This is a genomic window from Anaerolinea thermolimosa (assembly GCF_001050195.2).
Taxonomy (GTDB): Bacteria; Chloroflexota; Anaerolineae; order Anaerolineales; family Anaerolineaceae; genus Anaerolinea; species Anaerolinea thermolimosa.
Genome location: NZ_DF967965.1, coordinates 215,778 through 273,448 on the forward strand (window position 1 = coordinate 215,778; position 57,671 = coordinate 273,448).

Below are 57,671 nucleotides of genomic sequence, written 5' to 3' on the forward strand. Positions count from 1 at the left end.
AAGACTGGAGCGTGGAGAAGGCGCGCAGTTACGGCATTGAGGCGGTGTATCAGGAACGCGCTCTGGCCGACCTGCAGCCCCTCTGGCGCAACATCTTCATGGGGCGCGAGATCACCAACCGCTTTGGCGTTTTAGACGTGAAGAAGATGCGCGAAGAAACCGACCGGCTGATGCGCACCACCATGGGGTTCACTTCGGCGGCCATCTCAGCCGATTCGCTGGTGCGCAATATGTCTGGCGGGGAGCGACAGGGAGTGGCCATTACCCGTGCGCTTTACTTCCAGGCCGAGATGATCATCCTCGACGAGCCGACCATGGGGCTCTCCCTCTCAGAGACTAAAAAATGCCTGGAGTTTGTAGAGGATATTAAGAAAGCCGGTAAGTGTTGTATTTTCATTGACCACAACATTTACCACGTGTATCCGGTGGCAGACCGTATTGTGGTGATCGACCGCGGCATGGTAGCCGGTCAGTTCTACAAAAACCAGGTGAGCCTGGAAGAATTGACGGCGCGCCTGTACCTCGTCGCCCAGACCGGCAGGCTCAACAGCAATGGCGAGGCAGGGGCCGGAGAAGAGCCGCGCGGGGAACTCTGAATGTGTCCATTATGGGAGAAGGTGCGATGAATTCCAATTCCGTCAAGGCAGAGCTTCCTTCAAGAACGACCCTCTGGAGCGCCGTCACCCGGCTGTTGCGGCGTTACGGGTTGCAGATCGGGATTGTCTTTGTGGGGATTTTCGTCTGGCTGTTGTTTCTGATCGGCTCCCCCAGGACGTTCCTTTCCTTCCCCATTTATTCTTCCTTCATGTCCACCACGCCGTTCTTCGCCCTCATGGCTCTGCCCCTCACCCTGGTGATCATTGCGGCAGAGATTGACCTTTCGTTCCCGTCGATTATGGCCTTTGGGATGACCGCCTTCGCGCTGGTGCTCACCCGTACGGGCAATGTGGCGCTGGCGTTTGTGGCCTGCCTGCTGGCGGGGTTGTTCGCTGGCTGGCTGAACGGCATCATCGTGGTGCGGGTGGGCATTCCATCGCTGGTGGCCACGCTGGGCACCCAGTTCTTCTGGCGCGGGGTGGTGCTGGTGGTGACGGCAGGCAACGGCATTGGCCTCACGTCAACGATTGGTACGGTTTTCCATGAGGGGGTGGCCGGGCGCATCGGCGGGCTGGTGCCGGCGCAGATGATCTGGACGGTGGCGGCGGCGGTGGTGCTCTGGTTTGTGCTCAACCGGCACCGCTTTGGAGCGCACGTTTACCTGGTGGGCGACAACGTGGAAAGCGCCCGACTGATGGGGGTGAACGTGGAGCGGACGAAGATCACCGTTTTTGCGCTCATGGGGCTGTTTGCGGCCTTTGCCGGGTTTGTGGTGAGTGAAGAAGTGCTCTACTTCTGGCCGACGCTGGGGGAGGGGTATTTGTTGAATACGCTGGCCTCGGTGTTCCTGGGGGGCACCTCGGTGTTTGGCGGCACGGGCACCATTTTTGGCACGTTTGTGGCCTCGTTTATCATCGGGGCGATCAATGCCGGTATTGTGGCCGCCGGGCTGACGGGCTTCTGGACGAATGTGATTTACGGTTTGATTGTGGTGGTTTCGGTTTCACTGCAGGCGGTGTTGAGCCGTAAACTGGCGCACTCCTAGGCGGTGCCTGTTCGCGCACCCCCCCTCTGAAAAGGTTCATTTTGGGCGATTTTTTCAGGGGGGGTGCGCGAAAAATGAGAAGGTGGGGCCAGCATGGATAAAAAAAGCAGAAAGAGAGGAAGAAGTGGAAAGGCCCCTGCTTTTTTCGGCGCGAGAGACCTCTTTACAAAGCCAGATGGGCATGTTATACTGGGGTCAGTGGATGGGGTGATTGTACAGTCAGAATCCATAAATGCCCGTCAGGGCATTAAGACCGAGACCGACCCGCCAGGAACGCAAATCTGGCTGGAGCGTCAGAATCCATAAATGCCCGTCAGGGCATTAAGACTTTGTTGGCCGGATTGGCCTTGCTGGCCGGATTGGGTCAGAATCCATAAATGCCCGTCAGGGCATTAAGACTGAGCGGGTGAGAAAAGTTGATAATCACGGTAGTCCTCCGTCAGAATCCATAAATGCCCGTCAGGGCATTAAGACCAAGCCGCGTCATCATTGGGGAATGGCCCCCCTATCAGGGGTCAGAATCCATAAATGCCCGTCAGGGCATTAAGACGGATTTGTGCTTTCATTGACGCCGAGCACGCTCTTGGTCAGAATCCATAAATGCCCGTCAGGGCATTAAGACGCGGCCTGAGTTGCCGACGGGTCAAATCGATCACGAATGTCAGAATCCATAAATGCCCGTCAGGGCATTAAGACTTACAGGCAGGACATTCAAACTCAGCATAGAAAAAATTGTAGGTCAGAATCCATAAATGCCCGTCAGGGCATTAAGACTCACGGCATGCTAATGTTATTGCATCACGATTCATCACGTCAGAATCCATAAATGCCCGTCAGGGCATTAAGACGTTCTATATCCAAGGAGCTCGCCCCCATCGAGCTCCTTCAGTCAGAATCCATAAATGCCCGTCAGGGCATTAAGACCGGTCAGACCGGGCAATGGAGGATGACATGGTATTCAAAAGTCAGAATCCATAAATGCCCGTCAGGGCATTAAGACTAGTACAGGGATGAAAGTGTCCTTGTTTTCAACAATCCGTCAGAATCCATAAATGCCCGTCAGGGCATTAAGACACCTTGACCGCATACTGGTTGTACGCGGTCACATGCCCAAGTCAGAATCCATAAATGCCCGTCAGGGCATTAAGACGGGGCCGGTTCTCGTGCCCCTCCAGAAAGGCCGTCTCTCTCTGTCAGAATCCATGCGATAGCCAGGAGAACTTACCCCGGGGGTGATGTTCATCCCGCGGGGGAGTTTTTTCACCCACCGGGAGGATCAAAATTCTGGACAGCCCCGTTGTGCCGGGGTATGATTAACGCATCTCACCCTGCAGAGAGAGACCAGCCCATGCCTTCTTCTCGTGAGCTTGTTTCCCGGGCGCTGAACTTCCAGCCGGTAGAGCGTATTCCCAAAGACCTGGGGGGCATGCGTTCTACTTCCATCAGCGCGTTTGCCTACCCCGGCCTGGTGCGTGCACTTGGCCTGCCGCCGCGCCCCCCGCGGGTGGAAGATACCTGGCAGATGCTCGCTCTGCCCGATCTGGACGTGCTCGATGCGCTGGGGGTAGACGTGGTGAGCATCCTCGATGGCGTGACCAATGCCCTGCCGCCCGAGGCCCAGGCTGATCTCTGGCACGATTACGATTTCGGCGGGCGTCTGCAGGCGCAGGTGCGCCACCCGGAGGCCTTCGCGGCTCTGCCGGATGGCACGCTGGTACAGAACGGCAAATTGCGCATGCCGCCGGGGGCGTTTGTCTTCGATGAGGAGCACGCCGGCCAGGCGTTGGACCTTTCGGCGGAATTGCCAAAGCTCGACCTGAAGCGCTTCAGGCAGGAGGTGGAAGCCGGCCTGTTGCGCGATGATGAGGTGCGCGCCATTCGTGCGCTCTGCGCGCGGGTGCGGGATGCTACCGACCGCGCGGTGTTCTTTAACGATGCGTCTCTGCAGGCCATGCTGGGGATCGGCGCCTTTCAGGGTGTGGCGATCTTCCCCATGCTTTGCCTCACCGAGCCCGATTACGTGCACGAACTGCATGAGATCGTCACCCGGCGGGCAGAGGTGAACATTGCCAGGCTGATGCCCGAGATTGCCCCGTATATCGACGTGGCCATGCTGGCGGCCGACGACTGGGGTACCCAGCAGGGGTTGTTTGCCTCGCCGCGCGTCTTCCGGGAGCTGTTCCTGCCCTATTACCGACGGATCAATGAGGCGATGCGCCGCCATGCCCCCGGGGTGAAGCGCTTTTTGCACTCGTGCGGGGCGATCTACGACCTCATCGATCTCATCGTGGAGGCCGGGTTTGAGGTGCTTAACCCGGTGCAGTGGACGGCGGGAGGGCATTCATTTAGAGAGTGGAAGGCAAAGACCCACGGGCGCATTGCGCTGTGGGGCGGTGGGGTTGATGCCCAGCGCACTCTGCCCCTGGGCACGGTGGAGGATGTGGCGCGTGAGGTGCGTGAGGTGGCGGCCTGTTTTGCGCGGGGGAGTGGGTATGTCTTCTGCAACATTCACAACATTCTGGCTGAGATTCCCCCCGAGAAGGTGCTTGCCCTCTATCGGGCAGTGGACGAAGTAACCCCCGTGATGGAGGAGACGACCTTCCCTGACCGAGGTGAGAAAACGTGGCTCCATTGAAGATGAAACCAAAGAACGGCAACAACGGCGCCCTGCCGGAAAGGGTGGCCATTGTATACAGCGATGCCCGGCGCGAGTACTTCCCGACCGAGGAGCAATACCTGACTGAAAAGGACGCCGACCGCGATGCCGCGCAGATCGGTCGCTATCTGGAGTCGCTGGGCATTGAGGTGTTTCTCTACCCCGGTGATGCCACCCTGCCCGAACGGTTGAGTGCAGACCGCCCGGTGGTGGTGATCAATCTGGTGGATTCATTCAAAGGAGAAGAAAACCTGGCGGCTACCATCCCGGGTGTGCTGGAGCTGTTAGAGTTCCCCTACACAGGGGCGGGCATTCTGGGGCTTTCGCTGGATACCAACAAATTCCTGGTGAAGAAGCTTCTTCAACAGCACGGCATTCCGGTGCCGCATTACCAGCTTTTCAACTCGCCGCGCGGGCACCTCGACCCTACCCTGCGCTTTCCGCTGATCTCCAAGCTGAACGCCGTCCACGGCTCGGTAGAGATCACCGCCGACGCCGTCTCTGAAACCGAAAAGCATCTGCGCGAACGCCTCCGCTACCTGATCGGCACGTACCATCAGCCGGTGCTGGTGGAAGAATTCATTGTGGGGCGTGAGATTTCGGCCATTTTGCTGGAGGGAAAGAACAAGAAGGTCTACCTGGCCGAAAGGGTGTTCACGCGTGAAGAGGGGAAGTACACTTTCGTCACCTTTGAAGACCAGTGGCTTTCGGCGCTGGGGACAGCCTTTCATTATGAACGTTTTGATGATCCCATCCTGAAGGAGTATGTGAAGCGCGCTTTCGATGTGACGAACATGCGCGATTATGGCAAGTTCGATATCCGGCTGGATCAATCGGGGCGCTACTTTTTTATCGATACCAATTGCAACCCGGCTTTTGGCGCCAAAGAGATGGATGTGGCGCTGGGGGCGATCCTTGACCTGTACGGGGTTTCTTTCTATGATGTGCTGAAGCGCCTGTTGCAGAAAACGGCGCGCCAGACTCAGGTGCAGGTGGCGGCATACGGGGGGAACGGAAAGGTTGGTGGGGTGAAATGAACGCTGACTTTGCATCGATTAAAGACCTTTTTGAACTGCTTTCGTATGTGGCCATTTTGCTGGGCATTCCAACGGGGTTATACCAGTATTACCGCTCGGTGAAGAAGGAACAGCAAGACCGCGAGTACGGCACGTATAACGCGCTGGATGAGAAGTATCTCCAGTTTTTAAAACTGTGTTTTGAGAACCCTGAGCTGGATGTGTTCGAAGTTCCCGACGCCGCGCCCCAGCCATTGAATGAAACGCAAAAGAAACAGGAATTGATTGCCCTGACGATGCTTCTTTCGATCTGTGAACGGGCGTATCTGATGTACAGCGATCAATCGACGGCGGTGAAACGGCGGCAGTGGTCAGGCTGGGATGGTTTCATCCGCGATTACTGCCGGCGGGAGAACTTCAGGCGGGCGCTGGCGCGGGCGGGTGAGGGGTTTGACCTGGGCTTTCAGGCGTACATCCGGCGGGTGCTGGCTGAAGTAGAAACGGACGCGCTTAATCCTGGCGGGTAGGCGGGGCAGGGGGCCGTTGGAAAACCGGGTATACCAAATAGAGAGAAGAATCGAGGATCATGCAGATGCATCACTCCACGGTGCTGATCGCCACTCTGGGGAGCGAGCCCCAGGTGGTGACAGCCACCTTCGACTTGTTGCGCGCGCGGGGTGAAGAACCCGGGCAGGTGCAGGTTATTCATACCCTGGCAGATTCTGAGCCGATGGCTCAGGCTGTTGAGGTGTTACGTAAAGAAGCCGCGGCGGGCCTGCCGCTGGTGCTGGTGCCGCTGAAGCGACCCGATGGCCGCCCCTTTGTCGATGTGGAGACGCAATCGGCGGCAGAGGCGGTCTTCCGGGCACTCTACCGGGCGGTGTGGCAGACCAAGCGCGCGGGTGCGCGGGTGCATCTTTCGATTGCCGGGGGGCGCAAGACGATGGCCGTGTTCGGCATGGTGACGGCGCAGCTGCTTTTCGAGGAGGGAGATCACCTGTGGCATCTGTTCTCTGAGGGTGATTTTTTGAGGAGCCGCCGTCTGCACCCTCAACCGGGAGACGAGGTGCACCTGATGGAGATCCCTGTCATTCGCTAGAGTGAGCTTTCGCCAGTGGCGCAGTCGCTGGCGCAGGTGGAAGACCCCTACCTGGCGCTGGAGGAAGTGCGGCGCCTGCAGTTGAATGAAAAGCTCAAACAGGCGCGGGTGTTTGTGCAGCAGATTCTCAGCCCGGCTGAGGCGCGGGTGGTGGCCCTGCTGGTGCGTGAGGGGTTGAGCGATGCCGAGCTGGCTTCACGGCTTTCGCTCTCAGCCCGCACGGTGGAGCAGCATTTGCGTTCAGCGTATGCCAAGGCCGCTCAGCACTGGGAGATGGAGGCGGTCAATCGCACGCAATTGATGGCGCTTCTCACCCTTTATTTTCAGACCGAAATTACGGGAAAACCCGCATGACAGGCAGGGAAAGCGGGGCTATACTGAGGACGTAATGATTGCCGGGTGGCAGGCTCTGCAAGGGGGAGGCAAAAGGGGTTTGCCCCCGGCAATCATGCTCTAGAGGACAGGAGGGTTCATGGAGGATAGGGTTATCTTTGCCGCGCTGGCAGGGTTACTGCACGATGTGGGGAAGATCGAACAACGTGCCCAGGATGCTCCCTGGAATCCACCGGAGGGATACAACCCGGAAGGCCAGCCGGTTCATGCCGGATGGACGGAGTATTTTATTCAACATTCGGTGCCTGCGGCTTATCATCGCCCGGCTTTGCAGGGCGTTTACCATCACCGACCCGAAGATTCTCCTGCTGAAGATCGGCGGCTGGGGTGGGTGGTCTCGCTGGCCGATAAATTGAGCGCCGGTGAGCGCGCCGATGATGAGCCAGCGGGGCCGGGGAACCGCCCCCCGCAACAGATGCTTTCGATCTTTGACCGCGTGGGAGCTTACCGTGACCGGCCCGGGCTTGCGCATCATTACCTGCCGCTTTCTGAATTAAGGCTGGCGAGGGAGGCGCTCTTCCCGGTCGGGCAGTCCAGCCCGGATGACACGCGCCGGTTGTACGAAGCCCTGCGGGACCGGCTCCGTGAGGAGGCGCGGAACGACCCCGGCGATGCCGAAACGTACCTTGAAAACCTGCTTGGGGCTTTCCAGCGCAATGCCTGGAGCATCCCTTCGGCCTATTATCACTCCATGCCGGATGTCTCGCTTTACGATCATGCGCGCATGACGGCGGCTCTGGCGGTGTGTGTGGACGAGCTCCCTGATCAGCAAATCATCCGGCTGGTAGAGGCCCTGCGCGCCGATTTCGCTCACGCGGCGACGCCCGAGCAGAAGACCATGCTGGATGCGCCTGTGGCGCTGCTGGTGGGGGGCGATATTTCGGGCATTCAGAGTTTCATTTACACCCTTTCTGCCCGCCGGGCCGCGCAGACCCTTCGTGGACGCTCCTTTTATCTGCAATTGTTGAATGAGGCAATTTTGCGCTATGTTCTCCGCGAACTGGGCATCCCGCTGACAAACGTGATCTACGCAGGGGGCGGGCATTTTTATCTGCTGGCTCCCCTGAGCGCTGCCAAAAAACTCCCCGACCTGCAGCGCCAGATAACCCGCACCCTCCTCAAACACCATGGAACCGGGCTGTACATGGCGCTCGGCTGGGCTGAAGTGCCCGCCAGCGGGTTCAGCATTGGCCGTTTTTCCCGGACCTGGGATCGAATGCACGCGGCGTTGAGACGGGTGAAACAGCAGAAGTACCGGGAGCTGGGAGAAGACTTGAGGGAGGTTTTCAGGGTTCAGCCGCACGGGGGGAATCAGGAGAAGCTCTGTTCGGTGTGCGGTGAAGAGAAAGAAGACTGCCAGCCGCTGGAAGACGAACCCGGAGAAGAACTCGGGCGTATTTGCGGGCTGTGCGCTTCGTTCTTCCGGGCGTTTGGCCGGCGTCTGCCCGAGGCTTCTTATGCACTGTTGACGCTGGGGGCGCCCCAACCGCGCGAAGCCGGAAGCGCCCTGGATGTGCTGGCAGAATTCGGCCTGGGGATTCAGTTTTACGATGCCAACCGGCGGCTCTTGCCCGATGGAGCGGAACTCCCCGGGGCTGAGCGCGGGGTGCTCTGGGCGCTGGATGACCCCCGTGGCTGGCCGGAGGTCTCTCTTCCGGCGGCGCGCGGGTTGCGCTACACGGTCAACCGTGTGCCGCACGAGACGTTTGATAAGCTCCAGGAGCGGAGCCACGGGATGAAGCGCCTGGGGGTATTGCGCATGGATGTGGATGACCTGGGCGCGCTGTTCAGAGCGGGCTTTGGGGAGGGTGAGAAAAGCATTGCCACGGTGGCGCGCCTTTCGACCTTGAGCTTTCAGCTCTCGGTATTTTTCGAGGGCTGGGTGAAACGCATCTGTGAGGAGGTTTCGGGGGATCGGATCTACGCGGTTTATTCCGGTGGAGATGACCTGTTCCTCATCGCGCCGTGGCACCTGGTGCCGGGGCTGGCGCGAAGGATCGCCGAAGACTTTAGCCAGTACGCCTCGGCTAACCCCGATGTGCACATCAGCGGCGGAATGGCCTTCATTCACGGGAAGTATCCCGTGTATCAGGCGGCAGAAGATGCGCACGATGCCCTGGAGCAGGCCAAACAGCGCCCGGGGAAGCGATCGTTTGCCTTCCTGGGAGAGGCCTGGGGCTGGGATGAGTTTGCCGCGCTGGAACAACGGTTCACAACCCTGGTACAGGTTATCCAGGAACAGGGTGGGCCGCACAGCCTGTTGCAGGTGCTCCAGCGCCTGGCGGATCTGTACCGGAGCCGGCGGGGTGGGGGGAACCGTCCGTTGTGGGGGCCGTGGATGTGGTTGGGAGATTACCAGTTAAAACGGATGATCGAACAGGCGAAAAATAAGCCCGATTTGCGGGCATCCTTGCAGGAAATTTACGCTGAATTGAGCCCGCTTTACCACAGCCTGCCCCTCTGGGGGAAGGCCGCCCGCTGGGCACAGTTATATCTGCGAAATGATAAGGAGGAATCCCGATGACCATGATTCATACCATAATGACCGCCGATGAGAGCGGGAAAGAGCTGGTGCAACATGCCGAACGCCTGGCCGCTGCCCTGGTGAATGAAAACGTTACCAGAACCAAGATTCGCGGCATTTTCACCGAGGTGCGCCAGATTGAGGCCATGTGGCGCACTGAGGGGCGGCAGGCCGATGCTTTGCGCCGCCTGATGATGCTCAAGCCCAAACTGGCTTACCAGACGGCCCGCACCCCTGCGCTTGCTCAGCTTAAAGATGCGCTGAGCGAGGCCATTGATGAGGTGGAGAAATGCCCGGCTGAGCGGCGCGACGCTGCTTTCGACCGTTTTGTAGACCTGTTCGAGGCCATCCTGGCGTATCACCGCGCCAGGGGCGGCCGTGATTGACCTGTAGAGGAGTCTGACGACCATGGCTGACATTCAACTTTTTGGACGGATTTTGATTTCCTGCGAAGTTCATGCCCTCACCGGCCTGCACATCGGGGGTTCATCCACCGGGATGGAGATCGGCGGGGTAGATAACACCATCATTCGCGACCCGCTGACTAACGCGCCGTACATCCCGGGCTCCAGCCTGCGCGGGAAGATGCGTTCTCAATTAGAGAAGGTGCTTGGCCTTCCTCAGAACAACCGCATCGGCCAGGTGACCATTCATACCTGCAAAAAGCCCGAGGAATACCATCGGAATGGCGGCTGTCCCGTGTGTCATATTTTCGGGGTTCCGGGCGAGGTTGGAGCAACAGGCCCGACCCTGCTGCTGGTGCGCGATACCCCTCTCTCAGAAGGAAGTAAAAAGGTGCTGGCCCAGGCTCATACCGATCTGGCTTATACGGAGATCAAAACCGAAGTGGCGATTGACCGGGTGACGAGTGCGGCTAACCCACGCATCCTGGAGCGGGTGCCGGCAGGGGCTGTGTTTGCTCCGGCGGAGCTGGTCTTCTCCATTTACCAGGAGGCAGACTTCGAACGGTTCAAATATGTGGTGGACGGTCTGCAACTGCTGGAGGATGATTACCTGGGCGGGTACGGTTCGCGCGGCTCGGGGAAGGTCGCCTTCAGGCAGATTTCGGTGGCGGCGCGCTCGGCGCAGGACTACAGCCAGCATCATGCCTGGCAAACCTTCTCCTCTTTGAAGGAGCTGGAAGCCGCGTATGCCGATTTGCTCCGCTGGGCGAGGGGTGTCATTCAGGTAGGGTAAAAAAAACATGCGTCTGGAGATCTGGTCGATCCACGGTTCGGGGTTTCACTTTGGGCGACACGGCCTGGGGCAGGAAGAGACCGATATTCGCCTGCCTTCGGATTCGCTCTTCGCCGCGCTGACTTCCTGCATGGTGCGGCTGGAAGGCCCCACGGCGGTATCCCGGTGGGGAGAGGCATTCCTGCAAGACCCACCCGTTGCAGTGTTCTCTTCGGCTTTCCCGCGGGCGGGGGGAGTTCTTCTCTTCCCGACGCCTCTGCGCATCCCTGCCACCAGGCAGAAGGATGAGGTCATTCCCCTCAAAACATTAAAGCGGGTGCGGTTTGTATCGCCGGGGCTGTTCCGGCGGTTGCTTGGGGGGGAATCGCTGGCCGATCTGTACCCTTCGGCGCTTGCCCTGCAGGACGGGCAGGTGTTGCTTTCGGCTGAGGAGCGAGGACAGTTGCCAGAAGCCGTGCTCAAAGATGACCGGGGGCGCCTCTGGAGTGTGGAACAGCGCCCGCGGGTGACGGTGGGGCGAGAGTGGCATAACTCCAATCTCTTTTTCACCGGGAGGTGTGTCTTCATGCCAGAGTGCGGGCTGTGGTTTGGGGTGCGCTGGTTGAGGGAAGACCCTTCCATGCGCGCTCTATTGCCGCGTCTGATGCAGGAGTTGGGCGACTCGGGCCTGGGGGGAGACCGCACGAGTGGTATGGGCCGGGCGCGCATGGAAGCGATGGGCACCTGTGATCTGCCCGACCCCGTCCCTGGCGCTCCCTGGATGACGTTGAGCCGCTATTTACCCGCGGAGGGTGAAATGACGGCCCTGCGGGATGAGCGGGCGGCCTACAGCATTGAAAGTGTGGGGGGCTGGGCGGAATCGCCCGGGAAGAAAGCAGAACGCCGCCGCACTGTGCGCATGTTGAGCGAAGGTTCGGTGCTGGGCCCGCTGGAGGCTCCCGCCCCGGGAGTGGTGGCCGATGTGCAACCCGATTACAACGGTACACGCCCGCTGGGGCACGCCGTCTGGCGGTGGGGGCGGGCGCTGGCGGTGGGGTTTACTGCCGGTGTACTGGATGGAAGGTGACCATGGCTGTGTATACGCTTAAAGTGACCACCCTGACCCCTCTGCATATCGGGGATGGGAACGAATTACGCCAGGGGTTCGATTTTGTGGTGCACAACCAGAAAACGTACCGCCTGGATGTGGATGCGCTTCTGGCGGCACGGGGAGAGCGCCTGCGCCCGGACCGTATGGGGAATTACCCCCTGCCCTCCACCCTTCTTGAGGAGGCCGATTACACCAGAAGAGACTTCTTCCGTTACGTGCTGCCAGGGTCTCCGCGCTCAAATAAAGCCGACGCCCGCCTGCGCTCGTGCATTAAAGATGTGTACGACCGGCCGTATATTCCTGGCTCGTCGCTCAAGGGGGCGCTGCGCACGGCGCTGGCGTGGTGCGGCTGGAGTGAGGTTGGCCTGCGCCTGGAGCGCAGTATCATTGGGCAATCGCGGAAAGGGGCTGGCCAGGAGCTGGAACGCAGGTTGTTCGGGCGCGACCCCAACCACGACCTTTTGCGCGCCCTTCAGGTATCCGATTGTTTTGGCCCTACTGCCCCGGGTGGCAACCTGGCGGTGGTTAACGCCCAGGTGCTCACCCTGCGGGCGGCCGGATCGCCGGTGGAACTGGAAGCTGTGAGAGGAGATGTGGTTTTTCAGGGTTCCCTGCACATCGATGAGACGTTGTTCTCGCGTATGGCTGAACCCCAGCTGGGGTTTGCCAACCACCGGCACTGGCTGGAGGAGTTGCTCCCGCGGGTTCAAAAGCACAGCCGCGCGCGCCTGCAGAGGCTGGCCGTGTGGTTTGAGCAATCGGCTGACGGAGCGCAGGTGGGGCAGTTTTACCGCAGGCTGCTGGGGGTGAACCTGCCCTCTACCCAGGCGTTTATGCAGTTAGGCTGGGGCACCGGCTGGGATGGCATGACGCTGGGAAGCCATTTGCAGAAAGACGCCAACCTCTTTGAGCAGATTGTGTGGGACTTCAAGCTGCATAAAGCAAATCGGAACGCCCCGCCTCGCAAGCCGGGTGACCCCTTCCCGCGTTCCAAACGGGCGGTGATGAGGGTGGTAGAAGGGCGGGCGGCCGCGGTTGCCCCGCTGGGCTGGGTGCTCCTTGAGCTTACTCCCGCCTGAGTGGTGCTGTGGATGCATTTGCGAGGAGAAAGATACGATGAAACTGCTGACGTTCCTGGGTACGGGAAATTATCGTGAGACGGTTTACCGCTGGGGCGAGCGGGAGTGGAAGACATCTTTTGCGCCGGTGGCCAGCTGCCATTTCCTCCAGCCCGAAAGTCTGATCGTATTTCTCACCGAGGAGGCCCAGGGGGAACCTTTTGAGAAGCTCAAGAGTGAGCTTTCTTTGCCCATCCGGGTTGAGCCGGTGCCGGTGCCGCTGGGAGCCTCGGAGGCCGAGCTGTGGCAGATCTTTGCCCAGGTGAGCCAGGTGGCCGGGGCTTCATCGGAGGTGGCGTTTGATATTACCCACGGACTGCGTTCCTTCCCGCTCATCGGTCTGCTGACGGCGGTTTTCCTCAAGAGCGGCTTTCAGGTAAACCTGCGCGCCGTGCTTTACGGGGCATTCGACGTGGGGAATGTTCAGGGGCTATCCTACACCCCCATGTTTGATCTCACCCCCCTGCTTTCATTGCTCGAATGGTCGGTAGCGGCTGATCGCTTCAACCGTACGGGTGATGCGCGTTACCTGGCCTCACTGGCCAAAAATGCCAGAAAAGAGCTGGCCATGCAGGCCGGGGGTGACCATGCTCTGCTGGATGATGCCAGCGCCCTGAGTAACCTGGCGGGGGCCCTCACCGAAATTTCACAGGCGCTGCACCTCATCCGCCCTTATCAGGCCATGCAGCGGGTGGCCGAACTGCCTGCCAGGGTAGAAAAAGCCCGTCAGGCGCTGCAGCGCCTGGCGGCGGTGCAGCCTTTTAGCGCCCTGCTTCAGTCGGTGCAGACGGCCTATGCTCCCCTGGCCTGTGCAAACCCGTACGACCCGGCCGGGGCGTGGGAAACACTGCGGGTGGAGCGGGAGATGATCGGCTGGTACATTGAACGTGAACTGTGGGTGCAGGCGGTGTCGCTGATGCGCGAATGGCTCATCAGCTGGGTGATGCTCTGGGTGGGCCGGCCAGAAGTGACCCGCCTGGAGGTGCGTGAGGAGGTTGGGCAAATGCTGGGTTCTGAGGTTGAGGCCTTTAACAAAGCGCGGCAAAGCGGGCAGGCTTATCGGTCGGTGTTTCAGGCGAAGGTGCCGCAGGTGGAGGCCGTGCTGGGGTTCTGGCCCAACCTCGCCCAGGTGCGCAATGATATTGACCATGCCGCAAAACGGGAAGATCCTTTCTCTGCGAAAGGATTGACCGAGCAGATTGCTAACCTGTACGAGAAAATCCGTGGATTGCCGTTATTTCCCTTATCTGATGATGGAGTTGTCTCATGATCCTTGTATCCCTGGTGGGGGAACAGCCCATCCCGAACATCCTGCCGCTCTGGCAATTTCCTGAGTTCACGCGCACGCAGTTTGCCGCCACCCGGGCTACCCTGGGGCATGCCGAGCAAATGCGCCAGGCTATCGCCGCAGATGCATCGTTGAAGCATGTAGAGGTTCTGCCCCCGCTCACCATCGAACCCTACGACCTGCAGAAGACGCGCCTGGTGCTGTCGCAGGCGATGAGCCGCCACCTGGAACAGGGAGACACGGTGTGCCTTAACCTTACGGCTGGCACCAAGCTGATGAGCCTGGCTGCCCTTCAGGCGGCTTACGGTACGGGGATCACGCTTCTTTATGTGGCCACCGAGACCAACCAGATGATCTTCCTGCGTTCTGACGGTGTTGAGTTCAAACGCCAGCCGATTGAGGTTTCGATCTCGGTGGAGCAGTATCTGCGCGCCTATGGCTTTGAGGTATCGCAGGATCGCGGTTTCCGCCCGCCGCGTGAGGGCGACGCGCTGGAAGAAGAGGTGGAGCGCCGCCTGAAAGAAAGCGGGTTCTTCGATGATGTTCAGCGCAATGTGCTCATCCGCCGGGTAAAGGAGCACGGCGAGGTGAAAAATGAGCTGGATGTAGCCGCCACCCGCAACGGGCACCTGGCCGTGTGTTCGTGCAAGGCCGTCAACAGCCTGAACCGTGAGAGCCTGTACGAGCTTTCTTCGGTGGTGCGCCGCGAGTACGCCGGCATTTACTGCGGGAAGGTGCTGGCCACCACAGCTGAGGTGACCGATGGCCTGCGCGAACGCGCCCGGCTGTGGGGCATTGAGCTGGTAGACGCACCCCAGCTGTGGAATATCGCTTATTACATGGAAAGGGCCACCCGTTAGGATGATTCTGCTTAACTTTTCTCACCCGCTCACACAGACCCAGCTCGAAGAGATCGAGCGGCTCACCGGTCAGGCCGTCACCGAACAGGTAGACCTGCCCGTGCAGTTTGAGCATGGCACACCCTTTCTCCCTCAGCTTCAGGCGCTGATGGAGAAGCTTACGGTAGCCCCGGCCCGCCTGCAGACCGAGCCGGTGCTGGTGAATCTGCCTTCGTTGAATTTTATTGCGGCGCTGGTGCTGGCGGAACTCCACGGGCGCATGGGGTACTTTCCGCCGGTGTTGCGGCTGCGCCCCGTGCAGGGTAGCCTGCCGTTGCGTTACGAGGTTGCCGAAGTGCTCAATTTGCAGGAAGTGCGCGAAGCGGCACGCCGCAAGCGCTATTGAGCCTCTGGCGAACCTCTGGAACCTTAACAATTGAATCGAAACAGGAAAGATGCCGTATGCCGCCTTATTACGTCATCACCCAGAACGCCCGGTTAAGGGTTGCCAACCGCCGCCTTCAGGTAGAACTGGAGCTGGAAGGTGTCACTCAGGTGCTGGATTCTGTCCCCCTGGGGCAGGTCTCGGAGGTGGTGCTCTTTGGCAACGTGGGGCTGACCACCCCCGCGATTGATGCCCTTCTGGGGCAGGAGAGTTCGGTGGTGTTTCTTACCCGGCGGGGTGAGTACCGGGGAAGGCTTTCGGGGCCGCTCACGCCGCACATGCCCCTGCGCCGGGCGCAATACCAGCGGCTTGATTCTCCCATTTTCGCTCTGCAGATGGCGCGCGGGCTGGTGAGCGCCAAACTGAGTCACCAGCGTGCGCTGTTAATGCGCCACAATCGCGAGTGTAACGATCCGCTCATTGCCGAGGCCATTGCCCGTCTGGCTGGTGCCCTGCAGAAAGTGCCCGCAAAAACTCAGCTTTCTTCGTTGCGTGGTCTGGAAGGCGCGGCCACTGCGGCTTATTTCAGCGGCTATCGGCGTTTCTTCGGGCCGGAGTGGAACTTTACGGACCGCAACCGCCGTCCCCCGGCTGACCCCGTCAATGTGCTGCTTTCCCTGGGGTATACCCTGCTGGGGCAGGTCGCCACAGCCGCGGTTGAGACGGTTGGCCTCGACCCGTACGGTGGGTTTTTCCACGAGACGGTCTACAACCGCCCCTCGCTGGCTCTGGATTTGCTGGAAGAGTTCCGGCCGGTGATCGATGGCCTGGTGCTGTGGTGCTGCCGCAGCGGGCAGCTGGGCGTGGCCGATTTTTCTCCGGGCCCGCCAGAGCGCCCGGTTGTGTTAGGTGACGAGGGTTTACGCCGGTTTATTCAGGCTTTTGAACAGCGCATGGATGGACGCTTCACGCACCCGATCCGCGGCGAGAAGCTTAACCTGCGCCAGTGTCTGATCGAACAGGCGCGCCAGGCGGCCTCGCGCATCTTCGAAGACCGCCCCGGCTGGACGGGAATGGGGTTTCATTGAGATGGAAGAACGGGCTTTTTACCTGCTGGCTTATGATATCGCAGATGACCGCCGCCGTCAGCGCATTGCGCGGCTGATGGAGTCGATGGGGGTGCGGGTGCAGGGGAGCGTTTTTGAAGCCTATATGAACGCCTCTGAACTGGAGCGGACCCTGCGCCGGGCGCAGAAGTATTTTCGGAAGGAGGAAGACAGCCTGCGGATTTACCCCCTGTGCGCTGCCTGCCGCAGTAAGGTGCGCACTCTGGGGCGGGGTGAATTGACCCCGCCGCCGGGGGTGAAGATCGTCTGAGCGGGTCTTCTGCGCACCCCCCCACCAAAAATGCTTAAAAAAGAGGTTTTTTAAAGGGGGGGTGCGCGGAAAATGAGAAGGTGGGAGGTTTGTTTTGTGAAAGCCGTGGAAGGAGGGCGAAGGTGGAGAGATCTGCCCGGTTTTTGGGGTGGTTCCGGGCTTTACAATTCTCTGCCGGGGGTATATACTTGTCTCTGTGGATGGGGTGTTTGTACAGTCAGAATCCATAAATGCCCGTCAGGGCATTAAGACCCAGATGAGCTTTTGAACTGACGAGACATCGCAGGCCAGGTGTCAGAATCCATAAATGCCCGTCAGGGCATTAAGACTTAATTTTATTCTTTTTTCAAAAGCGTCACTTATAACGTCAGAATCCATAAATGCCCGTCAGGGCATTAAGACCCAGGCCTGTTTACTAGAACGGTCCCGGAGACAAACGGTCAGAATCCATAAATGCCCGTCAGGGCATTAAGACGATCCACTGGAAGGGCATGGACTGGGTATGCTATGATCTGCGTCAGAATCCATAAATGCCCGTCAGGGCATTAAGACCCATCCGGCGATACAGGTATACCGCCATTTTGGCCTCCCGTCAGAATCCATAAATGCCCGTCAGGGCATTAAGACTCTTACGTAAATCGGATCAGCGGACTTACGCATACTCGTTTTGTCAGAATCCATAAATGCCCGTCAGGGCATTAAGACCCCTCGCCGAAGCCACGCTTACAGGTAATATTGGCGTACAGGTCAGAATCCATAAATGCCCGTCAGGGCATTAAGACTCAGCGTGACAAGGTTTTTCATCAGGCCAAAATACGTCAGAATCCATAAATGCCCGTCAGGGCATTAAGACCAATTAGCCGACAGACAACCAGTCCTTAGACTTCGATGATTTTGTCAGAATCCATAAATGCCCGTCAGGGCATTAAGACTCTGCATCAAGCAAAGATAACCAGAGATAATCTCGTGTCAGTCAGAATCCATAAATGCCCGTCAGGGCATTAAGACGTTGCTGTCCGTAGCGCCCTTGACTCGTACGTCAGTCAGAATCCATAAATGCCCGTCAGGGCATTAAGACGCGAGCCACGGCATTCAGCAGTGTGACAATATCACTTTTGTCAGAATCCATAAATGCCCGTCAGGGCATTAAGACCTTATCACTATTCGAGTTCTCGATACATCTTGGTCAGAATCCATAAATGCCTGTCAGGGCATTAAGACTCTAAAGACCTGTAATTCGCGATCCGTCCTGTGATTTGTCAGAATCCATAAATGCCCGTCAGGGCATTAAGACTCTATAAGTGGTGGTGATTATGTCGAAAACAGTAAACGGAGTTATCATGCACGATTCAGATGAGGATGCGGACTGGCTCCATTATGCCTTCCCAAAATGGCATCAAGAAGAGCTCGAAATCCATGAAGAGCTAGCAAGGAAATACGCGCAAGAGCTGGAAGAGCAGGAGCCACCTGAAGAGTTACAGCAGGAGTAAGTCAGAATCCATAAATGCCCGTCGGGGGATGATGACGGGTAAAGCGCCGCCTGTGCCTGAAGGCAAGTATGGGGGGTATGCATCTGCCTCAGAACCCATCATTGAACAGAAGGATGGCACGCCAGAACCGTCCGGGGCCCTTTCAAAAGGGCGAAGGCCGCGAGGGGACTGGCGCGCTACCGCCCCGAAAGGAGTACAATTGCCGGGAGGGGGCATATCATACAAACCGAGGAGTACATGGGCATGTCTGAATCGGAACTGCTTTCACTGGTGCTGGTCTTACGCCCCGAGGCCGCCCCGGGGCGCGCTTTACCCGCCTGGTGGGGGGCGGCGGCACATGCGCTGTTGCTTTCGGCAGTGCGCCAGGTGAACCCTGAGCTGGCCGCGCGCCTGCACGATGAACAGGGGCCGCGCCCGTTTACCGTCTCTACCCTGATGGGTGCGGGGGCGCACCGCGCACTCGACCCCTCACGCCTGTACACCCTGCGTTTCACGGCGCTTCAGGCAGAGGTGACCCTGGCCCTGCGGGAGGCCTCTGCGGCGGGCGGCCCGCTGGCCCCCGGCGCCCGGCTGGAGCTGGATTACCTGCCCTTTGTGGTGGAACAGGTGTTTTTTACCTCTGACGGGCACCCCTGGGCGGGCGAGGGTTCATACCGCCAGCTGATGAGCGCGCACCTGGTTCAACCGGCCCCGCCGCGCAGGCTGCGCCTGCGCCTGGCCAGCCCCACGGGTTTCCGTTCGGCCGAGAAACAACAGCCCTTCCCCCTGCCCGAACTGGTTTTTGGCAGTCTGCTGGAGCGCTGGAACAGTTTTTCGCCGATGGCTTTCCCGGCTGAGGTGCGCCGTTTTGCCGCCGAGTGCCTGGGGGTTTCGGCATTTAACCTCAGCACGCGCAGTGCCCGGCTTAAGGATAGTGGTTTGCGCATCGGTTGTGTGGGCGAAGTGACCTTCACCGCACTGCATTACGACCGCTACTGGATGAACGTGCTTCACACCCTGGCAGCGTATGCGTTCTTTAGCGGGGTGGGGGCTTCCACACCGCTGGGTTTTGGTCAGGCCAGCCCCGGGCCTGTGCTGCCGGTTGAAGAGGCGCCCGAGTGAGAAAACTGCCCCTTTTTTGCCCCCCCGGCGGGGCGATTTTCGTTTAAAATGCAGAGCACGGGTTCTTATCCAGCCCCGTGAAACCGAATGCGGGCGTATGAGGGGCGATCATCCATTCAGGAGGTACCATGCAATCTTCAGAGAGTCGGGCGCCGCGGCGCAGCGGGTGGGCTTACCTCTGGGTGAGCCTGCGCGGTTTTTTCATGGGCGCCGCCGACGTGGTTCCCGGGGTTTCGGGCGGGACGATTGCCCTGCTTTCGGGCATCTACGATGAACTTCTGGAGGCCATCCATGCGGTGGATGGAAAGTTCGTAAAACGGCTCCTCTCATTCCGCTGGCGCGAGGCGCTGGGGGCTTTCCCGTGGAAGTTTCTCCTGGCGCTGGCGGCAGGGATTGGCCTGGCGGTGTTCACGCTGGGCAGGGTGTTGCACGCACTGCTGGATACGCACCCTGAAAGAGTCTGGGCGTTTTTCTTCGGGCTGGTGGCGGCTTCAGCCGTGGTGGTGGTGCGGCGGGTGCGCCGATTGACCCTGGCAGGGCTGGCGGGCATGGTTCTGTCGGCTGTGGGGGCGTACCTGTTGCTGGGGCTGGCTCCGGCTCGCACGCCCGATGAGCCCTGGTTCTTTTTTGTGAGCGGCTCGCTGGCGGTCTGCGCCATGATTTTACCGGGCATCTCAGGGGCGCTGGTGCTGGTTTTGCTGGGCAAGTATGAACCCGTTCTGCGGGCTGTCCTGCATCTGGATTTTTCCACCCTGGGGCTGGTGGCCCTGGGGGGAATGATGGGTTTGCTCAGCTTTGCCCGGCTTCTGCGCTGGTTGCTCTGGCGCTTTCATGATGTGACAGTAGCCTGCCTGGCGGGTTTCATGCTGGGGTCACTGCGGAAAATCTGGCCGTGGAAAGAAGCCCCCGCCGAACTGGAAGGGGGCGCGGACGCCTGGATGGTCAACCGGTTGCCCGCTGAATGGAGCCCTGAAGTGGGGCTGACGCTGGCGCTCATGGTCGTGGGATTCCTGCTGGTGGTGGGTATCGAGCTGGCGGGGTGGCGCCTCAGGGCGCGCGGGTAACCTGCCGGGCCTTCTTCCGCCCGGGTGGGGAAGGTAACCTGACCGCGGGTTTGTGGTTCGCGGATCGGCGGGTGTGAAGGCCGCCATTCGAGGTTGCAGATGGATTCATTCCTGGGAACCGAAACGCTCATCATCGAACTGCTGCTCATCGCCTCGCTGGTGGCAATTGTGGTGCGGCGCCTGCAGGTGCCCTACACGGTGGCGCTGGTGGTGGTGGGCCTGCTCCTCACCGCGCAGACGGCCTTTCGTTTTGAGCTGACGCCAGAGTTGATCCTGGCGTTGTTCGTCCCGCCGCTGGTGTTTGAGGGGGCGTTTCACCTGCGCTTTAACGAACTGCGCAATAACCTGGCGATAATCCTGTTGTTTGCTGTGCCGGGGGTGGTGCTCACCACCCTGCTGGTGGGCGGGGTGCTCTCGCTGGGGCTGGAGATGAGCCTGCCGCTGGCACTGGTCTTCGGGTCGCTCATCGCGGCAACCGACCCCGTGGCCGTGGTGGCGATGTTCCGTACCCTGGGCATTCCCAAGCGCCTGGCGGTGCTGGTAGAAGGGGAAAGCCTGCTCAACGATGGCACCGCGCTGGTGGTTTTCCATTTGATGCTGGGCATCGCTGTCAGCGGTGCGTTCAACCCGCTGAAGAGCCTGGTGGATTTTGTGCAGGTTTCGGTGGGCGGGGTGATCGTGGGGCTGGTGCTGGGGTGGGCGCTTTCACGGGTGATTGCGCGCATTGATGATTACCTGATCGAAATCACCCTTACCACCGTGATGGCGTATGGCTCTTACCTGCTGGCCGAGCAGTTTCACTTCAGCGGGGTGCTGGCTGTGGTGGCGGCGGGGCTGGTGTGCGGCAACATTGGCCCGCAGGGGATGAGCCCCACCACGCGCATCGTGCTTTTCAATTTCTGGGAATATATGACCTTCCTGGTGAACTCGCTGGTGTTTCTGCTCATCGGGCTTGAGGTCGACCTGCCCGCTCTGCTGGCGGCGTGGCGGCCGATCCTCTGGGCGGTGGGGGCGGTGCTTCTGGCGCGGGTGCTGGTCATTTACGGGCTGAGCCTGTTCACCCGCCGTATGAAAGACCCCCTGCCCCTGCGCTGGCAGCACGTGCTGACCTGGGGCGGCCTGCGCGGTGCACTCGGCCTGGCGCTGGCGCTCAGTTTACCGGCCTCGTTCGGCGAGGACCGGTTCCTCATTCGCACCATGGCGTTTGGGGTGGTGCTTTTTACACTGCTTGTGCAGGCGACCACCATCCGCCCGCTCATCCGCTGGCTGAAGATCGCCACACACAGCCGGGCGCAATCGGAGTATGAAAAGCGCCATGCCCGCCTGACGGCCCTGCGCGCTTCGGAACGCCATCTCCAGCGTCTGGTTCAGGAAGGGCTGATCTCTCTGCATACCTGGGAAGCTTTACGCCCCCGTCTGGAAGAACAGAATGCCATGCTCGCCGATGCCCTGCGCGAAATTCTTAGGGTGGAGCCTGCGCTGCAAACCGAAGAGGTAGAGACTGCACGGAGAGAGATTCTCCGTTCTCAGCGCAGTGCGTTGATGGGGCTGCGGCGAGACGGGGTGATCTCGGAAGACACGTTTGAAGAACTGGTGGCCGAGGTCGATGCCATGCTCACGGAAGATCAGAATCCGTTCTGGCTGGTGCCGATAGAGTCTCTGCCAGAGCGGTTGCGCCGGGGTTTGACCGACCAGGCTGAAGTGGTGGAGGTGGCGATTGAAGAAGGCGCCGCCTGTGCCGAAAGGCTGGTGCGTGAGGTGGCCTGGCCGCCAAACCTGGTGCTGGTCAGCCTGCGCCGCGGCAATGAGGTGATCATCCCGCGGGGGAGCACCCCGCTGCGAGCCGGAGACTGGCTTACCATGGTGGGAGAACCGCAGGCCCTGAACATGGGCCGCCGGTTGTGCCAGGAAAGAACCGATGGAGGCAACATCGACGCATGAATACGCATCGCTGGTCGTCTGCACGCTGGGGGGTGCTTGCTCTGGCTACCCTCACCAACACCCTGGTGGTGGCGGCACCGGGTATGGTGATGCCGGTGCTCTTTGCCGAAATCTCGGCCGATCTCAACCTCAGCCTGGTACAGCTGGGGGCAGTCTGGGGGATCAGTTCCCTGCCCATGGTGGTCACCTCGCTGGCAGGCGGGGCTGTGGGGGATCGTTTTGGCCCGCGGCGGGTGCTGGTAGCTTCCTGCCTGCTGGCAGGGGTTGCCGGGGCAATGCGGGGGCTTTCGGGAGGGTTCGTGGCGCTGGTGCTCACCATGTTCCTCTTCGGGGCCGTTGGGCCGATGATCACGATGAACAACCTGAAGTTTAGCGGCATGTGGTTCCCGCGTGAACAGCTTGGACTGGCAAGCGGTTTTCTATCACTGGGGATGGCGCTGGGGTTTTTCCTGGGTTCCCTGCTGGGGGCCACGGTGCTTTCGCCGTGGCTGGGTGGCTGGCGGATGGTGATGTTTTTCTTCGGGGCTGTGGCGCTCGGGCTGGTGCTTCCCTGGCTTTTCATCCCCGACCCTCAGCCGCACCCGGACATAGCCGCCGCCCCGCAGGGAAGCTTTTCTTTGCGTGAGGGGGTGGCGCATGTGGCGCGCCTGCGGGCGATCTGGCTTTTTGGGCTGGCCCTCTTTGGGGTGAGTGGTTGCCTGCAGGGGGCACTGGGTTACCTGCCGCTGTATTTGCGCGGGCAGGGTTGGTCTCCGGCCAGTGCTGATGGGGCGCTGGCAGCCTTTCATTCCGTCAGCATGGCGTTTGTGATCCCCATTGCCCTGGGGTCTGACCGGCTGGGCGAGCGCCGACGGGTGCTGATTACCGCCGGGCTGATGATGACGGCAGGGGTGGCTTTGCTTTCGGCGGCGGATGGCTTCTGGGTGTGGCTGGCGGTCTGCCTGGCGGGCATTGTGCGCGATGGCTTCATGGCGGTCTTTCTCACCTCGGTGATTGAGACGAAGGGGGTGGGGCTGGCCTATGCAGGCACGGCTACGGGGCTGGTGATGGTGTTTTCGGCCCTGGGGAACCTGGTGGCGCCGCCCATCGGCAACAGCCTGGCGGGGGTGTCGCCGGGGCTGCCGTTTGCCTTCTTGGCCGGGTTGATGACTCTGGGAGTGATCAGCCTGGTTGTCAATCGGCCAGACCGGGGGCGAGGAGAAGTCTAGCAGAGATCATAAAAAAAGAGGAGGAAAACATTCATGGCAGCGTACGTGGTGGTTGAGGTAGAAGTTAAAGATGCAGCGCTTTATGAGCAGTATAAGCCTCTGGCGGCGGCTGCGGTGGCCGCTTACGGCGGCAGGTACCTGGCACGGGGCGGAAAAACCGTGCTGCTGGAAGGCGAGAAAGAGCCAGAGCGGCTGGTGATCCTGGAATTTGAAAGTGTGGAGCGGGCGCTGGCATGGTGGAATTCGCCGGAGTACGCTGAGGCAAAGAAAATGCGCCAGGCGGCCTCTCACACGCGCATGGTCGTGCTGGAGGGCCTCGGCGCTTGATCTCTGGGGGGTGAGGGGTTACAGCAGGTGGCTGAGGACGATGCGGATGCCGATGCCGTTGAGGAGCAGGCCGCCGAGAATCTCCATGCGCTTGCCAAAATGCACCCCAAGCGTATTGCCGGTAAGCAGACCCACCACCGAAAGCACCAGCGAGACCACCCCGATGAGCAGGCTGGCGCTGAGAATATGCACCTGAAGCATGGCAAAGCTCAACCCTACGGCCATGGCATCGATGCTGGTGGCGATGCAGATCATCATCAATGACAGGCCGCGGGTGGGGTTGGGTGATTGTTCTTCCACCTGCTGATTAACCCCCGAAAGGATCATCCGGATGCCTACAAAGCTGAGGAGGATCAACGCGATCCAGTGGTCGAAGCTGGCGATGAGGCTGGCAATGGTCGAGCCCGCCAGCCAGCCCAGCAGAGTCATCAACCCCTGAAACAGCCCGGAATGGAAGGCAATGCGGAAGATGGGCCGGAAGCTGTTGGCCTTGCGGCTGGTGCCGATTCCCAGGGAAACGGCGAAGACATCCATGGCCAGACCAATGGCAATGATGAAAATCGAGAATGTACCCATAGCTCCTTCTCATAAAAAAAGACCACCCGGGCGAAAACCCTGGTGGTCTGGCTGATCCGGTGAGGTGGACGGACTGCCGGGAGGAACTCCGTGATTGTCGACAGCCCACCTGCGAGTTGCAGGCAGCTACTCCCCGCCATTGAGGGTAATTTTATGCTGAAATGCCAGAAACCGGCCAGTAATAAAAGTCACTTTGGGAAGGTAAAGGTCGTCGTGATGGCTGAAGGATCAAGTGCAGGAGGATGAACCGCATCTCCAATTTCAGGTGCATTTTCTTTGGACAAGCCGCAGGTTGGGGGGGACACAAACCCGATTTTCGGATAAAATAGATAATAATGAACAGGTTGTCGGTTGCGGTCGGGAGGTTTTCCCCCGGCTTGTCCGGGATGGGAGGTAGACATGCGTGATTTGACACAGGAAATTCTCGAGTTGATTCGCTTCACATCCACCAATTTACCGGAAGATGTGGAGAAAGCGTTGCGTGAAGCCTATGCGCGTGAAGAGCCCGGTTCGGCGGCGCACGGAGCGCTGGAAACCATTCTGGCTAATGTTGAGATGACGCGCCGCAATTCGACGCCCATTTGCCAGGACACGGGCACGCCCATTTTCTTTGTGTGCTATCCCGAAGGCTGGAGCCCGCGCCGCCTGCGCGAGCAGATCAAAGAGGCGGTAGCGCTGGCCACCCGGAAGAATTATCTGCGCCCCAATGCGGTGGATTCACTGAGCGGCAAGAATACTGGCGACAATCTGGGTGACCAGCACTTCCCGGTTATTCACTTTGAGGAGTGCGATGGGGAGGAGCTGACGATTGAGTTAATGCTGAAGGGCGGCGGGTGTGAAAACGTGGGACGGCAATATTCCCTGCCTGATAACACCATCAAAGCCGGGCGTGATCTGGAGGGGGTGCGCCGGGCCGCACTGGATGCCGTGTGGCAGGCGCAGGGTGAGGGGTGCGCTCCAGGATTCCTGGGAATTTCCATCGGCGGCGACCGGGGAACTTCATACATCGCGTCGAAGGAAGCCCTGTTGCGCCGGGTGGATGACGCCAACCCTAACCCTGAACTGGCCGATCTGGAAGAGCGCATCACCCGCGAGGCCAACCAGCTGGGGATTGGCCCGATGGGCTTTGGAGGGAAGGCGACCGTGCTGGGAACGAAAATTACCACCACACATCGCCTGCCCGCGTCGTTTTTCGTGACAGTTTCGTATATGTGCTGGGCCTACCGGCGACGCAAAATGACCGTGCGTGGCGAGCAGGTGACCTATGAATAAACGGGAGGTATTATGGCAATCAGATTGACCATTCCCATATCTGATGATTCCATTCGCAGTTTAAAGGTGGGGCAATCGGTGTTGCTCTCTGGCATTATGCTAACCGGGCGTGATGCTGCCCACAAATGGATCGTGGATACGTTTATTAAGAAAACGCGCCCGCCTCAGGGAGATGATCTGGAGGTCTTCCAGGCGATTCAACCGTTGCTCAACGGCGGGATCATTTATCACTGCGGGCCGGTGGTGGCCGGGTTGGATACCGGGCATTACCGCTTTGTGGCCGCCGGGCCTACCACGAGCATTCGTGAAGAACCCTATCAGGGCGATGTGATGCGCCTCTTTAACCTCAAAGGTGTGATCGGCAAGGGCGGAATGGGCGAACAGACTTTGCGTGCGTGCCAGGAAGTACCGGCGGTGTATTTCCACGCCATTGGAGGGGCGGCCTCGCTCATCGCTCAGACGGTTCAAAGGGTACTCGGGGTATACAAGCTGGAATTCGGTGTGCCTGAGGCGATGTGGGTCATCGAAGTGAAGGACTTCCCGGCGGTGGTGACCATGGATGCCCAGGGCAACAGCCTGCACGAGAAGGTGCGCCAGGAGTCGAACGCCATTCTTGAGAATCTCCTCGCCTGAGAAGGATCGAGCGAACCGTTATGCCGGGTTGGGGGTTTTTTCAGTAGGATCCACAGCGTGGATCAGGGCTTTGATTGGCGGAGGTGTGGTATGTTCATGCGCATTTTTCGAGCCAGAGTACGCCCCGGAAAACACGAAGAATTTAAAAAGGCGTTGGAGATTCTTGCCCTGCCCAATATTCAGCACCGGAAGGGCATGGTGGCATTTTACCCGGGCCAGCCCACCCATGGTAACCCCGATGAGTTCATCCTGGTGACTATCTGGCGAGATGCCGAGCTGGCTCAAAAGTATTCCAGAGATGCCGACTGGGCACGGGCGATTATTCCCCCCGAGGTTCTGCCGTTGATTCAGGAATTTCACGTGCATACGTATCAGGCTTTTGGCGTCTCGGAGCAGTCACCCCAGCCCCTTTTTCAGACCCTCTGAGGGGGTTTTTCCGGAGCAGGAGGATGCTCAAAAACCGCGATCACCCATCGCGGTTTTTTTATTTGAGAGATAGAACTGCCGGGTCAGTTCTACAGGAGGTGTTTTATAATGAGGCCGCACCTGCCACAAGGAACAACGCGTGTGCAATTCGGGCATGGGCATGGGGCATGAATGGCAAATACTTTGAGGATTCTCACCTGGAATTGTCAGGGGGCTTTTCGCAAGAAGTACCCTCTGGTGGCAGAGCTGGCTCCGGATGTGGCCGTGATTCAGGAATGTGAACACCCCGATCGGCTTCTCTGGAAGCAGGGAACTCCGCCAAAGGCGATGGTGTGGTTTGGCGAATCACCCGCGCGCGGGCTGGGGGTTTTTTCATGGGGCGAGCTGGAGCTGCGTGTAGCAGAGGAGTACGATCCCGGTATTCGGCATTGTGTCCCGGTGGAGGTGTGTGCTCCGTATGCCTTTCATCTTGTTGCGGTGTGGGCCAAGGGGCATGTCGACAGCCGCCTCAGCTATTCCGGGCAGGTCTATCAGGGGGTGGCTGCCTACCGCGATTTCATTCTGGAAGCCGACACGGTCTTCCTGGGAGACTTTAACAGCAATTTCCATTCCACACCGTCCACGAGGATCGGTAATCATGTCACATTGAACAATGCCCTGCGAGACCTGGGGATGATCAGTGCGTATCATTACGCCTTTCAGGAACCTCAGGGTCGCGAACGCCAGGCCACGTATTATCAGGGGCGCAAGCTGGAACGGCCATACCACATTGACTACCTGTACATTCCCACCCGCTGGATGCGGCGGCTGAGGCGGGTGGAGGTGGGCGCTCCTCAGCCCTGGCTGGAGTACAGCGATCATTGCCCGCTGTGGGTGGATTTCGCTCCCGTCGCCAGCGACCATGTGGTGTAGAGCTTCTTTTGCAAGAAAAAACCACAGGAGCAAACTTTGCCCCTGTGGTTACTTTGTTTTTACAGACCCTTACGAGATTCTTCAGGAGGCGGCCAGGAGGGGTTTTCTTAGGCGGCCTGGCCAGGTGGTCACCAGGAGAATGCCGAAGTAGCCCAGGTAGGCGATGGTTTCGGTGAGCGAAGGATTGCCGTTGTAGCCAAACAGAGTTTTGAGGGTGTCGCCCACAAAGGATTGTTCAGGGAGGAGGGGGTTGATGTCGTAAACCGGATCCATGAGAGCCGGAATCCATCCCAGTTCGTTGAATTCGTGCACGGCGTGGCCTACCAGCCCGGCGGCAAAGAGAATCAGGAGGATGCTGGTGACAGTGAAAAATTGTTGCAGGTTGAGGCGGCGCGAGCCGTTGAACATCATCCACCCAAGGAATGCGGCCCCGGCCAATCCCAGCAAAGCGCCCACAACCGTCTGCAGCGGGCTGGAGGCAAAGCGGGTGGCCAGGAGGAAGAGGGCCAGCTCCACTCCTTCGCGGAATACGGCCAGAAAAGCCAGGGCGAAGAGGGCGCGCTGACCGTTCTGCCCTACGGCCTGGCTGGTTTTCTCTTCCAGTTCTTTCTTCAGGTGACGGCTCTGATGCCTCATCCAGAAGATCATCCACGTCAGTACACCGGCGGCCAGGAGCATGGTGAATCCTTCAAAGATCTGTTCGCCTGCTCCTTCCAGCTCGGCGCCGATGAGGTTAAGCACCAGCGCAACCAGAAAACTACCGCCAACGGCCACAGCCGCTCCGCGCCAGACGGCGGACTTGAGGGCCGGCCGATTCATCTTATGAAGGGCGCCGAGGACAATCCCGATGATGAGGGCGGCTTCTAACCCTTCACGCAACGCCAGTAAAAAACTGGGGATCATAAAGGTGACTCCTGTGAAAAAGATGGATGTAAAATCAAGCTGACCGCCGGATGAGCTGATGATCAGGCGCGCAGAGGCCACTTCTGGAAAGGAGCTCCAGCCGGTTGTGGTCTGTTTGTTAGTATAAGCTAACAATTGGCATTAGTATATATATTGATTTTTATATTGTCAACCCTGAATAATTTGGGATAGAAGGCAAAAACTGTCAAAAAAATTTGACTCTCCCGCAGTGGAACAGTGGCCGGAGGATACAATTTTTAATATAAGGAGGTGGAGGATGGATGAGCTTGAGCATGTGCTGGCGGTGCAGGATGAACTGGGTGAAGGGCCCGTCTGGGATGCCGCAGGCCAGGTGCTCTACTGGGTGGATATTGAGCGCGGGCTGATTCACCAGTTCCATCCATCGAGCGGCGCGCACCGGGTGATGAAGGTGGGTAAAAAGGTGGGGTCGCTGGCTTTGAGGGAGAGCGGTGGTATGGTGCTGGCCACAGAGGCGGGTTTTGCTTTCTGGAATGAGGGGGAACAGGGTCTGCGGTTTATTGGCGACCCCGAAGCCCATAAGCCGCACACCCGTTTCAACGACGGGGCCGCTGACCGGCTTGGGCGTTTCTGGGCCGGAACGATGGGAGACTCCTACAGTAACCATCTGTACCGTCTCGATCCTGATCTTTCCATTCACGTCATGGAAAGCGGGATTGACATCTCGAATGGTATTGGCTGGAGCCCCGATAACCGTGTGATGTATTATACCGATTCATCACCGGGGATCATTTATGCTTACGACTTTGACCTGGAAAGCGGTGAAATTTCAAACCGGCGGGTGTGGGTGGAGCGATCGGGACGCCCCGGTGTGCCCGATGGCCTGACGGTAGATTGTGAGGGGTTTGTATGGAGCGCCTGCTGGGATGGATGGTGCGTGGAACGTTACGATCCGCAGGGGAAACTGGAGCGCACCATTCAAATGCCGGTGCCACGTCCTACCAGTGTCATGTTCGGCGGGCCGGACTTGAACGTGCTCTATATTACCTCGGCGCGTACCGGGCTGAGTGAAGCCGTGTTGAGCCAGAGTCCGCTTTCTGGTGACCTTTTCTGCCTGCAACCCGGTGTGAAGGGGCTGCCCGAGCCGAGGTTTGCGGGTTAACTCTCATTCCCTTAATCAGGAGGTTTTTCCATGAAATTTACCGACGGTTACTGGCAAATACGTCCGGGGATTACACCCCACTGGCCGGTACATGTCCATGAGGTGATTGTTGAACCCGGAGGGCTTACGGTTTACGGCCCCACCCGGCGGTTGAATCACCGCGGAGATACGCTCAACCAGGCACTGCTCACCGTGCAGATCTCGTCGCCCATGCCGAATGTGATCAGGGTGAAGCTGTTTCACAATAAAGGGGTGCGGCCGCGCAGACCAGAATTTGAATTAAAGCCCCAGCCGCAACACGAGGTGGTGGTCCGCGATGACGCTCAGGCGGCCACGTTAACCAGCGGCCGTCTAACCGTGCGGGTAGAGAAGGCCGGTGACTGGCGCATCGATTTCATGGATGGCGACCGGGTGATCACCTCCAGCGGCTGGCGGGGAATGGGCATCATGGATACGCCGGACGGGCGGTTTATCACCGAGCAACTCAACCTGGGGGTGGGGGAATGTGTTTACGGGCTGGGAGAGCGTTTCACGGCTTTTGTGAAGAACGGGCAGGTGGTTGACCTTTGGAACGAAGACGGAGGCACCAGCAGTGAACAGGCCTACAAGAATGTTCCTTTTTACATGACCAATCGGGGGTACGGGGTGTTCATCAACCACCCTGAGCGGGTTTCACTGGAGGTGGCGTCTGAAAAGGTGGAGCGGGTGCAATTCAGTGTGCCGGGAGAGTCGCTGGAATACTTTTTAATCTACGGGCCTACCCCCAGAGAGGTGCTGGAACGCTACACGGCCCTCACCGGGCGCCCGGCGCTCCCGCCGGCCTGGTCGTTCGGGCTCTGGCTGACGACTTCTTTCACCACCAGTTACGATGAACAGACGGTGAACGAGTTTATTCAGGGCATGGCCGAGCGGAAGATCCCATTGCACGTGTTCCATTATGATTGCTTCTGGATGAAGGAGTTCCACTGGGTTAATTTTGAGTGGGATCGGCGAGTCTTCCCCGACCCGGAAGGGATGCTCCGCCGGTTGAAGGAGCGGGGGTTGCGAATCTGTGTGTGGATCAACCCCTACATTGCCCAGCGATCTGCTCTTTTTGATGAAGGGATGGAGAAGGGGTATCTTCTCAAACGACCGAATGGCGATGTCTGGCAGTGGGATATGTGGCAATCGGGGATGGCGCTGGTAGATTTTACCAACCCCGAGGCGCGCCGCTGGTATGGCGACAAATTGCGAGCCCTGCTCGACATGGGGGTAGATTGTTTCAAGACGGATTTTGGGGAACGTATCCCAACGGATGTGGTGTATTTTGATGGGTCTGATCCACAGCGGATGCACAACTACTATTCGTATCTTTACAATCGGACGGTTTTTGAGGTGTTAGAGGAGAAACGGGGGAAAGGCGAGGCCGTGGTGTTCGCTCGATCCGCCACCAGCGGGGGGCAGCAGTTCCCGGTGCACTGGGGCGGTGATAGCACGGCGACGTTCGAATCCATGGCTGAAAGCCTGCGCGGTGGTCTATCGCTCTGCCTTTCCGGCTTCAGTTTTTGGAGTCATGATATTGGAGGGTTTGAACAGACCGCTCCGGCATCGGTGTACAAGCGCTGGTGTGCGTTCGGGTTGCTCTCTTCGCATAGCCGGTTGCATGGAAGCAGCTCGTACCGCGTGCCGTGGCTCTTCGATGAAGAGGCAGTGGATGTGCTGCGCTTCTTTACGAACCTCAAATGCCGGTTAATGCCTTATCTCTTTGAGATGGCACGCGTGGCGCATGAGACCGGGGTTCCAATGATGCGCGCCATGCTGGTTGAATTCCCCGACGATCCCGCCTGCGATACCCTCGACCGACAGTACATGCTGGGTGAGAATCTGCTCGTGGCGCCGGTCTTTACTGCGGAGGGAACGGTCGATTATTATCTGCCTGCCGGGCGATGGACGCACTTCCTCACCGGCGAGGTGGTGGAAGGCGGACGCTGGGTGCGCGAACAGCATGGATTTCTCAGCCTGCCGCTTCTGGTGCGTCCGAATTCGGTGCTTGCAGTGGGTGCAAATGACCAGAAGCCCGATTACGATTATGCCGATGGGGTCACCTTGCACATCTTCGAACTGGGAGAAGGTGCCGCGGCCATGGCGCGTGTACCGACCGTGCAGGGAGGCACAGCTTTCACCGTTCGAGTGAGCCGGGAGGGGGAACGAATAGAGGTCATCATGGAGGGTGACGCCCGCAATTGGAGTGTGTTGCTGCGCGGGATCAGACAACTTCAGAGTGTGGTGGGCGGAACTGCCTCTGTGGAGGAACTGGGGGTGCGGGTGACGCCCGGGAGTGGTGTACGCCGGTTGTCTCTCTTTCTTTAAAACCGGGAAGCAAGCCTGAAATTCACAGGCCAGCAGGGTTCATCCCTGCTGGCCTGTTGGATTGCGGGAGGGGAAAGACTTCAGGAGGTAACCGGCTGGTTTTGCCAGGTCTCACCTTCTTTCAGTAGCTTTACAGGAATATCCAGGCCGGCCTCAAGCAGCCGCCGGATATAACCCTGAGGTGTTTGACCGGTACGCAGCAAGGGGAGACGCATATCCAGCCCCAGGTGCACTGGAATGACCAGACGGGGAGCAAGATCGCGGGTAGCCAGCACTGCTTCCCGCTCATTCATGGTCATGGGTGGGCGATACGTTGTGACGGGTATGAGGGCTACGTCGAGTGCAAACCGATCCCCGATCTGCTTCATGAAGGGAGCATAAAAGGTATCACCCGCGAAGTAAATTTGCAATCCTTCAGCGCGTATCACGAAGCCAACGGTTGGCACCAGATGAACGGCCGGGACGGCATGAATTTCGATCTCGCCGAGAGAGACGCTTTGCCAGGGGCGCAGACCCACCACATGGCGGCCACCGTAGAGGCGGGTTTCCCAGGCGGTAAGGTGCGGGGCAAAGATGGGAGTCTGGCCAGGGAGCAGCCGGAAGAAGTGCCGATCAATATGGTCCCAGTGGTTGTGCGAAACGAGCACGGCATCTACCTCACGCAGGGCCTCGGGCGGGCGGGCAGGGGGCGACAGGCGCATGTAAAAGGGGTTCCCTCTGGGTCCAAAGTAGGGGTCCGTGAGAATACGCGCCCCGGCGGCTTCGATCAGGAGAGTGTTATGGCCAATCAGGGTTATTTTCATCGCAGGTGAACCTGTTCAAAGAATCCCGTCTTCTTCACCAGTCCACCACTGAACCGTCATCAGGGTGGTAAGACTGGGGGTTGGTCCATTCATGGCCTATTTTATCGGCCAGGGCTTCTTCATCCAGCTCAATCCCCAGCCCGGGGCCTGTGGGCAGATCGATACAGCCATCTTTAATCACAAAGGGTTGTTTGAGGTAGCCTTCCCCCAGAGATACCTGTTCCTGGGCTAAAAAGTTAGGGATGGTGGCGTCAAGTTGCAGGCAGGCTGCCAGCGAGATGGGCCCCAGCGGGTTGTGCGGGGCCACAGCGGCATAGTAGGCTTCGGCCATTCCGGCGATGATGTGTACTTCGTGAATGCCACCCGCGTGGCACAGGTCGGGTTGGAGGATGGAGACGGCGCGTTTCTCTAATAGTTCACGGAAGCCCCACTTGGTGAAGACTCGTTCCCCGGCAGCGATGGGCAGATGGGTACTGCGGGCAAGGTCGGCCAGCACATCCACATTCTGGCATTGAACGGGTTCCTCAATGAACATGGGCTGGAAGGGTTCAAGGGCTTTGATTAATACTTTGGAGGTCTGAGGCGGAATGGCACCATGGAAATCTATGGCGATATCTATCTCGGGGCCGGCGGCTTCGCGGAGGGCGGCAAAATTAGCCACAGCCCGGTCGATAAAGCCCTTTGTTTCTACAATCCGGGCAGGGCGCCCGCCAAAGACACCGGTTTTAAAGGCGTTGAAGCCCCGGGCGGCAAGTTGACGGATGGTTTCGGGGTTGCCGCCAGCGTGGGCGTAAACGCGGATGCGCTCACGGGTGGGGCCGCCAAAGAGTTTATACACGGGTTGACCGTAATATTTCCCGGTGAGATCCCAGAGGGCCTGTTCTACCCCGCTCAGAGCGCTGGTGAGGATGGGGCCACCGCGGTAAAAGGCATGGCGATACATAGCCTGCCAGTGATGGATCACCCGGGTGGGGTCTTGCCCAAGGAGATAGGGTTCCAGTTCGGCTACGGCCTGCGCGCAGGTGAGGGCGCGGCCTTCGAGAATGGGCTCACCCAGCCCCACCAGGCCTTCATCGGTGTGAATTTTCAGAAAGAGCCAGCGCGGTTTAACCAGGAAGGTTTCCAGTTTGGTAATTTTCATAAAGGAACTCCTCAAGTTCGGGAAAGTAGCCAGAGAGGCCGTCAGGTGCAGAGGTACCTGCGAAATGCACCGTGGTTAAGTGTAGCTCGAATTCTAAAAATGGGGTAACCGGTGCGATCCGGTGGTTGCGGGTTTATGCTACACTACGAGAAAACGGTTGACCCTGAGCAGTCGGAGGAGGTTGGTATGGCGGCATTACGTTTGGGGATTGTGGGTGCGGGTTTTGTGGCTCATTTTCATGTGCGCGCGTTAATGCAGATGCGCGGCTTCGAGGTGGCGGGGATCGTTTCGCCTCATCGCGCAGGCAAACTGGCCGAGGTGGTGCGGCAGAACGACCTTGGAGAAGCCAGGGTGTTTTCGAGCCTGAGTGAGATGGCGCACCAGGTGGATGTGGTAGCACTCTTTGCCCCCAATTATTTACGGGTGGAGATGGTAGAAGAACTGGTGGATGCCGTACGGAAGGGAGCTCCCCTAAAAGGGGTGATTTGCGAGAAGCCCCTTGCCCGTAATCTGAAAGAGGCACGGCGGGTGGTGGACTTGATCGAATCGGTGGGTTTAAAAAATGCTTACTTTGAGAACCAGATTTTCATGAAGCCCATTCAGGCGCAACGTTTGCAGCTGGCACCTTTACAGGAGCAAATGGGCCCTCTTTCACTGGTGCGTTCGGCTGAAGAACATGGCGGCCCGCATGAAGCGTGGTTCTGGGATCCAACCCGGCAAGGGGGAGGGGTGCTGAGCGACATGGGGTGCCACAGTATTGCCGCAGGCTGGTACTGCCTGACGCCTGTGGGTAAACCGGTGACGTTTTTACAGCCAGTTTCGGTGATGGCCGACTGTGCCCTGCTTAAATGGGGGCGCCCGGAATGGCGTGAGCGGTTGTTGCGTGAACGAGGGGTGGATTACGCCAGAACCCCCGCGGAAGATTTTGCCACCGGCATGGTGACCTTCCGTAACCCGGAGACCGGGCAGATGGTAAAGGCTCAGTTTACCAATTCGTGGATGTTTGAGAAGCAAGGGTTACGCCTGATGATGGATGGGATGGGGCCGGGATATGCTTTTGAGATCAACACTTTACAATCGCCGTTGAACCTGTTCATCGGGGATGTTGCCGCTGAGGCGGTAGCGAACGCCGAGCTGGCGCTGGAGAAAGCCACTGCTTCACGCGGACTGCTGGCCGTGCAATATAATGAGCCTGATCTCTACGGCTATACGGATGAAAACGTGGATGCCGCACAGGCCTTCAGAGAAGGGCGGAATGGTATGCTGACCTGGCGTTATGGGCTGGAGATCACCCGGCTGGTGATGGCGGCTTATCTATCGGCGGAACGAAAACAAACCATCGATTTAACGGATCCCGTGATTCAGGCCGAGCTGGAAACCTATATTCCGCTTATTCAGCAGGGACGCGGGGCTGAACTCCTTTATTAAGACCCGGTTTCATGGAAGGAAGGGAAATGGTGTTGCCAGTTACCCTTTCCCTTCTCAGGATTCCATGGCCAATCGCAGGGCTGTCTGCCAGGGGGGCAGGCGCAGGCCGAAGGTAAGTTCGAATTTACTACAATCGAGGGCCGAAAAGAGCGGGCGCTGCGCCGGGGTGGGGAAGTCGGCTGTGCAGGCTGGAAGGATGCGCTGTGCCTGCCGCAATTCAGGGTGAGGATCGCAGGCGATGATTTCCTGCGCCCACTCGTAACGGCTGGCGTGGCCGCTCCCGGCCAGGTGATAAATGCCGTGATGTTCCTGGAGCCAGCTGGTGGGGTCTTCCTCACCGCGGGCCAGCACCTGTGCGGTTATTTCAGCCAGGGCACGTGCCCAGGTTGGATTGCTCACCTGGTCCGAAACCACCCTGAGCTCTGGCTGACGGCGTGCCCATTCCAGGACTTTCCCTACGAAACTATCGCGACGGGTGGAATATACCCAGGCCGTGCGCAGAATGAGGGCCGGGCAACCTGACTGGAGAATGGCCTGTTCCCCTTCCAGTTTGGTCTGGCCGTAGACGTTGAGGGGGCGGGGGGCGTCGGCTTCGACGTAGGGAGAGCCTTTGGTTCCGTCAAAGACAAAGTCGGTGGAGAAGTGAATCAGTGCGGCACCACAGCGGCGGGCGGCCTCAGCCAGGGCGGCGGGGGCTTCAGTGTTGATCAGGCGTGCCAGTTCGGGTTCACTCTCGGCCCTGTCTACCTGGGTGTAGGCGGCGGCATTGTAAATCACCTGCGGGCAGTGTTGTTGAACCACTTCCGCAAGGGTGGCGGGTTTCGTGAAATCCACTTCGGGGTAATCGAAGGAATAAACCTCGCCCAGGGTAGACAGAGAACGCTGAGCTTCCCAGCCAAGCTGGCCGGTTTTTCCGAGGAGAAGAATGCGCATCATTTTCCGGGTCGCTCCTCCAGCAGGCCGAGCAGGTATTTTCCATAACCGTTTCCGGCGTATTTACTGGCCTCTTTACGCAAACCGGCCTCGTCGATGTATCCCATGCGGTAGGCAATTTCTTCAGGGCAGGAGATCATCATGCCCTGCCGGTCTTCAACCGCCTGTACGAAATTGGCCGCCTGAAGCAGGGATTCATGAGTACCGGCGTCCAGCCAGGCCACTCCGCGCCCCAGCAGCATCACTCGCAGCTGGCCGCGTTCCAGGTAAATGCGGTTGAGATCGGTGATCTCCAGTTCACCGCGCGCTGAGGGTTTGAGGTTCGCGGCCAGCTCCACCACCTGCTGGTCGTAGAAGTAAATGCCCGGCACAGCAAAATGAGAGCGGGGATGAGCGGGTTTTTCTTCAATGCTGAGGGCCCGCCCGTGTTCGTCGAACTCCACCACCCCGTAACGTTCGGGGTCGCGCACGGTGTAGGCGAAGATGACCGCACCCGACTGCAATTTGGCGGCTTCACGCAGAGTATTCGGCAGCCCATGCCCGTAGAAGATGTTGTCTCCCAGAATCAGACAGACAGGTTCATTCTGGATGAAGTCACGACCGATGATGAAGGACTCGGCCAGGCCACGTGGTTCGGGCTGTTCGGCGTAGCTGAACTCGACTCCCCACTGGTGGCCGTTCCCCAGAAGGCGCCGAAAAACGGGCAGATCTTCGGGAGTGCTGATCACCAGAATCTCTCGAATGCCAGCCAGCATCAGCATCGAGAGAGGATAATAAATCATGGGCTTATCATAGACGGGCAAGAGCTGTTTGCTCACGCCCAGGGTCAGCGGGTAGAGGCGAGTGCCTTTCCCTCCAGCAAGAATGATCCCTCTCATGGGTTCCCTCCACGTTGTGCGTAATTGCGTTCCAACCATTTCTGGAGATCGGAGCCTTTGCGGACAGCTTCAATCCAGTCCGGATGATCGAGGTACCAGCGCACCGTCTCAAGGAGACCGGTGGTCAGGCTCATCCGCGGGCGCCATCCCAGCTCATGACCGATCTTGGTAATATCCATGGCATAACGACGATCATGCCCGGGACGGTCTTGTACGAAGCGGATGAGGTTACGGTGAGGTCGGTGGGGCGAAGTCGGTGCCAGTTCGTCGAGGATATCACACAGGGTGTGGACGACCTCCAGGTTGGTGGGCTGGTTCCCCCCTCCAATATTGTAAGTCTCACCGGATTGACCGCCTGTAACCACCCGCCAGATTGCCTCACAGTGATCGACAACGTACAGCCAATCGCGTACTTGCTTCCCATCCCCGTAGACGGGCAGGTCTTTTCCATGAAGCGCGTTGAGGATCATCAGGGGGATCAATTTTTCAGGATACTGGTAAGGGCCGTAATTGTTGGAGCAATTGGAAAGGGTTACCGGCAGGCCATAGGTGTGATGATAAGCCCGAACGAGGTGATCGCTGGCGGCTTTGCTCGCCGAATAGGGTGAACGCGGAGCATAAGGGGTTGATTCGGTAAAGGCCGGGTCTTCAGGTGCCAGGGAACCAAACACCTCGTCAGTAGAAACGTGATGAAAGCGCACCTGCTCAATGGGCACGGTTTTTTCGGTGAGCCAGGCCTGACGGGCGGCTTCCAGGAGGGTGAATGTGCCGATGATATTGGTTTGAATGAACTGACCTGGCCCAAGGATGGAACGATCGACGTGCGATTCGGCAGCGAAGTGAACCACGGTGTCGATGGCGTATTCATGGAAGAGCCGATCGACCAGGGGGCGGTCGCAGATATCTCCGTGGATGAAATGGTGCCTGGCGGGGTCGGGAAGATCGTTCAGGTTTTCCAGACTGCCCGCATAGGTGAGGGCATCCAGGTTGATAATGGTCACTTCCGGGTCGGTTTGCAATAAATACCGTACAAAATTCGACCCGATGAAACCGGCACCGCCGGTGACGAGGACCTGTTTAGGCATTGGTTACCTCCCTGCCTGATGAAAATGAAGCCATCATTCAAAACAATCGGCGTCCTGCAGTCGCTTCCCCTGGCGGTCTTTCTCCGAAAGAACAGGGTCTTCACCGGTTGGGATAGGCCAGGCGATCTGGAGTGCAGGGTCGTTCCATAAAAGGGTACGTTCCCACTCAGGAGCGTAAAAGTCGGTGGCTTTGTAGAATACTTCGGCCCAGTCGCTGAGGACATAGAAGCCGTGGGCAAAGCCGGGGGGCACCCAGAGTTGACGGTGATTTTCTGCGGAGAGTTCCATCCCCACCCAGCGCCCAAAGGTGGGAGAAGAGCGGCGAAGATCAACCACGACATCGAAGATGCTTCCCACCACGGCCCGCACCAGTTTTCCCTGGGCATGGCGGATCTGGTAATGCAAGCCACGTAGTATGCCACGCCGCGAACCGGAATGGTTGTCTTGAACAAAGGTGGCGGCTATGCCTGCCTCAGCATAACGTTTCGCGTGATAGGTTTCCATAAAGAAGCCGCGATGGTCACCAAAGAGCTGTGGAACGATGATCCAGACGTCCGGGAGGGCAGTGGGTTGAATCTCCATAGAGGTGCTTCTTTCGTCGAGATTGTTGCTTTCTACGGGTGCATTGTATCCTGATCGGGGGTGCTTTGTCAAAAATCGCTTCGCCCGTTGCATTAAATGCCTGTAATTCCTCGTATAATCTAAGAGTATTCTTGCAATGTTGCCAGACCAGCCTGAAGGGAATCGCGTGTCTGGTTGAATTTAGAGGTGTATTCCGGCATACGCAGCGCTTCCGAGGCGGCAGGTCGCGGCTATGAATCTCTCAGCAGCCATCTCATTCATCGCCATTCTATTTTACACAGCTCTGCTTGTGATGGTGCTGTGGCGCACCCTTAAAGTGCGGTTGAAATTATACTTTGCGCTTTACCTTGCGGCGATGCTGGTATGGAGTTCAGGGGCTTTCATGGTGTTTACCAGCCACAGCCCCGGAGAAGCCCTCTTCTGGAATCGATTCATGGTCATTGGCTCCACGGCCATGCCGATTGCGTTTTTTGGGTATGTGCAGGTTTTCCTGATGCGTGAACGCGATCACTGGCTGCGGCTTGGCTGGATTGGCTACCTGCTCACGCAGGTGGCAAACCTGGCGGGTTGGGTGGTGACGGATGCGCGGGTGGTCAACGGCGGGTTGGAGAATCGATATGGCCCGGCTATTGTTCTGGTCAGCCTGACATGGGTGTTTTTCATCGGGTTTTCGGGGCTGAGCCTGCTTCAGGAATATCGAAAGAGCCGCGATCCGGTTCATCAAAACCGCATCAAATATCTGATCATCGTTCTTCTGCTGATCTTTGCCGGAAGTATGACCAATTCTACCGGGCTGCATCGCTACCCGGTGGACGTCGGTTTTAATATTCTGGCGGCGTTGATTCTGGCTTATGCGATCTTCCGCTATCAACTGCTGGACATCAGCATGGTGATGCGTAAGGGGGTACTTTATTCCATGCTCACCGTTTTGCTTGGGGCGGGGTATTTTCTACTTATTCTCGGGGTTGTGCACCTTTTCAACCTCACCACTGATCCGGGAATGTTCCTGCCAGCGGTGCTTCTGGCCATTCTCACTGCGCTTGTAACTCAGCCCTTGTTACAACGGGCTCAATCCTGGGTGGATCGGCTTTTCTTCCGTGAAAAGTACGATGCCATGGAAATGCTGCGCCGATTGAGTCAGAAAATGGCCCCTGAGCTGGATCTGGATCGACTCACCGGCATGATTCTCACCGAGGTGACCGAAACGATGCATATCCGCCATGCAGGGTTTTTCCTGCGCCTGGGCGAGCAGGGAGAATATTATCTCATGGCTCAAAAAGGCATGGCGGTTCATGATCTGCATCTCCAGCGACAGCACCCGCTGGTGGTTTTTCTGGAGTCCTCGCCCGATGTGCTAAGCCGGTACCAGGTGGAGGTTTTACCGCAGTTCCGGGCGTTGTGGCAGGAGGAACGCCGTGAGCTGGAGCAGATCGACGCGGAGCTGTATCTTCCCATGCAGGCCAAAGGAGAACTGGTGGGAATCTTCGTGGTCGGGCCGAAGCGCTCGGGGCTGCCCTACACGCAGGATGATCAGCTGATCCTTCTCACACTTACGCGGCAAATGACGGTCTCGATTGAAAATGCCCTGCTATTTGCGGCTGAGGCACGCCGCCGCCAGGAGGCTGAGACCCTGCAAAATGCCGTGCTCCAGCTGACTTCAGACATTGATCTGGAGCAGGTACTGCAGAATATTCTGGTCAACCTTGAGATGGTTATTCCGTATGACAGCGCCTGCCTCTTCCTGCTTCAGGGTGAGATGATGATTGCCGTCGCCGGGCGGGGCTTTGAGTACCCCGAGCTGGTGATCGGGCAGGAATATCCCCTGGCAGAAGACGAACTCTGCCTTGAAATTCAGCGTACCCGGCGCCCCATTTTTCTCCCTGAAGTTCAAAAACAGCATGGTTTCAAGGGGTATGGTGGTACCCAGAAGGTGCGGAGCTGGATGGGCGTGCCGCTGATTGCACGGGGTACTGTGATCGGCTTTCTCACGCTCGACAGTTACACCCCCGGCATATATCGCGAAACTGCACAGGCTAACCTGGCACTGGCTTTTGCCAGCCATGCCAGCATTGCCGTGGAGAATTCACGCCTTTTTAAAGTGGAACGGGAACAGCGCCAGCTGGCTGAAGCTCTGCGGGAGATTGGCACCATCCTCAGCACCACGCTTGACTTCGACCATGTTCTGGATCTGCTCCTTGACCAGGTGGGGCGGGTGGTGCCCTATTCTATTGCCAATATTCTGCTGGTGGAAGAAGGACAGCCTCGGATTGTTCGGACGCGGTACCATGAGAGTCTGGATCCTGAAGTGGCTCAACTCCTGAAGACCTCGCCTTTCAATATCTTTCCATCCCCACACCTGTATTACATGATCGATTCGGCCCAGCCTCTGGTACTACCGGTGGTGACCGAGAACGCCAGCTGGATCGAATGTCCGTTGCCGATTCGCTCCTGGATGGGGGCGCCGATTGTGGTTCAGGGGAAGGTGATTGCCTGCTTCTCGCTGGCCACCCTTCAGCCCGATGTCTATCGCCCGCGCCATGCCGAATTACTCTCCGTCTTTGCCGGGGAGGCTGCGCTGGCCCTGCAAAATGCCCGCCTGTTTTCGGAGATCCAACAGCTGGCGATGGTGGATGATCTGACGGGGGTATTCAACCGGCGGCACCTCTTTGAGCTGGGAGAGCGGGAATTTAACCGCGCTCAGCGGTATAGTCGTCCGCTGGCAGTGATCATGGTAGACCTGGATTACTTTAAAAAGGTGAATGACCATTACGGGCATCTGGTGGGTGATCAGGTGCTACGGGCCGTGGCAGAACGCTGTAAGTCGAATATTCGTGAGGTAGATATTCTGGGGCGTTTTGGCGGGGAGGAGTTCGTCATTGTCTTACCCGAGGCTGCACCGGGTGATGCCATGTTGATCTGTGAACGGTTGCGCAGGCATGTGGCCATTCGGCCCATCACGACCACTGCCGGGGCGCTGAAGATCACCATCAGCCTGGGGGTGGCAAGCCTGAGCACTGAAACGCCCAACTTCCTCAAATTAATCGAGTGTGCCGATATTGCTCTTTACGAGGCCAAGCGAAGAGGGCGCAATCGGGCTTGTGCTTTCGAGGAGATTAGCGTTTAATAGGGAAGTGGGTGGGGGACTACGGAAAGAGTGAGGATGGCATGGCGCAGAACCGGGACATCGTAGAAGCTTTTTCAGAAATGTCTTCGCATTATGAGACCACCGTGGATGCAGAACTCAAGCGCTTCTGGGGGTGGAGTTATGCGGGCTTCATCAACCAGTTGCTCGACCTGGTGCCGGTGGGGGATGAAGACATCGTCCTGGACATTGCCACAGGTACGGGAGTGATCCCCGTCAGCCTGAAACAGCGTGGTAAGCATAAGGGGAAGATCATCGGGCTGGACCTGACGCCCGCCATGCTTTACCGGGCCGCCCGAAAGGTAAGCGGCGGCGGCTGGAAGGATTCTATCGCTCTCACCTGTGGTTCGGCAATGCAGCTTCCCTACCGGGCAAATTCGTTTGATGTGGTTTTTTGTGCTCTGGCAACCCACCATCTGGATGTGCCGGTGTTAATGTCGGAAATTAAACGGGTGTTGAAGCCCGGGGGAAAATTTGCCATCGCCGATGTGGGCGGTTCGGCGGTCTGGCGCGTACCTGTGGTGAACGCTTTGATTCGATTGGCAACATTTCTCTATTTTCTGCGCAGAGAAGGCCGTGCCCGCGCTTCTGCGGAAGCCGCCGCGTTGAACAATGTCTTTACGGGAAAGGAGTGGGGCCTATTGCTCGAAAAGTTGAAATTCCGCGATATCTCGATAACCCACCTGCCTGCGAGCCATTTTTGGTCTCCAACACCGTTCGTCATTCGTGCTGAGAAAGATTCCACGGAGTAGAAGATGACTGCCACAGCAATTGAACTCTTACGCCAGGGTCGTAAGCACCAGATCTGGACAAAGTACTGTGGATTCCTGGATTTGAGCCTCAAGGAATTCATGCAAATCCAGGAGAGACTCCTTCTGGAGCAGTTTGATCTCCTTTCGAAAAGCGAACTTGGACGGTATCTTTTGAGGGGGAAAATACCGGGAAGTATCGAGGAGTTCCGAGCCAGGATACCCATCACCACCTACGATGATTATGAGCCCTACCTCGGCGAAGACAAGGGATATTTTCAGAATGCGTATGTCTGGGCACACACCTCAGGGCGTTCTGGAAAATACAAATGGATTCCCTATACGCGTGAAGCCTACGAACGCCTGGGTGAGCGTGTCTTAGCCGGGGTCATTCTGGGAGCGGCGCGAGAAAAGGGAGAAGTGCGCCTTGAAGAAGGTGACGTGCTGGTGTACAATACCCCGCCTCGCCCGTATATCAGCGGTATTACTCTGCGGGCGCTTGCCGAGCAATTCAACTTTCGCTTCGTCCCTGCGCTGGATGAAACTGAAGCGATGGAATTCCAGGAGCGGATTGAAGCGGGTTTCCGAGAAGGGATGAAGACGGGCATTGACATTCTCGGATCAATGTCAGCCGTGCTGGTCAAGATGGGAGAAGCCTTCACCAGCGGGGCGCGCAAAACGCGCATTTCACGCCAGATGCTGCATCCGCAGGTGCTCTTCCGGTTAATCCGTGGGTATATCAGGGCCAAAATGGAAGGGCGTAACATGCTCCCGCGTGACCTGTGGACGCTCAAAGCTTTGCCCTGCGGCGGTGCCGACACGGCGATCTACCGGGATAAGATTGCTTATTACTGGGGTGTGCAACCTTACGAACAGTATGGCTGTACGGAAGAGGGTGCCATTGCTACCCAGGCCTGGAATAAAAAATACATGACCTTTTTCCCTGACGCCGCTTTTTACGAATTCATCCCGGAAGAAGAATGGGCGAAATGGCGGATGGATCCTTCTTATATGCCCAAAACCGTACTGTTCGACGAGGTGGTTCCCAGAAAGCGCTATGAGCTGGTGCTCACCAACTTCTATGGCAAGCCTCTCTTGCGTTACCGTACGTATGATTTGATTGAATTCCCCGTGCTGAGGGATGATGAGATTGGGGTTAATTTGCCACAGATGGCTTTCGTAGGCCGCACGGCAGATTTTATTGATCTGGCCGGGTTCACCGGTCTGATCGATGAGCGTATGGTCTGGCGCGCCATCAACGAAACGGGGATCGAATATCATGACTGGGCCATTCGCAAGGAAACCCGGGATGGTGAGCCGATCCTGAAGCTATACATGGAACCGGCGTCTCCGATCGATAAAGAAACGATTCGGCACCGGGTACACGAAGCCTTGAAAGGGATCAACTCGTTCTATGCTGATTACGACGCCATGATCCAGAAACCTGCACTGGATGTGACAGTGCTCAAACCGGGCACCTTCCAGGCATACATGCTGGAGAAACAGGCCGCGGGAGCAGACCTGGCGCACCTCAAGCCGCCGCACATGAACGCCTCTGATGAGGTCATTGAAACCCTGCTGCGGCATAATGATGGAAAGGAGTAAAAGATCCCTGCTGCAACGGTAGCCGGGAAGCTCCGATGATCGCTTACGCCTCAACGATTATTTCTTTTATTGCGCTGGTCTATTACAGTGCGCTTTTGGTTTTCATTTTGAGGCAAAAAATACGAGATCGGGTGCGGCTTTACTTTAGCCTGTATCTGTTCTCGATGATCATCTGGAGCTTCTCGGCTTTTATGATCTTCGCCGACCTGGGTATTCTGGATACGCTATTCTGGAACCGCTTCCTGGTCGTCGGCTCCATGGCCATGCCGATAGCCTTTTTTGGCTTTGTGCAGGCTTTCCTGGTGCAGGAGCGGCGCTTCTGGTTACGCTTTGGCCTGTTTGCTTACCTGGTCATCGAGGTGATCAATCTTTCGGGTGGGGTGATTGTTGACGCCCATACCGAGAACGGCTACCTGTACAATCAATATGCCCCGTCAGGCATGGCGCTTACCGGGGCGTTCTGGGCTTTTTTCCACCTTTTTTCCGCTTATGAACTGATCAGGGCATACCGCAGGTCACGCGATGCAGCCTTCCGAAACCGGTTGAAATATCTTTTCCTGGTAGTCATGGCCATCTTCGGGGGAACGCTGACCAACCTGACGGATCTGCGGCACTTTCCCGGCGATGTCACGGCCAATATTCTCTCAGCCATGTTCATCACGGTGGCCATCCTGCGTCACCAGTTGCTGGATATCTCTTTTGTGGTGCGCAAGGGGCTTTTTTATTCTCTGCCCACCCTGGTGATTGCCGCGAGCTATTACCTGGTTGTGGTGGCAGCGCAGGCTATTTTCCATACGGTGCGGGGCTTTCAACTATTACTGGTGCTACTCATTGTGGCGCTGTTGACCGCGGTGGTCATGGTGCCGCTACGCGACCGAACCCAGGAATGGGTAGACCGGATATTCTTCCGGGAAAAATACAACACCAGTCTGATGTTGCAACGGCTCAGCCAGCGAGCGGCTTATGAACTCGACCTGAAACGGTTGAGTGAGATGATCCTTAAAGAGGTGACCTCTACCCTGCATATCGAGCGCATGGGCTTCTTCATTCGCGTGGAGGAATCCCGGTTATTTGCCCTGCAGGCATTCATCGGGGAGGAGGTCAGCCCGGAAATGACGCTGGACAGCAACCACCCGATTGTCAGGGTGCTGTCCAGGCTGGATCGCTGCCTCACGAAATATGATCTGAGTGTAATGCCGCAATTTCGGGCGATTTGGACTGAAGAACGCAAACAGCTGGAAGAGATTGGCGGAGAATTGATCATTCCCCTTAAGGTGAAAGAGAAACTGGTGGGTTTTTTCAGCGTGGGGGCAAAACTTTCTGGAGACACGTACACCGACGACGATCAGCTCACGTTGATGACCCTGGCCAATCAGATTGCCATTGCCATTGAACGGGCGCGTTTATATTCGGCGGAACAGTCGCGGCGCGAAGAATTGGATGCGCTCTATACGTTGACACGCCGGCTCATTGCCCTGGACGATGTGGAGAGCATACTCCAGAATACCGTGCAACACATGGTGCACAGTGCCCATGTTACCTTTGCCAGACTGCTGGTGCTGGAAGGAGAAGCTGTTTTCCGCTGTCGGGCGGCTTTTTCGGTTCGGGATTCGATGCGCGACCTCGGCCTGAACGAGGTGGAACCAGGTGAAGCGGTGCTCTATTATTTACGAGCGCTGCGGAAGGCCGATTTAACCCTGCTTTCGCGTACGGACCCGTTTATGAGCAGTGAGGCACGGGTGGCATTGCGCCTCGATCGGGTAACTTCACTGTGCCTTTCACCGATCCATTTGAATGGAGAACCGTATGGTCTGTTTGTGCTGGGAGAGGAGCGGAAGGAGACGCGAGAACCGTTTGATAAGGACAAATTACGGTTGATCAGCGCCATCACAGACCAGGCCGCCAGTGCCCTGCAACGGGCATCGATGCATGAACAGGTAGAAAACACTTTCTTCGAGACCATTCTGGCACTGGCCAACGCCATGGACGCGCGTGACACCTATACCAACAATCACAGCCTGCGGCTGGCCTACCTGGCAGAGGCTGTTTGCCGTGAGTTGCATTGCCCTGAAGAGGTGATTCAGGCGGTGCACTGGGCGGCGATGTTGCATGATATCGGTAAAATTGGTGTACCCGATGAAATTTTACGCAAACCTGGCCCTCTAACCGAGGAAGAGTGGAGTATCATGCGCCAGCACCCGGAAATTGGAGCGCGTATTGTGGCGCCCATTCGCAAGCTGGCCAATGTGGCCCCCTTGATCCGTTCTCACCACGAGAATTTCGATGGCAGCGGGTACCCGAACGGCCTCAAAGGGGAGCAAATTCCCTTTGGAGCGCGGTTGCTGGCCATCGTCGATGCGTATGGAGCCATGACCGATGTGCGTGTATATCGCACCAACCGCAAGCCCTCTGAAGCCATTGAGGAGTTAAGAAAAAACAGCGGTACTCAGTTCGATCCGCTTCTGGTTGAGGTATTCATCCGAATACTGGAGAAGGACGCCACCCGCCCGTTAGATCCTTCGGTATTGGGACGGTTTGGCTGATCAGCGAAAGTGATTTACAGGGCGGTGATCGCCTTTCTTTTAAAAAAAGACCACCAACCGGATTAAGAGATCGGTTGGTGGGAGAGGCGGGAAAATCCGGGAAAATTAACTTTCCACGGGTTCTGGCTTCTTTTCAAAGACGCGCCCCGGCCGCCAGGGTGTCCCCAGGGTGGGGAGAAGCCAGCGGTCAAGCCCCCACCAGCCGGCGTTCTTCCAGGCCAGGATAAGGAAAATAGAAAGGGTGAAAAGCACCGGATTAATGCTGGCCGTCCCGGCCATCATAAAATTCCAGTTCATAAATCCGCCAAAGAATGCGGCAATGCCGACGAAAGCGCCCAGAATGAGCGCTACGCCAATGAGAAGCTCACCTGCTACCACCAGTTTGGAAAACCAGGTGTAGTGATTGCCGTCCAGCAGGGCCTGAATGAATGCCCGGTACCAGTCGAAGGCGATGGGGGGGCGCGCCGGTGGTTCAGGGATACGCACGGCGTTTTGCCAGAACCCTTTGAGGGCTTCACCGGTCTGTACCCAGGCCGGGTTGTTGATTTTCCCCAGGCCGGAGCTTAACCAGGTGTAACCCACATAAACCCGCACGATCAACCACAACCAGGCCCACGAGGGGCTGCCGAACAGACGTTGAATAAAAGGGGGATCGGTAATTTCGGTAACTTTATTGGACATAATCCACCTCCTATATCCGATTATATTCCAATGGATTAAAACAGGATGAGGATTTCGCCTTTCTGGTTCATGGAAAGTGATCTGGGAAGAAACAGGAAATGCTGATGGCGGCGAGAGGCCAGCTGTTGAACCGCTTTGTCGAAAAAGTGTGTTATAATCAAAGCTGGTTTGGGGAGTAGTTGACTGCACTCTGTGCAGGTTGGGCAGCCGTCAGGACGAAGCCATGCTTCCGGTTGTTCACGCGATCCATGCGCAAACAAGACCACCACGATCTTTTATCCTGGTGGTCTTTTATTTTTAAGAAAGGTCAAGTATGAATCACTGGTATCAGAAAACCATCCACGAAGTTGAACAAGAACTGGGCACTTCCATTGAAACGGGGCTCTCGCCTTCTGAAGCAGGCCAGAGGCTGGCGCGCTTTGGCCCCAATGAGCTGATCGACCGCGGCGGAAAAAGCCCCTGGAAGATCCTTTTGGAACAGCTGACGGGGATTTTAACCATTGTGCTGATTGTTGCGGCGGTGATTTCGTACTTTTTGGGCGATGTTAAGGATTTTCTGGTCATTCTGGCCATTGTGGTATTGAATACTTTGCTGGGGTTTTCTCAGGAGTATCGGGCTGAAAAAGCTCTCGCTGCGCTTAAAAAGATGGCCACACCGCATGTGAGAGTGCGGCGGGGCGGGCATGTGCACGAAATTTCGGCCCGCGACCTGGTGCCCGGAGATGTGGTGCTGCTGGAAGCCGGTTCGATCGTCCCTGCGGATGGGCGAATCGTGGAAAGTGTCAACCTGCGGATTCAAGAGGCGGTGCTTACGGGCGAATCGGAGCCGGTGGAAAAAACTACCGGGGCCATTTCTCGAGACAACCTCCCTGTGGGGGATCGGCGGAATTGTGGCTTCATGGGTACTCTGGTGACCTATGGGCGTGGTACCCTGCTCATCACCTCCACCGGGATGCAAACCGAGCTGGGACGGATCGCCGAGTTAATCCAGGGGGTGACCCAGGAGCCCACCCCCATGCAGCGCCGCCTGGAACAACTGGCGCGTACGCTGGCCGTGGGGGCGCTGATCATTGTGGTGATTGTCTTTGTGCTGGGTTTTCTGCGCGGCGAGGAGCTCCGGCTGTTGTTCCTCACGGCGATCAGTATGGCGGTAGCCGCTGTGCCAGAGGGTCTGCCCACTGTGGTGACTATCGGGCTGGCACTGGGGGCACAGGCGATGCTTAAGCGGAATGCCCTCATCCGCAAGCTTCCCGCGGTTGAAACCCTCGGTTCGGTGACCGTAATCTGTTCAGATAAGACGGGCACGCTGACCGAGAATCGTATGACCGTGACCATTCTGGATGTGGCGAATCACCGATTGGATTTAAAAGAAGAGGTGCAGAACTTCAGCCCGCGCCTGCGTACTACCGAAGCCAACCCCGGATTGATTAAAAGCCGTGAGGTGGGACTGTTGCTGGCGGCGGGGGCGCTGTGCAATGATGCGCTCCTTGAGGAAGATGAACAGGAACCCGGAGTGTATCATTCGGTGGGTGACCCTACCGAAGGGGCGCTGGTGATTGCTGCGGCCCGCGCCGGTCTGTGGAAAAATGAACTGGAGGCTGCCCTGCCGCGCGTGGCAGAGTTGCCTTTTGACTCAGAACGTAAAAGGATGACCACAGTGCACAGGTGGCCGGCCCAGCCTGCCGGTTTAAGCCTTCTGGAGGCTGTGCCGGGAGCCGGTCAGCCGTTGATTGCGTTTACCAAGGGGGCGGTGGACGGAATTCTGGAAATTTGCGACCGGGTGCTGGTGGATGGACAGGCCGTTGCGCTGGATGAAGCCTGGCGCGATCGGATTCGTCAGGCAAACAACGAGCTGGCCCAGAAAGGGATGCGTGTGCTGGGGGTGGCTTACCGGCTCAGTGAGCAGGCTGAAGTGCAGGAAAAAGGCCTGGTGTTCGTGGGCATGGTGGCCATGATCGACCCGGCACGACCGGAAGTCTATGATGCCGTGCGCACAGCTAAAACTGCGGGCGTTCGACCGATTATGATCACCGGGGATCACCCGTTAACCGCCATTTCTATTGCGCGGGAGCTGGACATCACCCGTGATGACCGGGCGGTGACGGGGCAGGAACTCTCGGTGATGGATGAGGCGACCCTGCGGGAGGTGGTGAAGACGACCTCAGTGTTTGCAAGGGTCTCGCCGGAACATAAACTGCGCATTGTAGAAGCCTTGCAGGCCAATGGTGAAGTGGTGGCCATGACCGGTGATGGGGTGAATGATGCACCGGCGCTCAAACGGGCGGATATCGGGGTGGCCATGGGCATCACTGGCACAGATGTGACCAAAGAGGCCGCCCACATGGTGCTGCTGGACGACAACTTCGCTACCATCGTGGCCGCTGTGCGTGAAGGCCGACGGATTTACGACAATATCCGTAAGTTCATCAAATATACCCTGGGTTCGAACATCGGCGAGATTGTAGTCATGCTGGTAGCGCCGTTCCTGGGTATGCCCCTGCCGCTTTTACCGCTGCAAATTTTATGGATCAACCTGGTGACCGATGGCCTGCCCGGTCTGGCGTTGACGGTGGAGAAAGCCGAGCGTAATGTCATGAAGCGCCCACCGTATCACCCCAGGGAAGGGGTATTCAGCCGCGGGATGGGGCGATCAACTTTGCTCACGGGCTTCATTCTGGGAGGGGTCTCCATTGCAGTCGCGTACTGGGCCTGGATGACCGGGCAGGAAGCGTGGCGTACGATGGCCTTCACCACCCTCACGCTGACGCAAATGGGCAATGTGATGGCCTTACGCACGGGCAATGAATCGGTCTTCCGCTCGGGTCTTTTCTCGAACCGCTGGCTGATTGGAGCTGTGCTACTTACGGTGGGTCTGCAGGTGCTCGTGGTTTACCAGCCCTTCATGCAGGGAATTTTTGAAACCGAAGCCCTCACTCTGGAGCAGTTTGGAGTGACGGCGGCGGCCAGCCTGCTGGTGTTTGCCTTTGTGGAGCTGGAGAAAGCACTCTTCCGGCGGGCCGACATGCGCCAGCCTTGAAGAAGGTGGAAGAATTGAGCCGGTGAAGCTGAAGCCGGGTGGTTTTAAAGATCGAGCAGTGTTTCACCCAGGGCCAGCGCATCCTCAATGAATTCCAGAGTCTGGGCCAGGTCTCCGGGGTCTGCCGGGAGATGAACTTTGAGATACTGGTCGGGGCGTTCATTCCAGGCACGCTGGATCAAACCGGCCCAGCGAGGATCGAGGTTGGTCAAACCCCAGCGCACGCCAGCGGGTTTGGAATCAACCCTTCCTGTGTGCAGGGTGTGGAGCATGCGGCAGTAGCTTATCACGGCAAAGGGTTGGGCCCAGCGATTATTGATCTGGTACTGATGCGTGCGAATTTCCTGACCCCAGTCACGCATGGTATTGAACACTTCGCGGCGCAGGTCATCGGCTGAGACGGGATCGATCAGGGCCGTGGGGGGCGGCCCGGCGAGGGTGATGCCGCATTCACGCACCACCCAGCGCACCACGAGGGTGTTGTCGTGTGCCGAACGCACCAGTTCGCGGCTGCCATTGTCAATGTAGACGATGGGACGGCAGGATGGGTCGGGGCTTTTCAGCCATTCTCGCGGAAAATAAGAGCCTTCAAGGTGTTTGGCCCAGTAGGATTCGATCTCATAAATTTGCACATGCACATCCTGCAGGCGGGGAAGGAGCGTCTCCGGGAGGTCTTCTTCGACGACGAAGAGAAAATCGACGTCGCTGTTACGGTCCCAACCGCCGGTGGCAAAGGAACCCTGGAGGTATGCGGCAACCAAACGTTCACCCAGAACTTCTCTGACCGAAGTAACCAGCTGGTGAAGAATGGCGTTAAGCTGAGGATCGGGGGTTGGTTGAGAAAGTGTCATTGAAAAATACATTCCAGCCTTAATAAGCAGATTCGTGCGGGGCAATTGTAACGCAATTGTGGCGAGAGCATTTTACCAATTTGCGGCTTGTGGGGTACACTTGAAGGCATCCATGAAAGCGATGATCCGGCGCGGATTGCAACGGGCAGGGCGGTTGCCTCTGAGCTTGAGGCAGGCAGTCAAGTTCGGGCTGGTGGGAGTGAGTAACACAGCCGTTGACTGGCTGGTTTACTTTCTTCTCACGGCTGGTCTGCATGTGTGGATGATTCACCCTACCCTGGCGAAGGGAATCTCTTACAGCGCCGGGATACTGAACAGCTTTGTCTGGAACCGCAACTGGACTTTTCGTTCTAAAAGCCGGGCGGCGGTGACTTTTTTCCCATTTTTAGCGGTGAATCTGATCGGCCTGGCCATCAATACCGGGTTGATGCAACTGGGACTGTTCGGTTTTGGCCTTCCTGAGGTGGTTTCGCTGGGGCTGGCTACGGCAGGTACCCTGGCCTGGAATTTTGTGTTCAGTAAATTTTTGATTTTCCGTTCCTGAGGAGATGAAAGAAACCGGGGGCTGGCCAGGCGCGTTGATGAGCTGACCAGCCCCCGGTGTTGCTTTATGCAGGGGTGGTTTCGAGGCGGAATACGCGGTAGGAATGCGGTTTAAGCTTCAGGTCAATGGATTTCCAACCGGAGGGTTCTCGGCGCCAGTTCAAACGCGGTTCTCCGGTCAGCCTCTCGCCGCTGACCAGGTCTTGCAGGTGCGTGAATCGCTCCGGGACGAGTACACTGATCAGCTGATCTTCAGGCAGGAATGACTCGACGATAAAGGTGTCATTGTCATAAACGAATAGAGCCACCTGAGACGGGCCTTCCAGCCGGAGGGGCAGGTCTTGGAGGAGGGTTTCCCGGATGCGGTTGAGCACCCCTGCCGGGAGATGATAAAGTTCTCCAAAAACATCGGGAATGGTCAGGACGTAGAGCGTCCCCCGGCCATAAGATGCGGAGTGGAAAAGGGGGTACCCGTTCACGCCGGTTAAGCCGGAAACTTCTTCCCAGGAATCGTTGGTCAGGTATTGAATCTGGGGAATAGTGACGGGTTGACTGGCCGTGTGAACTTGATTCCAACCGATTAAAAAGTCCTTGACGGTGGCTTTTCGGTCGGTTATTTCCAGTTCGACGATGTCTTCGATGCCCTTGCCCTGCAACGCACGTAGCAACCCCGAGGTGATGACGACTTTCTTCCCATCCATCAACTGCTGTTTGATTTTCTCCACGATGGCGGGATCGTGCCGGGCGGATTCGGTGAGAAGGATGAGGTTGGCTTCTCTGGGAAAGTCCGGGACGATTTCAATGGGGATGCCCAGCATGCCCAGGTAGCTGTGGAGAAAATCCTCACCGGTGGAGTGGTAAGGTTTATAACAGGGGATGCCGCGCGGTTTACCCAGCTGCCCGAGGAAGGAATCCACCTTCTGGAAAACGTATCCGGCGGCCAGGGCGATGGTAGTTCCGGGCGCGATGGACCATGGCGAGGTCATTGCCGGACCCAGAGCCTCATCGAAATCGAAACTGGTTTGCTTCCCCTGCCAGGGGGCGCGGTCTGAGAGCTGAATGGGGCGCTGGAGCTGGAGAAAATCAAAGAGGGTGATTTCGGGGGCTTTGGCGAAGAGCGTAAGCCAGAGCTGTTCGGCGTACCGGTCGAGGGTGCGCATGCCACCGGTGTCGACCCAGCCGCCGGCATTGGCCCCGGGTTTGAGGTTCTCAAAGTATCGGAAGATCGAGTAACCGTGATAGGGCTGCAGATGCTGGTTCCCCAGGACGGCGTCGCGCGTTTCGGTGCCGGTATAAAGTTTATCGAAGAGCCGGGGTTCGGTTTCAAGGTTGAAGCCCAGCCCCTGAAAGTGTTCATACCAGTTGGGGTATTTGATAATCAGGGTGATGTTCGGGTTGGTTTTTCGAGCAGGGGCGATGATCAGTTCCCTGGCTGCTTCATCGAGCAGATCGAGGCGGAAGCGCGTCCAGCTTTTGGATCCTTTGGCGGCAATGCAGGAAGGGCATTTGCAATTGGTGAAGAAGAAGTCATCGAGGATCAATTCATCGAAGTGCCGGGCGGTAAATTCCACTACCTCTTTAAGCTTCTGACGATGCTCCGGGTTAGTATAGCAGTAGGTTTGAAAGCGATTGCGTTCATTGACGGTGATCGTAATGCCACCGGAGGTTTGAATCCCGCGCTCAGCGAAGAATTGTTTGGCTTTCACCAGGGTGTCTTCGTCCACTACGATCCAGTCGCGGTGGGTTTCCAGGTACACTTTATTGACCCGGACAAATCGGTTCATCACCTCAAAGCGTTCCCTGAGCCACTCCAGATCGCGCATCTGGAGCACTTCGTACACGCGTGCATAAATGGCCACGGAGAAATTCTGATATCGGTGCGGAACAGGGTTGGGGGTGGACATAGAAAAACCTCTTGAGATAATAAAGAAATGGAAGCCTCTTCATTATAGAACGAGAATAAAAATTGGCATTGAGTTGCCCGCGTCTCTAAAGAGAAGGGAGGAAAAATCATTACCCCAATGTGCCTTGACCGGCTCGAAAGGATTCTCTACAATAGGGCTGATTGGTCTGGGGGAGGGGAAAAGCATTTCGGAATGAATATCAGGCAGAGAACGAATCGGTGATTGGCGAATGTCACACCGCAGTAAAAACCAAAGAAGAAAAGAGGAGCGAGCAATGATCAAAAAGTGGTTGAGATGGATGTGCATGGGGGTGATTTTGAGCCTGGTGTTCTCTGCCTGTGCCCCCGCAGCTACTCCGACGCAGAGCAGTGGGCCGCAGAAGTTGAAAGTGTTTGGCGCTTTTGCCACACCCATCGAGGAACCCTGGGACGGGGTGATTCATCAGGCTTTAGTCAAAGCCCGGGATGCGGGGAAAATCGAGTATACCTACACCGAGGATATTGGCTATTCCGGGGATATGGAGCGCATTCTGCGTGAGGTGTGTGAGCAACAAAAACCCGACCTGATTATGGGGGATGCCTTTGGAAATGAGGAGGCCGTCAGGCGGGTGGCGATTGATTTCCCGGAGATTGCCTTTGCCTTTGGTTCGGGTTTCGGGCCGAGCGAACCGAATCTGGCGGTTTTCGATAACTGGATTCATGAACCGGCCTACCTGCTGGGAATGCTGGCGGGTGGTCTCACCAGGAGCAATACCATCGGGGTGGTGGGAGGATACCCTGTGCCAGAGGTCAACCGCATTGTAAACGCATTTATTGCCGGGGCTAAAGAGACCAACCCGAAGGCGAAAGTTCTGGTGACGTTTATCAATAGCTGGTTTGACCCGGCCCAGGCCAAAGAAGCGGCCCTGGCCCAGGTGGATAGCGGGGCGGATGTGCTTTTTGCCGAGCGTTTCGGGGTGATCGAAGCCGCCAAAGAAAAGGGGGTATGGGCTTTCGGCAATATGAGTGACCAGAATGAACTGGCTCCTGATCTGGTGGTGAGCAGTGCGGTGTGGAACATGGAGCCTACGGTTGAATACCTTATCAAGCAGGTAGAGGCGGGCACCTTTACCGCGCAGGATTTAAAAGATTTCAGTATGATTGGCAAAGGAGGGGCTAGCCTGGCCCCATTCCATGCAACCGAGAGCAAGCTGCCCCCGGAGCTGGTAAGCAGGGTTAACGCCCGATTGGAAGAGATCAAAAAAGGAACCTTCCGCGTCGATATCGATGAAGCTCCGCCGGCGGCGGTGAATTAGCCTTCGGGTTTGCTATTCCCGGGATTTTACTTGGCGCTGCTCCCCAGGGCTTTCGGGAGCAGCGCCCATGTGGAGTGTGCATGTTTGCAGTTCAGATGCAGGGGATTGTGAAGCGGTTTGGTGGCCTGGTTGCCAACGACGGGATTGATTTTGAGCTTAAAGTGGGTGAAATCCATGCCTTGCTGGGTGAGAACGGCGCCGGGAAGACTACCTTGATGCGCATTTTATATGGATTGTACACTCCGGATGAGGGGGAAATTCTGATCGGTGGTAAACCGGTGCGGATTCACTCGCCGCGCGATGCTATCCGTGCAGGAATTGGCATGGTGACTCAGCACTTCACCCTGGTGCCTACCCTGACCGTGGCAGAAAACATCACGCTCGGCGAAAGCGGGAGCCTGCTTGATCTACAGCAGATTGAGACCAAGGTGGAGGCCCTATCGGGGCGGCTGGGGATTCCGGTGAAGGCGGGTACGCCGGTGGGTCAGCTCTCGGTGGGGGAACAGCAACGGGTAGAAATCCTTAAGGCGCTCGCACGCCATGCCCGGGTGTTGATTCTGGATGAGCCTACGGCTGTGCTGGTGCCGCAGGAGGTGCAGGCGCTGTTTGAGGTGCTTGACCGTTTGCGCCGTGAGGGGATTTCGGTGGTCTTTATCAGCCATAAATTGCATGAGGTGATGACGGTCTGTGACCGTGTGACGGTTCTGCGCGATGGGCGCGCAGTGGGCACGGTAGAAAAGAGCCAGACCACCCCGTCTGAACTGGCCCGCCTGATGGTGGGACGCGAAACCTTCGGAGTACATCGTCAGGGAGAGCGTCCTTCTACCGGGGTGCTATTGCGGGTGGAGGGATTGAACGTCAAAAGCCGCAAAGGCGCGGTGGGGCTACACCATCTTTCTTTTGAGGTGCAGGCTGGTGAAGTACTTGGTGTGGCCGGGGTTTCGGGGAATGGCCAGGCGGAACTGGGAGAGGTGCTCTCGGGAATGCTCCAGCCTGAGTCGGGGCGCATCTGGGTGGGAACGCAGGAAGTGACTGGCGCTTCACCTGCCGAGCTTACCCGTGCCGGTGTGGGGCGAATCCCTGAAGACCGCCATGCCAGCCTGGTGGGTGAGTTGAGCGTGGCCGATAACCTGGTGCTTGACCAGCTGGAACATTTTTCCCGCCATGGCGTTCTGGATCGAAATGCCGTTCGCAGGAATGCAGAGCGGTTAATTGCAGAGTATCAAATCAAAGCATTGCCAGAAACACCCATTCGCACACTTTCGGGAGGAAATATGCAGAAGGTGCTTCTGGCGCGCAGTCTGTCGCGCAACCCGCTTGTGGTGATCGCATCACAACCCACGCGCGGCCTGGATGTGGGGGCAACAGATTACGTGCGCGGCAGGCTTCTTGAACAACGCGCCCGGGGTGCGGCGGTGCTGCTCATTTCAGAAGACCTGGATGAGATTTTCGCCCTGGCTGACCGTATCGCAGTACTGTTTGAGGGGAAACTGATGGGTATTTTAAACACGCGTGAGGCGACAGTAGAGCAAATTGGTTTAATGATGGCAGGTACCCCGTTGAAAAGAAGCTCCGTCAAGGAGGCCGACCGTGGTTAAATTTCGCCTGGAACGGGTCAGTGCGCCGCTCTGGTTTCGACCGCTTATCCCGCTGATTGCTCTGTTGGTGACCTTCTTACTGACCACCCTGCTGGTGTTGTGGGCCGGGGCTGATCCGTTGAAGGTTTATTATTACTTCCTGATCGCCCCGTTATCTTCAAGAGTCGCTCTGATTGAGGTGTTGGTGAAATCCACCCCGCTTTTACTCACGGGGGCATCAGTGGCTTTTGCCTTTTCAGCAGGGTACTGGAACATTGGCGCAGAAGGACAACTGTACGCCGGGGCTATGGCCGGGGCTTGGCTTGGGATGTTTCTCGGAGGTGTTTCACCTGTAGCAGGCATTCCTCTGATGATGGCGGGGGGCTTTCTTGCTGGAGCGGTGTGGGCATTTGGCCCGGCGATCCTTAAAACGCGCCTGAATGTGGACGAAGTGGTAACCACGCTGTTGCTCAATTCGGTGATCCTCTTTCTTGTAAGCTACCTGCTCAATGGCCCATGGCGCAGTCCGGTTTCCATGTGGCCGCAAAGCCCGGAGATTGCTCAGGGGGCCCACTATTTTCGACTGCTACCCCGTGCACGGCTTCATTTTGGCTTTGTGGTGGGGTTGGCGGTGATTGTTATCGAGTGGTTTGTGCTTCAACATACCCCGCTGGGGCTGCGGATGCGGGCCGTGGGGTTGGGGAAGAAAGCTGCACAATTTGCCGGTTTAAATGTTAACCGCACGATGCTCGTTGCGGCGCTCATCAGCGGAGGGATCGCGGGGCTGGCCGGAGTGGGTGAAGTGGCCGGGATTCACTTTCATTTGATCGAGTCCATTTCGGATGGGCTGGGATACAGCGGGATTATTATCGCTACCCTGGGAGGGCTCCATCCCTTCGGGGTGGGGCTGGCGGCTTTCTTTATCGGG

50 protein-coding genes and 2 CRISPR repeat arrays (2 of these 52 cut by a window edge) are annotated in these 57,671 nt (G+C 57.7%); of the genes, 39 read left to right on the top strand and 11 right to left on the bottom strand.

Annotation, left to right across the window (positions count from 1 at the left end; translation table 11 throughout):
* From ATHL_RS00965 to ATHL_RS01070, 23 genes are all read left to right on the top strand, one after another.
* On the top strand, nt 1-596 hold the 3' portion of the coding sequence (locus ATHL_RS00965) for an ATP-binding cassette domain-containing protein (RefSeq protein ID WP_062188855.1). 208 nt of this gene lie to the left of the window's left edge; only the last 596 of its 804 coding nucleotides appear in the window; its start codon lies beyond the left edge, outside the window; the stop codon is at nt 594-596.
* A gap of 26 nt (nt 597-622) precedes the next feature.
* Complete coding sequence (locus tag ATHL_RS00970; RefSeq protein WP_084001072.1) at nt 623-1,642, top strand: ABC transporter permease; 1,020 nt, start codon at nt 623-625, stop codon at nt 1,640-1,642.
* Nucleotides 1,643-1,860: 218 nt separating this feature from the next.
* Nucleotides 1,861-2,792: a CRISPR direct-repeat array (repeat unit 36 nt; unit sequence GTCAGAATCCATAAATGCCCGTCAGGGCATTAAGAC).
* Between the two features lie 198 nt (nt 2,793-2,990).
* On the top strand, nt 2,991-4,277 hold the full coding sequence (locus ATHL_RS00975; RefSeq protein ID WP_162787531.1) for a uroporphyrinogen decarboxylase family protein: 1,287 nt from the start codon (nt 2,991-2,993) through the stop codon (nt 4,275-4,277).
* Nucleotides 4,265-5,335 (top strand): D-alanine--D-alanine ligase family protein, encoded by a 1,071-nt coding sequence (locus ATHL_RS00980; RefSeq protein ID WP_162787532.1) that lies wholly within the window; start codon nt 4,265-4,267, stop codon nt 5,333-5,335. The genes ATHL_RS00975 and ATHL_RS00980 overlap by 13 nt, the downstream gene beginning before the upstream one ends.
* Entirely contained in the window at nt 5,332-5,841 is a 510-nt protein-coding gene (locus tag ATHL_RS00985) for a hypothetical protein (protein WP_062188859.1), read from the top strand. Before ATHL_RS00980 ends, ATHL_RS00985 begins: the two co-directional genes overlap by 4 nt.
* 65 nt (nt 5,842-5,906) lie before the next feature.
* The gene (locus ATHL_RS00990; protein WP_162787533.1) at nt 5,907-6,413 is read left to right on the top strand and encodes a CRISPR-associated ring nuclease; all 507 of its coding nucleotides are present in this window, start codon (nt 5,907-5,909) and stop codon (nt 6,411-6,413) included.
* Between the two features lie 15 nt (nt 6,414-6,428).
* The gene (locus ATHL_RS00995; RefSeq protein ID WP_062188861.1) at nt 6,429-6,767 is read left to right on the top strand and encodes a response regulator transcription factor; all 339 of its coding nucleotides are present in this window, start codon (nt 6,429-6,431) and stop codon (nt 6,765-6,767) included.
* A 118-nt stretch (nt 6,768-6,885) separates the two neighbouring features.
* Nucleotides 6,886-9,330, top strand: a complete 2,445-nt coding sequence (gene cas10, locus ATHL_RS01000) for a type III-A CRISPR-associated protein Cas10/Csm1 (protein ID WP_062188862.1) — start codon at nt 6,886-6,888, stop codon at nt 9,328-9,330.
* Nucleotides 9,327-9,716: a type III-A CRISPR-associated protein Csm2 gene (gene csm2, locus ATHL_RS01005; protein WP_062188863.1), complete on the top strand. Its 390-nt coding sequence runs from the start codon at nt 9,327-9,329 to the stop codon at nt 9,714-9,716. Before cas10 ends, csm2 begins: the two co-directional genes overlap by 4 nt.
* A 22-nt stretch (nt 9,717-9,738) precedes the next feature.
* A complete protein-coding gene (gene csm3 / locus ATHL_RS01010) occupies nt 9,739-10,527 on the top strand; it encodes a type III-A CRISPR-associated RAMP protein Csm3 (RefSeq protein ID WP_062188864.1) in 789 nt (262 codons plus the stop codon).
* Between the two features lie 7 nt (nt 10,528-10,534).
* Complete coding sequence (csm4, locus tag ATHL_RS01015) at nt 10,535-11,593, top strand: type III-A CRISPR-associated RAMP protein Csm4 (protein WP_062188865.1); 1,059 nt, start codon at nt 10,535-10,537, stop codon at nt 11,591-11,593.
* A gap of 2 nt (nt 11,594-11,595) precedes the next feature.
* Nucleotides 11,596-12,696, top strand: a complete 1,101-nt coding sequence (gene csm5 / locus ATHL_RS01020; protein WP_062188866.1) for a type III-A CRISPR-associated RAMP protein Csm5 — start codon at nt 11,596-11,598, stop codon at nt 12,694-12,696.
* A gap of 37 nt (nt 12,697-12,733) precedes the next feature.
* Entirely contained in the window at nt 12,734-14,005 is a 1,272-nt protein-coding gene (gene csx2, locus ATHL_RS01025; protein ID WP_062188868.1) for a TIGR02221 family CRISPR-associated protein, read from the top strand.
* Entirely contained in the window at nt 14,002-14,883 is an 882-nt protein-coding gene (locus ATHL_RS01030) for a Card1-like endonuclease domain-containing protein (protein ID WP_062188870.1), read from the top strand. The genes csx2 and ATHL_RS01030 overlap by 4 nt, the downstream gene beginning before the upstream one ends.
* Nucleotide 14,884: 1 nt before the next feature.
* The gene (gene csx15, locus ATHL_RS01035) at nt 14,885-15,268 is read left to right on the top strand and encodes a CRISPR-associated protein Csx15 (RefSeq protein WP_062188871.1); all 384 of its coding nucleotides are present in this window, start codon (nt 14,885-14,887) and stop codon (nt 15,266-15,268) included.
* Between the two features lie 56 nt (nt 15,269-15,324).
* Nucleotides 15,325-16,335: a CRISPR-associated endonuclease Cas1 gene (gene cas1 / locus ATHL_RS01040; RefSeq protein WP_062188872.1), complete on the top strand. Its 1,011-nt coding sequence runs from the start codon at nt 15,325-15,327 to the stop codon at nt 16,333-16,335.
* A gap of 1 nt (nt 16,336) precedes the next feature.
* Nucleotides 16,337-16,624, top strand: a complete 288-nt coding sequence (gene cas2 / locus ATHL_RS01045; RefSeq protein WP_062188874.1) for a CRISPR-associated endonuclease Cas2 — start codon at nt 16,337-16,339, stop codon at nt 16,622-16,624.
* Between the two features lie 216 nt (nt 16,625-16,840).
* A CRISPR array of direct repeats spans nt 16,841-17,918; the repeat unit is 36 nt; unit sequence GTCAGAATCCATAAATGCCCGTCAGGGCATTAAGAC.
* Between the two features lie 46 nt (nt 17,919-17,964).
* The gene (locus tag ATHL_RS18700; RefSeq protein WP_162787534.1) at nt 17,965-18,114 is read left to right on the top strand and encodes a hypothetical protein; all 150 of its coding nucleotides are present in this window, start codon (nt 17,965-17,967) and stop codon (nt 18,112-18,114) included.
* Nucleotides 18,115-18,357: 243 nt separating this feature from the next.
* Nucleotides 18,358-19,215, top strand: coding sequence for a CRISPR system precrRNA processing endoribonuclease RAMP protein Cas6 (cas6, locus tag ATHL_RS01050; protein ID WP_062188876.1), 858 nt, complete (start codon nt 18,358-18,360; stop codon nt 19,213-19,215).
* 128 nt (nt 19,216-19,343) lie between these two features.
* On the top strand, nt 19,344-20,279 hold the full coding sequence (locus tag ATHL_RS01055; RefSeq protein WP_201797916.1) for a DUF368 domain-containing protein: 936 nt from the start codon (nt 19,344-19,346) through the stop codon (nt 20,277-20,279).
* A 99-nt stretch (nt 20,280-20,378) separates the two neighbouring features.
* Nucleotides 20,379-22,220, top strand: coding sequence for a Na+/H+ antiporter (locus ATHL_RS01060; RefSeq protein ID WP_062188878.1), 1,842 nt, complete (start codon nt 20,379-20,381; stop codon nt 22,218-22,220).
* Nucleotides 22,217-23,428 carry an MFS transporter gene (locus ATHL_RS01065; RefSeq protein ID WP_062188880.1) on the top strand — a complete coding sequence of 404 codons (1,212 nt, stop codon included), beginning with the start codon at nt 22,217-22,219 and terminating at the stop codon, nt 23,426-23,428. Before ATHL_RS01060 ends, ATHL_RS01065 begins: the two co-directional genes overlap by 4 nt.
* Before the next feature lie 33 nt (nt 23,429-23,461).
* Nucleotides 23,462-23,755, top strand: a complete 294-nt coding sequence (locus tag ATHL_RS01070; protein ID WP_062188883.1) for a DUF1330 domain-containing protein — start codon at nt 23,462-23,464, stop codon at nt 23,753-23,755.
* Between the two features lie 18 nt (nt 23,756-23,773).
* Here ATHL_RS01070 and ATHL_RS01075 read toward each other — a convergent pair whose 3' ends face one another.
* A complete protein-coding gene (locus ATHL_RS01075) occupies nt 23,774-24,331 on the bottom strand; it encodes a manganese efflux pump MntP (RefSeq protein ID WP_062188886.1) in 558 nt (185 codons plus the stop codon).
* Nucleotides 24,332-24,730: 399 nt separating this feature from the next.
* Here ATHL_RS01075 and ATHL_RS19060 point away from each other — a divergent pair, with 399 nt between their 5' ends.
* The 4 genes from ATHL_RS19060 (at nt 24,731) to ATHL_RS01090 (ending at nt 27,574) form a co-directional block, all read left to right on the top strand.
* The gene (locus ATHL_RS19060; RefSeq protein WP_062188888.1) at nt 24,731-25,603 is read left to right on the top strand and encodes a fumarate hydratase; all 873 of its coding nucleotides are present in this window, start codon (nt 24,731-24,733) and stop codon (nt 25,601-25,603) included.
* 12 nt (nt 25,604-25,615) lie between these two features.
* The gene (locus ATHL_RS19065; RefSeq protein WP_062188890.1) at nt 25,616-26,236 is read left to right on the top strand and encodes a FumA C-terminus/TtdB family hydratase beta subunit; all 621 of its coding nucleotides are present in this window, start codon (nt 25,616-25,618) and stop codon (nt 26,234-26,236) included.
* 90 nt (nt 26,237-26,326) lie between these two features.
* A complete protein-coding gene (locus tag ATHL_RS01085) occupies nt 26,327-26,662 on the top strand; it encodes a putative quinol monooxygenase (protein ID WP_062188892.1) in 336 nt (111 codons plus the stop codon).
* Nucleotides 26,663-26,833: 171 nt separating this feature from the next.
* Entirely contained in the window at nt 26,834-27,574 is a 741-nt protein-coding gene (locus ATHL_RS01090) for an endonuclease/exonuclease/phosphatase family protein (protein ID WP_062188894.1), read from the top strand.
* Nucleotides 27,575-27,655: 81 nt separating this feature from the next.
* On the opposite strand, the gene ATHL_RS01095 is transcribed toward ATHL_RS01090, so the two are convergent.
* The gene (locus ATHL_RS01095) at nt 27,656-28,477 is read right to left on the bottom strand and encodes an FTR1 family iron permease (protein WP_162787535.1); all 822 of its coding nucleotides are present in this window, start codon (nt 28,475-28,477) and stop codon (nt 27,656-27,658) included.
* Between the two features lie 277 nt (nt 28,478-28,754).
* Between ATHL_RS01095 and ATHL_RS01100 the strand changes: the two genes are divergently transcribed.
* Nucleotides 28,755-29,618 carry an SMP-30/gluconolactonase/LRE family protein gene (locus ATHL_RS01100; protein WP_062188898.1) on the top strand — a complete coding sequence of 288 codons (864 nt, stop codon included), beginning with the start codon at nt 28,755-28,757 and terminating at the stop codon, nt 29,616-29,618.
* A gap of 30 nt (nt 29,619-29,648) precedes the next feature.
* On the top strand, nt 29,649-31,967 hold the full coding sequence (yicI, locus tag ATHL_RS01105; protein WP_062188900.1) for an alpha-xylosidase: 2,319 nt from the start codon (nt 29,649-29,651) through the stop codon (nt 31,965-31,967).
* An 80-nt stretch (nt 31,968-32,047) separates the two neighbouring features.
* On the opposite strand, the gene ATHL_RS01110 is transcribed toward yicI, so the two are convergent.
* Together ATHL_RS01110 and dgoD are read right to left on the bottom strand one after the other, a co-directional pair.
* Entirely contained in the window at nt 32,048-32,770 is a 723-nt protein-coding gene (locus ATHL_RS01110; protein WP_062188902.1) for an MBL fold metallo-hydrolase, read from the bottom strand.
* Nucleotides 32,771-32,804: 34 nt separating this feature from the next.
* Nucleotides 32,805-33,911 (bottom strand): galactonate dehydratase, encoded by a 1,107-nt coding sequence (gene dgoD, locus ATHL_RS01115; protein WP_062188904.1) that lies wholly within the window; start codon nt 33,909-33,911, stop codon nt 32,805-32,807.
* Between the two features lie 186 nt (nt 33,912-34,097).
* On the opposite strand from dgoD, the gene ATHL_RS01120 reads away from it, so the two are divergent.
* Nucleotides 34,098-35,339: a Gfo/Idh/MocA family protein gene (locus ATHL_RS01120; protein WP_062188906.1), complete on the top strand. Its 1,242-nt coding sequence runs from the start codon at nt 34,098-34,100 to the stop codon at nt 35,337-35,339.
* Between the two features lie 54 nt (nt 35,340-35,393).
* Here the strand turns inward: ATHL_RS01120 and rfbD are convergent, their stop codons facing one another.
* Genes rfbD through rfbC form a run of 4 tightly spaced genes read right to left on the bottom strand, consistent with a single transcriptional unit; the run spans nt 35,394 to nt 38,817 of the window.
* Nucleotides 35,394-36,275: a dTDP-4-dehydrorhamnose reductase gene (gene rfbD / locus ATHL_RS01125; RefSeq protein ID WP_062188908.1), complete on the bottom strand. Its 882-nt coding sequence runs from the start codon at nt 36,273-36,275 to the stop codon at nt 35,394-35,396.
* Complete coding sequence (gene rfbA, locus ATHL_RS01130; protein WP_062188910.1) at nt 36,272-37,150, bottom strand: glucose-1-phosphate thymidylyltransferase RfbA; 879 nt, start codon at nt 37,148-37,150, stop codon at nt 36,272-36,274. Before rfbA ends, rfbD begins: the two co-directional genes overlap by 4 nt.
* Nucleotides 37,147-38,235 carry a dTDP-glucose 4,6-dehydratase gene (gene rfbB / locus ATHL_RS01135; RefSeq protein WP_062188912.1) on the bottom strand — a complete coding sequence of 363 codons (1,089 nt, stop codon included), beginning with the start codon at nt 38,233-38,235 and terminating at the stop codon, nt 37,147-37,149. The genes rfbA and rfbB overlap by 4 nt, the downstream gene beginning before the upstream one ends.
* Before the next feature lie 33 nt (nt 38,236-38,268).
* Nucleotides 38,269-38,817, bottom strand: coding sequence for a dTDP-4-dehydrorhamnose 3,5-epimerase (rfbC, locus tag ATHL_RS01140; protein ID WP_062188914.1), 549 nt, complete (start codon nt 38,815-38,817; stop codon nt 38,269-38,271).
* A gap of 232 nt (nt 38,818-39,049) precedes the next feature.
* Here rfbC and ATHL_RS01145 point away from each other — a divergent pair, with 232 nt between their 5' ends.
* Genes ATHL_RS01145 through ATHL_RS01160 form a run of 4 tightly spaced genes read left to right on the top strand, consistent with a single transcriptional unit; the run spans nt 39,050 to nt 46,856 of the window.
* Complete coding sequence (locus ATHL_RS01145) at nt 39,050-41,941, top strand: diguanylate cyclase (RefSeq protein WP_062188916.1); 2,892 nt, start codon at nt 39,050-39,052, stop codon at nt 41,939-41,941.
* Nucleotides 41,942-41,982: 41 nt separating this feature from the next.
* Nucleotides 41,983-42,711 (top strand): class I SAM-dependent methyltransferase, encoded by a 729-nt coding sequence (locus ATHL_RS01150; RefSeq protein ID WP_062188918.1) that lies wholly within the window; start codon nt 41,983-41,985, stop codon nt 42,709-42,711.
* A gap of 3 nt (nt 42,712-42,714) precedes the next feature.
* Complete coding sequence (locus tag ATHL_RS01155) at nt 42,715-44,313, top strand: GH3 family acyl-acid amido synthetase (RefSeq protein WP_062188920.1); 1,599 nt, start codon at nt 42,715-42,717, stop codon at nt 44,311-44,313.
* A gap of 35 nt (nt 44,314-44,348) precedes the next feature.
* The gene (locus tag ATHL_RS01160; RefSeq protein WP_062188922.1) at nt 44,349-46,856 is read left to right on the top strand and encodes an HD domain-containing phosphohydrolase; all 2,508 of its coding nucleotides are present in this window, start codon (nt 44,349-44,351) and stop codon (nt 46,854-46,856) included.
* Between the two features lie 105 nt (nt 46,857-46,961).
* Here the strand turns inward: ATHL_RS01160 and ATHL_RS01165 are convergent, their stop codons facing one another.
* A complete protein-coding gene (locus ATHL_RS01165; protein ID WP_062188924.1) occupies nt 46,962-47,537 on the bottom strand; it encodes a DoxX family protein in 576 nt (191 codons plus the stop codon).
* A gap of 313 nt (nt 47,538-47,850) precedes the next feature.
* On the opposite strand from ATHL_RS01165, the gene ATHL_RS01170 reads away from it, so the two are divergent.
* Nucleotides 47,851-50,574, top strand: coding sequence for a cation-translocating P-type ATPase (locus tag ATHL_RS01170; protein ID WP_062188928.1), 2,724 nt, complete (start codon nt 47,851-47,853; stop codon nt 50,572-50,574).
* A 44-nt stretch (nt 50,575-50,618) separates the two neighbouring features.
* Here the strand turns inward: ATHL_RS01170 and ATHL_RS01175 are convergent, their stop codons facing one another.
* Entirely contained in the window at nt 50,619-51,425 is an 807-nt protein-coding gene (locus tag ATHL_RS01175; protein ID WP_062188929.1) for a nucleotidyltransferase domain-containing protein, read from the bottom strand.
* Between the two features lie 112 nt (nt 51,426-51,537).
* Here ATHL_RS01175 and ATHL_RS01180 point away from each other — a divergent pair, with 112 nt between their 5' ends.
* Complete coding sequence (locus tag ATHL_RS01180; protein WP_062188931.1) at nt 51,538-51,969, top strand: GtrA family protein; 432 nt, start codon at nt 51,538-51,540, stop codon at nt 51,967-51,969.
* Nucleotides 51,970-52,033: 64 nt separating this feature from the next.
* On the opposite strand, the gene ATHL_RS01185 is transcribed toward ATHL_RS01180, so the two are convergent.
* Nucleotides 52,034-53,872 carry a hypothetical protein gene (locus ATHL_RS01185; protein WP_062188933.1) on the bottom strand — a complete coding sequence of 613 codons (1,839 nt, stop codon included), beginning with the start codon at nt 53,870-53,872 and terminating at the stop codon, nt 52,034-52,036.
* A gap of 274 nt (nt 53,873-54,146) precedes the next feature.
* On the opposite strand from ATHL_RS01185, the gene ATHL_RS01190 reads away from it, so the two are divergent.
* The 3 genes from ATHL_RS01190 to ATHL_RS01200 all read left to right on the top strand — a co-directional run.
* A complete protein-coding gene (locus ATHL_RS01190) occupies nt 54,147-55,166 on the top strand; it encodes a BMP family protein (protein WP_062188935.1) in 1,020 nt (339 codons plus the stop codon).
* A gap of 80 nt (nt 55,167-55,246) precedes the next feature.
* The gene (locus tag ATHL_RS01195) at nt 55,247-56,764 is read left to right on the top strand and encodes an ABC transporter ATP-binding protein (protein WP_062188936.1); all 1,518 of its coding nucleotides are present in this window, start codon (nt 55,247-55,249) and stop codon (nt 56,762-56,764) included.
* Nucleotides 56,757-57,671 carry the 5' portion of an ABC transporter permease gene (locus ATHL_RS01200; RefSeq protein WP_062188938.1) on the top strand. The gene runs 138 nt beyond the window's last position, so 915 of the gene's 1,053 nt are visible here — the first part of the coding sequence; its start codon is at nt 56,757-56,759; the stop codon falls past the right edge of the window. The genes ATHL_RS01195 and ATHL_RS01200 overlap by 8 nt, the downstream gene beginning before the upstream one ends.

Coding starts and splice junctions, on each gene's coding strand:
- ATHL_RS01185 (WP_062188933.1), bottom strand. CDS start 53,872: ATGTCCACCCCCAACCCTGTTCCGCACCGATATCAGAATTTCTCCGTG.
- ATHL_RS01090 (WP_062188894.1), top strand. CDS start 26,834: ATGGCAAATACTTTGAGGATTCTCACCTGGAATTGTCAGGGGGCTTTT.
- ATHL_RS01055 (WP_201797916.1), top strand. CDS start 19,344: ATGCAATCTTCAGAGAGTCGGGCGCCGCGGCGCAGCGGGTGGGCTTAC.
- ATHL_RS01145 (WP_062188916.1), top strand. CDS start 39,050: ATGAATCTCTCAGCAGCCATCTCATTCATCGCCATTCTATTTTACACA.
- ATHL_RS01195 (WP_062188936.1), top strand. CDS start 55,247: ATGTTTGCAGTTCAGATGCAGGGGATTGTGAAGCGGTTTGGTGGCCTG.
- csm2 (WP_062188863.1), top strand. CDS start 9,327: ATGACCATGATTCATACCATAATGACCGCCGATGAGAGCGGGAAAGAG.
- csm5 (WP_062188866.1), top strand. CDS start 11,596: ATGGCTGTGTATACGCTTAAAGTGACCACCCTGACCCCTCTGCATATC.
- ATHL_RS01155 (WP_062188920.1), top strand. CDS start 42,715: ATGACTGCCACAGCAATTGAACTCTTACGCCAGGGTCGTAAGCACCAG.
- ATHL_RS18700 (WP_162787534.1), top strand. CDS start 17,965: ATGCACGATTCAGATGAGGATGCGGACTGGCTCCATTATGCCTTCCCA.
- yicI (WP_062188900.1), top strand. CDS start 29,649: ATGAAATTTACCGACGGTTACTGGCAAATACGTCCGGGGATTACACCC.
- ATHL_RS01070 (WP_062188883.1), top strand. CDS start 23,462: ATGGCAGCGTACGTGGTGGTTGAGGTAGAAGTTAAAGATGCAGCGCTT.
- ATHL_RS01170 (WP_062188928.1), top strand. CDS start 47,851: ATGAATCACTGGTATCAGAAAACCATCCACGAAGTTGAACAAGAACTG.
- csx2 (WP_062188868.1), top strand. CDS start 12,734: ATGAAACTGCTGACGTTCCTGGGTACGGGAAATTATCGTGAGACGGTT.
- ATHL_RS00975 (WP_162787531.1), top strand. CDS start 2,991: ATGCCTTCTTCTCGTGAGCTTGTTTCCCGGGCGCTGAACTTCCAGCCG.
- csx15 (WP_062188871.1), top strand. CDS start 14,885: ATGATTCTGCTTAACTTTTCTCACCCGCTCACACAGACCCAGCTCGAA.
- ATHL_RS01065 (WP_062188880.1), top strand. CDS start 22,217: ATGAATACGCATCGCTGGTCGTCTGCACGCTGGGGGGTGCTTGCTCTG.
- csm3 (WP_062188864.1), top strand. CDS start 9,739: ATGGCTGACATTCAACTTTTTGGACGGATTTTGATTTCCTGCGAAGTT.
- ATHL_RS01120 (WP_062188906.1), top strand. CDS start 34,098: ATGGCGGCATTACGTTTGGGGATTGTGGGTGCGGGTTTTGTGGCTCAT.
- ATHL_RS01180 (WP_062188931.1), top strand. CDS start 51,538: ATGAAAGCGATGATCCGGCGCGGATTGCAACGGGCAGGGCGGTTGCCT.
- cas1 (WP_062188872.1), top strand. CDS start 15,325: ATGCCGCCTTATTACGTCATCACCCAGAACGCCCGGTTAAGGGTTGCC.
- ATHL_RS01060 (WP_062188878.1), top strand. CDS start 20,379: ATGGATTCATTCCTGGGAACCGAAACGCTCATCATCGAACTGCTGCTC.
- ATHL_RS01095 (WP_162787535.1), bottom strand. CDS start 28,477: ATGATCCCCAGTTTTTTACTGGCGTTGCGTGAAGGGTTAGAAGCCGCC.
- ATHL_RS00970 (WP_084001072.1), top strand. CDS start 623: ATGAATTCCAATTCCGTCAAGGCAGAGCTTCCTTCAAGAACGACCCTC.
- ATHL_RS01165 (WP_062188924.1), bottom strand. CDS start 47,537: ATGTCCAATAAAGTTACCGAAATTACCGATCCCCCTTTTATTCAACGT.
- dgoD (WP_062188904.1), bottom strand. CDS start 33,911: ATGAAAATTACCAAACTGGAAACCTTCCTGGTTAAACCGCGCTGGCTC.
- ATHL_RS00990 (WP_162787533.1), top strand. CDS start 5,907: ATGCATCACTCCACGGTGCTGATCGCCACTCTGGGGAGCGAGCCCCAG.
- ATHL_RS01160 (WP_062188922.1), top strand. CDS start 44,349: ATGATCGCTTACGCCTCAACGATTATTTCTTTTATTGCGCTGGTCTAT.
- ATHL_RS19060 (WP_062188888.1), top strand. CDS start 24,731: ATGCGTGATTTGACACAGGAAATTCTCGAGTTGATTCGCTTCACATCC.
- ATHL_RS01190 (WP_062188935.1), top strand. CDS start 54,147: ATGATCAAAAAGTGGTTGAGATGGATGTGCATGGGGGTGATTTTGAGC.
- ATHL_RS00985 (WP_062188859.1), top strand. CDS start 5,332: ATGAACGCTGACTTTGCATCGATTAAAGACCTTTTTGAACTGCTTTCG.
- ATHL_RS01030 (WP_062188870.1), top strand. CDS start 14,002: ATGATCCTTGTATCCCTGGTGGGGGAACAGCCCATCCCGAACATCCTG.
- cas6 (WP_062188876.1), top strand. CDS start 18,358: ATGTCTGAATCGGAACTGCTTTCACTGGTGCTGGTCTTACGCCCCGAG.
- rfbB (WP_062188912.1), bottom strand. CDS start 38,235: ATGCCTAAACAGGTCCTCGTCACCGGCGGTGCCGGTTTCATCGGGTCG.
- ATHL_RS01075 (WP_062188886.1), bottom strand. CDS start 24,331: ATGGGTACATTCTCGATTTTCATCATTGCCATTGGTCTGGCCATGGAT.
- csm4 (WP_062188865.1), top strand. CDS start 10,535: ATGCGTCTGGAGATCTGGTCGATCCACGGTTCGGGGTTTCACTTTGGG.
- rfbD (WP_062188908.1), bottom strand. CDS start 36,275: ATGATGCGCATTCTTCTCCTCGGAAAAACCGGCCAGCTTGGCTGGGAA.
- ATHL_RS01100 (WP_062188898.1), top strand. CDS start 28,755: ATGGATGAGCTTGAGCATGTGCTGGCGGTGCAGGATGAACTGGGTGAA.
- ATHL_RS01150 (WP_062188918.1), top strand. CDS start 41,983: ATGGCGCAGAACCGGGACATCGTAGAAGCTTTTTCAGAAATGTCTTCG.
- cas2 (WP_062188874.1), top strand. CDS start 16,337: ATGGAAGAACGGGCTTTTTACCTGCTGGCTTATGATATCGCAGATGAC.
- rfbC (WP_062188914.1), bottom strand. CDS start 38,817: ATGGAGATTCAACCCACTGCCCTCCCGGACGTCTGGATCATCGTTCCA.
- ATHL_RS19065 (WP_062188890.1), top strand. CDS start 25,616: ATGGCAATCAGATTGACCATTCCCATATCTGATGATTCCATTCGCAGT.
- cas10 (WP_062188862.1), top strand. CDS start 6,886: ATGGAGGATAGGGTTATCTTTGCCGCGCTGGCAGGGTTACTGCACGAT.
- ATHL_RS01110 (WP_062188902.1), bottom strand. CDS start 32,770: ATGAAAATAACCCTGATTGGCCATAACACTCTCCTGATCGAAGCCGCC.
- rfbA (WP_062188910.1), bottom strand. CDS start 37,150: ATGAGAGGGATCATTCTTGCTGGAGGGAAAGGCACTCGCCTCTACCCG.
- ATHL_RS01085 (WP_062188892.1), top strand. CDS start 26,327: ATGTTCATGCGCATTTTTCGAGCCAGAGTACGCCCCGGAAAACACGAA.
- ATHL_RS01175 (WP_062188929.1), bottom strand. CDS start 51,425: ATGACACTTTCTCAACCAACCCCCGATCCTCAGCTTAACGCCATTCTT.